This window comes from Tropicimonas sp. IMCC34011 (assembly GCF_003390865.1).
Lineage (GTDB): Bacteria > Pseudomonadota > Alphaproteobacteria > Rhodobacterales > Rhodobacteraceae > Tropicimonas_B.
In genome coordinates this window covers 57,672-112,220 of the sequence record NZ_QMEJ01000001.1, presented here as the reverse complement: position 1 = coordinate 112,220, position 54,549 = coordinate 57,672, and the positions used below count along the sequence as shown (strand labels likewise).

At 64.1% G+C, this 54,549-nt stretch carries 61 protein-coding genes, 1 tRNA gene and 1 riboswitch (2 of these 63 running past the window's edge); of the genes, 26 read left to right on the top strand and 36 right to left on the bottom strand.

Going from position 1 to position 54,549, the window contains the following annotated elements:
• The 4 genes from DQG15_RS00520 to DQG15_RS00510 form a co-directional block, all read left to right on the top strand.
• Positions 1-849, top strand: the 3' portion of a protein-coding gene (locus DQG15_RS00520) for an ABC transporter permease (protein WP_232830645.1). Its footprint begins 657 nt before the window's first position; the window shows 849 of its 1,506 coding nt (coding positions 658-1,506); its start codon lies off the left edge, out of view; the stop codon is at positions 847-849.
• Between the two features lie 122 nt (positions 850-971).
• Entirely contained in the window at positions 972-1,673 is a 702-nt protein-coding gene (locus DQG15_RS00515; RefSeq protein ID WP_116081891.1) for a B12-binding domain-containing protein, read from the top strand.
• Positions 1,674-1,784: 111 nt separating this feature from the next.
• Positions 1,785-1,943 (top strand): hypothetical protein, encoded by a 159-nt coding sequence (locus DQG15_RS18000; protein ID WP_157968841.1) that lies wholly within the window; start codon positions 1,785-1,787, stop codon positions 1,941-1,943.
• A 49-nt stretch (positions 1,944-1,992) separates the two neighbouring features.
• Positions 1,993-2,583 (top strand): DUF1638 domain-containing protein, encoded by a 591-nt coding sequence (locus DQG15_RS00510; protein WP_116083629.1) that lies wholly within the window; start codon positions 1,993-1,995, stop codon positions 2,581-2,583.
• 16 nt (positions 2,584-2,599) lie between these two features.
• On the opposite strand, the gene DQG15_RS00505 is transcribed toward DQG15_RS00510, so the two are convergent.
• Entirely contained in the window at positions 2,600-3,028 is a 429-nt protein-coding gene (locus tag DQG15_RS00505; RefSeq protein ID WP_116081889.1) for a SufE family protein, read from the bottom strand.
• 24 nt (positions 3,029-3,052) lie between these two features.
• Here DQG15_RS00505 and DQG15_RS00500 point away from each other — a divergent pair, with 24 nt between their 5' ends.
• Complete coding sequence (locus DQG15_RS00500; protein WP_232830644.1) at positions 3,053-3,643, top strand: hypothetical protein; 591 nt, start codon at positions 3,053-3,055, stop codon at positions 3,641-3,643.
• A 171-nt stretch (positions 3,644-3,814) separates the two neighbouring features.
• Here the strand turns inward: DQG15_RS00500 and rnd are convergent, their stop codons facing one another.
• The gene (rnd, locus tag DQG15_RS00495; protein ID WP_116081886.1) at positions 3,815-4,972 is read right to left on the bottom strand and encodes a ribonuclease D; all 1,158 of its coding nucleotides are present in this window, start codon (positions 4,970-4,972) and stop codon (positions 3,815-3,817) included.
• Between the two features lie 237 nt (positions 4,973-5,209).
• On the opposite strand from rnd, the gene DQG15_RS00490 reads away from it, so the two are divergent.
• Positions 5,210-6,214, top strand: a complete 1,005-nt coding sequence (locus DQG15_RS00490; RefSeq protein ID WP_116081884.1) for a Hint domain-containing protein — start codon at positions 5,210-5,212, stop codon at positions 6,212-6,214.
• A 96-nt stretch (positions 6,215-6,310) separates the two neighbouring features.
• Here the strand turns inward: DQG15_RS00490 and purN are convergent, their stop codons facing one another.
• Together purN and purM are read right to left on the bottom strand one after the other, a co-directional pair.
• Complete coding sequence (gene purN / locus DQG15_RS00485) at positions 6,311-6,901, bottom strand: phosphoribosylglycinamide formyltransferase (protein WP_116083627.1); 591 nt, start codon at positions 6,899-6,901, stop codon at positions 6,311-6,313.
• Positions 6,898-7,947, bottom strand: coding sequence for a phosphoribosylformylglycinamidine cyclo-ligase (gene purM / locus DQG15_RS00480; protein WP_116081883.1), 1,050 nt, complete (start codon positions 7,945-7,947; stop codon positions 6,898-6,900). The genes purN and purM overlap by 4 nt, the downstream gene beginning before the upstream one ends.
• A gap of 103 nt (positions 7,948-8,050) precedes the next feature.
• Here purM and DQG15_RS00475 point away from each other — a divergent pair.
• Positions 8,051-8,123 (top strand) — tRNA-Ile (locus DQG15_RS00475).
• 341 nt (positions 8,124-8,464) lie between these two features.
• Here DQG15_RS00475 and DQG15_RS00470 read toward each other — a convergent pair.
• Positions 8,465-9,172 carry a YafY family protein gene (locus DQG15_RS00470; RefSeq protein ID WP_116081881.1) on the bottom strand — a complete coding sequence of 236 codons (708 nt, stop codon included), beginning with the start codon at positions 9,170-9,172 and terminating at the stop codon, positions 8,465-8,467.
• An 87-nt stretch (positions 9,173-9,259) separates the two neighbouring features.
• Between DQG15_RS00470 and DQG15_RS00465 the strand changes: the two genes are divergently transcribed.
• A complete protein-coding gene (locus DQG15_RS00465) occupies positions 9,260-9,658 on the top strand; it encodes a glyoxalase/bleomycin resistance/extradiol dioxygenase family protein (RefSeq protein WP_116081879.1) in 399 nt (132 codons plus the stop codon).
• Positions 9,659-9,727: 69 nt separating this feature from the next.
• Here the strand turns inward: DQG15_RS00465 and DQG15_RS00460 are convergent, their stop codons facing one another.
• A complete protein-coding gene (locus DQG15_RS00460; RefSeq protein ID WP_116081878.1) occupies positions 9,728-10,732 on the bottom strand; it encodes a GlxA family transcriptional regulator in 1,005 nt (334 codons plus the stop codon).
• Positions 10,733-10,928: 196 nt separating this feature from the next.
• Here DQG15_RS00460 and DQG15_RS00455 point away from each other — a divergent pair, with 196 nt between their 5' ends.
• The 9 genes from DQG15_RS00455 (at position 10,929) to DQG15_RS00410 (ending at position 21,797) form a co-directional block, all read left to right on the top strand.
• The gene (locus DQG15_RS00455) at positions 10,929-11,759 is read left to right on the top strand and encodes an alpha/beta fold hydrolase (RefSeq protein WP_198665081.1); all 831 of its coding nucleotides are present in this window, start codon (positions 10,929-10,931) and stop codon (positions 11,757-11,759) included.
• Between the two features lie 429 nt (positions 11,760-12,188).
• Positions 12,189-12,278, top strand: coding sequence for a K(+)-transporting ATPase subunit F (kdpF, locus tag DQG15_RS00450; RefSeq protein ID WP_116081874.1), 90 nt, complete (start codon positions 12,189-12,191; stop codon positions 12,276-12,278).
• Between the two features lie 12 nt (positions 12,279-12,290).
• A complete protein-coding gene (kdpB, locus tag DQG15_RS00445; protein ID WP_116081872.1) occupies positions 12,291-14,303 on the top strand; it encodes a potassium-transporting ATPase subunit KdpB in 2,013 nt (670 codons plus the stop codon).
• Between the two features lie 99 nt (positions 14,304-14,402).
• Positions 14,403-16,073, top strand: coding sequence for a potassium-transporting ATPase subunit KdpA (gene kdpA / locus DQG15_RS00435; RefSeq protein WP_116081869.1), 1,671 nt, complete (start codon positions 14,403-14,405; stop codon positions 16,071-16,073).
• Between the two features lie 24 nt (positions 16,074-16,097).
• Entirely contained in the window at positions 16,098-16,676 is a 579-nt protein-coding gene (kdpC, locus tag DQG15_RS00430; protein WP_116081867.1) for a K(+)-transporting ATPase subunit C, read from the top strand.
• A 9-nt stretch (positions 16,677-16,685) separates the two neighbouring features.
• The gene (locus DQG15_RS00425; RefSeq protein WP_116081865.1) at positions 16,686-19,340 is read left to right on the top strand and encodes a sensor histidine kinase KdpD; all 2,655 of its coding nucleotides are present in this window, start codon (positions 16,686-16,688) and stop codon (positions 19,338-19,340) included.
• A complete protein-coding gene (locus DQG15_RS00420; RefSeq protein WP_116081864.1) occupies positions 19,337-20,023 on the top strand; it encodes a response regulator in 687 nt (228 codons plus the stop codon). Before DQG15_RS00425 ends, DQG15_RS00420 begins: the two co-directional genes overlap by 4 nt.
• 485 nt (positions 20,024-20,508) lie before the next feature.
• Complete coding sequence (locus DQG15_RS00415; RefSeq protein WP_116081862.1) at positions 20,509-21,324, top strand: thymidylate synthase; 816 nt, start codon at positions 20,509-20,511, stop codon at positions 21,322-21,324.
• Positions 21,321-21,797, top strand: a complete 477-nt coding sequence (locus DQG15_RS00410; RefSeq protein WP_116081861.1) for a dihydrofolate reductase — start codon at positions 21,321-21,323, stop codon at positions 21,795-21,797. Before DQG15_RS00415 ends, DQG15_RS00410 begins: the two co-directional genes overlap by 4 nt.
• A 212-nt stretch (positions 21,798-22,009) precedes the next feature.
• On the opposite strand, the gene DQG15_RS00405 is transcribed toward DQG15_RS00410, so the two are convergent.
• On the bottom strand, positions 22,010-22,939 hold the full coding sequence (locus DQG15_RS00405; RefSeq protein WP_116081859.1) for an AraC family transcriptional regulator: 930 nt from the start codon (positions 22,937-22,939) through the stop codon (positions 22,010-22,012).
• A 115-nt stretch (positions 22,940-23,054) separates the two neighbouring features.
• Here DQG15_RS00405 and DQG15_RS00400 point away from each other — a divergent pair, with 115 nt between their 5' ends.
• Entirely contained in the window at positions 23,055-23,393 is a 339-nt protein-coding gene (locus tag DQG15_RS00400) for an EthD domain-containing protein (RefSeq protein WP_116081858.1), read from the top strand.
• A gap of 188 nt (positions 23,394-23,581) precedes the next feature.
• On the opposite strand, the gene DQG15_RS00395 is transcribed toward DQG15_RS00400, so the two are convergent.
• Positions 23,582-24,244, bottom strand: a complete 663-nt coding sequence (locus DQG15_RS00395) for a helix-turn-helix transcriptional regulator (RefSeq protein ID WP_370454152.1) — start codon at positions 24,242-24,244, stop codon at positions 23,582-23,584.
• Positions 24,245-24,334: 90 nt separating this feature from the next.
• Here DQG15_RS00395 and DQG15_RS00390 point away from each other — a divergent pair, with 90 nt between their 5' ends.
• From DQG15_RS00390 to DQG15_RS00360, 7 genes are all read left to right on the top strand, one after another.
• Positions 24,335-24,907 carry a glutathione S-transferase family protein gene (locus DQG15_RS00390; RefSeq protein ID WP_116081854.1) on the top strand — a complete coding sequence of 191 codons (573 nt, stop codon included), beginning with the start codon at positions 24,335-24,337 and terminating at the stop codon, positions 24,905-24,907.
• A 207-nt stretch (positions 24,908-25,114) separates the two neighbouring features.
• Positions 25,115-25,513 (top strand): CRISPR-associated endonuclease Cas1, encoded by a 399-nt coding sequence (locus tag DQG15_RS00385; protein ID WP_157968840.1) that lies wholly within the window; start codon positions 25,115-25,117, stop codon positions 25,511-25,513.
• Positions 25,514-25,776: 263 nt separating this feature from the next.
• The gene (locus DQG15_RS00380) at positions 25,777-26,613 is read left to right on the top strand and encodes a transporter substrate-binding domain-containing protein (protein WP_157968839.1); all 837 of its coding nucleotides are present in this window, start codon (positions 25,777-25,779) and stop codon (positions 26,611-26,613) included.
• A 36-nt stretch (positions 26,614-26,649) separates the two neighbouring features.
• Positions 26,650-27,339 carry an amino acid ABC transporter permease gene (locus tag DQG15_RS00375; protein ID WP_116081850.1) on the top strand — a complete coding sequence of 230 codons (690 nt, stop codon included), beginning with the start codon at positions 26,650-26,652 and terminating at the stop codon, positions 27,337-27,339.
• A gap of 49 nt (positions 27,340-27,388) precedes the next feature.
• Positions 27,389-28,060: a GntR family transcriptional regulator gene (locus DQG15_RS00370; protein WP_116081848.1), complete on the top strand. Its 672-nt coding sequence runs from the start codon at positions 27,389-27,391 to the stop codon at positions 28,058-28,060.
• Complete coding sequence (locus DQG15_RS00365) at positions 28,057-28,845, top strand: amino acid ABC transporter ATP-binding protein (RefSeq protein WP_116081846.1); 789 nt, start codon at positions 28,057-28,059, stop codon at positions 28,843-28,845. Before DQG15_RS00370 ends, DQG15_RS00365 begins: the two co-directional genes overlap by 4 nt.
• Before the next feature lie 143 nt (positions 28,846-28,988).
• Entirely contained in the window at positions 28,989-30,158 is a 1,170-nt protein-coding gene (locus tag DQG15_RS00360; protein ID WP_198665038.1) for a mandelate racemase/muconate lactonizing enzyme family protein, read from the top strand.
• 37 nt (positions 30,159-30,195) lie between these two features.
• Here DQG15_RS00360 and DQG15_RS17995 read toward each other — a convergent pair whose 3' ends face one another.
• From DQG15_RS17995 to DQG15_RS00335, 6 genes are all read right to left on the bottom strand, one after another.
• On the bottom strand, positions 30,196-30,333 hold the full coding sequence (locus tag DQG15_RS17995; protein ID WP_157968838.1) for a hypothetical protein: 138 nt from the start codon (positions 30,331-30,333) through the stop codon (positions 30,196-30,198).
• A gap of 30 nt (positions 30,334-30,363) precedes the next feature.
• Complete coding sequence (locus DQG15_RS00355) at positions 30,364-31,032, bottom strand: SGNH/GDSL hydrolase family protein (protein ID WP_116081844.1); 669 nt, start codon at positions 31,030-31,032, stop codon at positions 30,364-30,366.
• A 67-nt stretch (positions 31,033-31,099) separates the two neighbouring features.
• Entirely contained in the window at positions 31,100-31,930 is an 831-nt protein-coding gene (locus DQG15_RS00350) for a carbohydrate ABC transporter permease (protein WP_370454161.1), read from the bottom strand.
• Between the two features lie 9 nt (positions 31,931-31,939).
• A complete protein-coding gene (locus DQG15_RS00345) occupies positions 31,940-32,812 on the bottom strand; it encodes a carbohydrate ABC transporter permease (protein ID WP_198665080.1) in 873 nt (290 codons plus the stop codon).
• Between the two features lie 96 nt (positions 32,813-32,908).
• Entirely contained in the window at positions 32,909-34,213 is a 1,305-nt protein-coding gene (locus tag DQG15_RS00340; protein ID WP_116081841.1) for a sugar ABC transporter substrate-binding protein, read from the bottom strand.
• Positions 34,214-34,490: 277 nt separating this feature from the next.
• Positions 34,491-35,147 carry a GDSL-type esterase/lipase family protein gene (locus DQG15_RS00335; protein ID WP_116081839.1) on the bottom strand — a complete coding sequence of 219 codons (657 nt, stop codon included), beginning with the start codon at positions 35,145-35,147 and terminating at the stop codon, positions 34,491-34,493.
• A gap of 83 nt (positions 35,148-35,230) precedes the next feature.
• Here DQG15_RS00335 and DQG15_RS00330 point away from each other — a divergent pair, with 83 nt between their 5' ends.
• Positions 35,231-35,995, top strand: coding sequence for a FadR/GntR family transcriptional regulator (locus DQG15_RS00330; protein WP_116081838.1), 765 nt, complete (start codon positions 35,231-35,233; stop codon positions 35,993-35,995).
• Positions 35,996-36,136: 141 nt separating this feature from the next.
• Here DQG15_RS00330 and DQG15_RS00325 read toward each other — a convergent pair whose 3' ends face one another.
• From DQG15_RS00325 to DQG15_RS00220, 22 genes are all read right to left on the bottom strand, one after another.
• The gene (locus DQG15_RS00325) at positions 36,137-36,868 is read right to left on the bottom strand and encodes an ABC transporter permease (protein ID WP_116081836.1); all 732 of its coding nucleotides are present in this window, start codon (positions 36,866-36,868) and stop codon (positions 36,137-36,139) included.
• Entirely contained in the window at positions 36,865-37,590 is a 726-nt protein-coding gene (locus DQG15_RS00320; RefSeq protein ID WP_116081834.1) for an ABC transporter ATP-binding protein, read from the bottom strand. The genes DQG15_RS00325 and DQG15_RS00320 overlap by 4 nt, the downstream gene beginning before the upstream one ends.
• Positions 37,587-38,258: a TenA family protein gene (locus tag DQG15_RS00315; protein WP_116081832.1), complete on the bottom strand. Its 672-nt coding sequence runs from the start codon at positions 38,256-38,258 to the stop codon at positions 37,587-37,589. The genes DQG15_RS00320 and DQG15_RS00315 overlap by 4 nt, the downstream gene beginning before the upstream one ends.
• Complete coding sequence (locus DQG15_RS00310; protein WP_116081831.1) at positions 38,255-39,190, bottom strand: ABC transporter substrate-binding protein; 936 nt, start codon at positions 39,188-39,190, stop codon at positions 38,255-38,257. Before DQG15_RS00310 ends, DQG15_RS00315 begins: the two co-directional genes overlap by 4 nt.
• Positions 39,187-40,170 (bottom strand): HesA/MoeB/ThiF family protein, encoded by a 984-nt coding sequence (locus DQG15_RS00305; RefSeq protein WP_116081829.1) that lies wholly within the window; start codon positions 40,168-40,170, stop codon positions 39,187-39,189. Before DQG15_RS00305 ends, DQG15_RS00310 begins: the two co-directional genes overlap by 4 nt.
• A complete protein-coding gene (locus DQG15_RS00300) occupies positions 40,167-40,763 on the bottom strand; it encodes a thiamine phosphate synthase (protein WP_116081827.1) in 597 nt (198 codons plus the stop codon). The genes DQG15_RS00305 and DQG15_RS00300 overlap by 4 nt, the downstream gene beginning before the upstream one ends.
• Positions 40,760-41,530, bottom strand: coding sequence for a thiazole synthase (locus DQG15_RS00295; protein WP_116081826.1), 771 nt, complete (start codon positions 41,528-41,530; stop codon positions 40,760-40,762). The genes DQG15_RS00300 and DQG15_RS00295 overlap by 4 nt, the downstream gene beginning before the upstream one ends.
• Before the next feature lies 1 nt (position 41,531).
• Positions 41,532-41,729, bottom strand: coding sequence for a sulfur carrier protein ThiS (gene thiS, locus DQG15_RS00290; protein ID WP_116081824.1), 198 nt, complete (start codon positions 41,727-41,729; stop codon positions 41,532-41,534).
• Positions 41,713-42,690 (bottom strand): FAD-dependent oxidoreductase, encoded by a 978-nt coding sequence (locus DQG15_RS00285; protein WP_116081822.1) that lies wholly within the window; start codon positions 42,688-42,690, stop codon positions 41,713-41,715. Before DQG15_RS00285 ends, thiS begins: the two co-directional genes overlap by 17 nt.
• Entirely contained in the window at positions 42,687-43,487 is an 801-nt protein-coding gene (gene thiD, locus DQG15_RS00280) for a bifunctional hydroxymethylpyrimidine kinase/phosphomethylpyrimidine kinase (protein WP_116081820.1), read from the bottom strand. Before thiD ends, DQG15_RS00285 begins: the two co-directional genes overlap by 4 nt.
• A gap of 60 nt (positions 43,488-43,547) precedes the next feature.
• Positions 43,548-43,648: riboswitch (TPP riboswitch) on the bottom strand.
• A gap of 401 nt (positions 43,649-44,049) precedes the next feature.
• Positions 44,050-45,294, bottom strand: a complete 1,245-nt coding sequence (locus DQG15_RS00275; protein ID WP_116081819.1) for an FAD-dependent monooxygenase — start codon at positions 45,292-45,294, stop codon at positions 44,050-44,052.
• Positions 45,295-45,297: 3 nt separating this feature from the next.
• Positions 45,298-45,744: a cupin domain-containing protein gene (locus DQG15_RS00270; protein WP_116081817.1), complete on the bottom strand. Its 447-nt coding sequence runs from the start codon at positions 45,742-45,744 to the stop codon at positions 45,298-45,300.
• Between the two features lie 23 nt (positions 45,745-45,767).
• Entirely contained in the window at positions 45,768-46,058 is a 291-nt protein-coding gene (locus tag DQG15_RS00265; protein ID WP_116081815.1) for a YciI family protein, read from the bottom strand.
• A 37-nt stretch (positions 46,059-46,095) separates the two neighbouring features.
• The gene (locus DQG15_RS00260; RefSeq protein WP_116081813.1) at positions 46,096-46,800 is read right to left on the bottom strand and encodes an ABC transporter ATP-binding protein; all 705 of its coding nucleotides are present in this window, start codon (positions 46,798-46,800) and stop codon (positions 46,096-46,098) included.
• Between the two features lie 8 nt (positions 46,801-46,808).
• On the bottom strand, positions 46,809-47,528 hold the full coding sequence (locus DQG15_RS00255; RefSeq protein WP_116081812.1) for an ABC transporter ATP-binding protein: 720 nt from the start codon (positions 47,526-47,528) through the stop codon (positions 46,809-46,811).
• Positions 47,528-48,430 carry a branched-chain amino acid ABC transporter permease gene (locus DQG15_RS00250; RefSeq protein WP_116081810.1) on the bottom strand — a complete coding sequence of 301 codons (903 nt, stop codon included), beginning with the start codon at positions 48,428-48,430 and terminating at the stop codon, positions 47,528-47,530. Before DQG15_RS00250 ends, DQG15_RS00255 begins: the two co-directional genes overlap by 1 nt.
• The gene (locus DQG15_RS00245; RefSeq protein WP_232830641.1) at positions 48,427-49,314 is read right to left on the bottom strand and encodes a branched-chain amino acid ABC transporter permease; all 888 of its coding nucleotides are present in this window, start codon (positions 49,312-49,314) and stop codon (positions 48,427-48,429) included. The genes DQG15_RS00250 and DQG15_RS00245 overlap by 4 nt, the downstream gene beginning before the upstream one ends.
• 108 nt (positions 49,315-49,422) lie before the next feature.
• A complete protein-coding gene (locus tag DQG15_RS00240) occupies positions 49,423-50,610 on the bottom strand; it encodes an amino acid ABC transporter substrate-binding protein (protein WP_116081807.1) in 1,188 nt (395 codons plus the stop codon).
• A 71-nt stretch (positions 50,611-50,681) separates the two neighbouring features.
• Positions 50,682-53,003 carry a xanthine dehydrogenase family protein molybdopterin-binding subunit gene (locus tag DQG15_RS00235; protein WP_116081805.1) on the bottom strand — a complete coding sequence of 774 codons (2,322 nt, stop codon included), beginning with the start codon at positions 53,001-53,003 and terminating at the stop codon, positions 50,682-50,684.
• The gene (locus DQG15_RS00230; RefSeq protein ID WP_116081803.1) at positions 53,000-53,479 is read right to left on the bottom strand and encodes a (2Fe-2S)-binding protein; all 480 of its coding nucleotides are present in this window, start codon (positions 53,477-53,479) and stop codon (positions 53,000-53,002) included. The genes DQG15_RS00235 and DQG15_RS00230 overlap by 4 nt, the downstream gene beginning before the upstream one ends.
• Positions 53,476-54,321, bottom strand: a complete 846-nt coding sequence (locus DQG15_RS00225) for a xanthine dehydrogenase family protein subunit M (RefSeq protein ID WP_116081801.1) — start codon at positions 54,319-54,321, stop codon at positions 53,476-53,478. Before DQG15_RS00225 ends, DQG15_RS00230 begins: the two co-directional genes overlap by 4 nt.
• Positions 54,318-54,549: the 3' portion of a CoxG family protein gene (locus tag DQG15_RS00220; protein ID WP_116081800.1), read on the bottom strand. The gene runs 221 nt beyond the window's last position; the window shows 232 of its 453 coding nt (coding positions 222-453); its start codon lies beyond the right edge, outside the window; the stop codon is at positions 54,318-54,320. The genes DQG15_RS00225 and DQG15_RS00220 overlap by 4 nt, the downstream gene beginning before the upstream one ends.

Below are 54,549 nucleotides of genomic sequence, written 5' to 3'. Positions count from 1 at the left end.
CTCATCTGCTACATCGGACTGATCGCCACGATCCGGATCTGGATGCGCTGGAAGATCGCGGCACTCTGGCTGCTGGCCTGCCTCGCGCTTCTGCTCAGCCTCAGCTCTCCGCCGATGGGATCGGGCGCGCTGATGCGGTTCCTGACGGAGGACATCGTGCCGGCGCCGATCCGGGACGGCGGCCCGCTCTGGCCGTGGCTTTCGCAGATCATCTGGTCGGAGGCGCTCCCGGGAATCGTTGCGACCCTCGTCGTCGCGCAGATCGCTCTCGTCCTCGCCGGCCTCGTCGCCGCGCTCGGTGCGCCCGCCATCGTCACGCGCGTGGCGGGGCGCTTCGGACGGTACCTCGGCCACATCCTTCTCGTGACGCTCCGGTCAGTCCCGGACTACATGCTCGCCTACCTCTTCCTGCAGGTCTTCGGCCCGTCCATGCTGCCCGCCATCCTTGCGCTCGGCCTGCACAACGGCGCGATCATCGCGCATCTCGTGGGCCGCCAGGGGGAGGACATCTCGGCGGAGCTGAGGCCCGACGCGCCGCGGGGCCTCACGCTGTGGGGCTGGGACCTCGCGCCGAGGCTCTTCGCTCCCTATCTCGCGCTCTGTCTCTACCGCTGGGAGATCATCGCGCGGGATTCGGCCGTGATGGGTCTTCTCGGCGTCGCGACGCTGGGGTTCTGGATCGACAGCGCGGTTGCGGAGTTCCGGCTCGACGCGGCGATCGTGCTGCTCCTCGCCTCGCTTGCGATGACCGCTGGCATCGACATCATTTCCCGACGTCTCCGCCGGCATCTGGGCGGGACCACACCGGCCATCAGCCGCCGCATGGAGGCCGGCGACTGCGCAATCTGATCCTAAAGCGTCGTTCCAGGGCGCGGCATGGTCGCAAATTCGGCCGACTGGCCTTGCAGGGAGTGGAAGAAAAGGCAAAACGACGCGGGCGCCGCTGCCACCGATCCCAGGAGTGACCTGTCATGGCCGACGAAGAAGATGATCTCGTTCTGTCGGAGCTGCCGGATGAGGAACTCGTCCCTCAGATGATGGACGACCTCTACGACGGCATGAAGGAGGAAATCGAGGAGGGGGTGAACATCCTTCTCGAACGCGGCTGGACGCCCTACCGCATCCTGACCGAGGCGCTCGTCTCCGGCATGACCATCGTCGGCAAGGATTTCCGGGATGGGATCCTGTTCGTCCCCGAGGTGCTGCTCGCGGCCAATGCGATGAAGGGCGGGATGAGCATCCTCAAGCCCCTCCTCGTGGAGACCGGGGCGCCGCGGATGGGAAAGATGGTGATCGGCACGGTGAAGGGGGACATCCACGACATCGGAAAGAACCTCGTCTCGATGATGATGGAGGGCGCGGGCTTCGAGGTCGTGGATCTCGGGATCAATAACGCGGTCGAGGCCTATCTGGAGGCGCTGGAGGCGGAGAAGCCGGACATCCTCGGCATGTCCGCCCTGCTGACCACGACGATGCCCTACATGAAGGTCGTGATCGACACGTTGAACGAGCAGGGCATCCGGGACGATTACATCGTGCTCGTGGGCGGTGCCCCGCTGAACGAGGAGTTCGGCAAGGCCATCGGTGCGGACGCCTACTGCCGGGATGCGGCCGTCGCCGTGGAGACGGCCAAGTCGCTGGTCGCCCGCAAGCACAACCAGCCGAATGCCTAGAAATTGACGCGAAGGGCGGAGGACGATCCGCCCTCCGCCCCTTTCCTTGTGCGGCGAGGGCCCCACATGGGTGGTGACGTTACTCCAGACAGATTCGGAACCAGCACACCCATGCCGACGCATGTCTTCTTCACGCTGCTCGGCAGCGTTTTCATCGCCGCCGGCGCCACGGTTTGGCTGATCTCCGAGATGCCGGGGCTCGCCAGCATCCTCCTGCCGCTGACCCTCGCTCTCACCGCCGGGGTCTGGACCGTACGGCGCAAGCGGTAGGCCATCGCCCGTGGCCCTTCCCGACGACGATACGCTCACGAAAAGCGGAATGCCCCCCGAGGGCAACGGGCGGGTGCTCGTCGTCGCCTGCGGGGCACTGGCGCGGGAGATCCTCGCCGTGACCCGGCAGCGAGGGCTTAACCACCTCGACGTCACCTGCCTGCCAGCGATCTTGCACAACCGGCCGGAGAAGATCCCGGACGCCGTGGAGGCCGCGGTGACGGAGCGCGGCGGCGATTATGCGTCCGTTTTCGTGGCCTATGCCGATTGCGGCACGGGCGGTGCGCTTGCAGCGACATGCACGCGGCTCGGGGTCTCGATGATCGAGGGGCCGCATTGTTACAGCTTCTTCGAGGGAAACGCGGCCTTCGCGGCGCATGGCGAAGGCACCGCGTTCTACCTGACCGATTTCCTCGCCCGGCAATTTGACGCCTTCGTCTGGCGCCCGCTCGGGCTCGACCGGCATCCCGAGCTGCTCCCGATGTACTTCGGCAATTACGAAACGCTCGTCCACCAGGTGCAGGCGGAGGATCCCGACACGGAGGCCCGCGCGCGACGCGCCGCCGCGCGGCTCGGCCTCCGATACGAGAAGCTCTTCACCGGGTACGGCGATCTGGAGACGGCGCTCGCCGCCTTGTGAGGCGAGCCTTCCGGGTTCAGGCCGCGGCGGTCCGGGCGGACAGCTGCCGGATGCGCTCGACCATCGCGCGAAGTCCGTTGGAGCGCTGCGCTGAGAGGTGATCGTTGAGGCCGAGGCGAGCCATCTCGGCCCCGGCATCCACCTTTCCCACGTCGCCAGCAGACAATCCTGAATAGAGCGCCTTGAGAATCGCGATCAGGCCGCGGACGATCATCGCATCGCTGTCGCCATGGAATCGGAAAACGGCGGAGGGCCCCTGCCCCTCGATCTGCGGCACGAGCCAAACCTGGGAAGCGCATCCATCCACCTTGGTCGCCGGGATGCGCTCTGCCTCTGGCAGCGGATCCATCGCCTTGCCGATCTCGATCACGTGGCGGTAGCGCTCTTCCCAATCATCCAGAAACTCGAAGGTCTCGACGATCTCCTCGAACTGAGGCTGTGCCATTGAAACTGCGCTCCCTGCTGCGACATGCCCGACCTAAGCGCCGGCGGGAGAGCCGTCCAGTGCATCGGCCGGGTTTTCAAGTCCGGGACGATGGGCTACGCAGAGCGGCAAACGGGACGGGGACGGATGATGAAGGCGACGATGCTGGCCGCGCTGGCCGCTGTGACGGTTATTTCTGGCTGCGGCACTGTGCGCGAGAGCCGCCTCAACCCGTTCAACTGGTTCGGAGGCGGACAGTCGCAGACGATGCTCGTCGAGGACGGCGACATCGCCGCGCCGGTCGACCGCAGAGGCCTCGTCGATCAGGTCGTGGAAATTTCGGTGGACCGTGCACCGGGCGGCGCCATCGTGTCCGCCGTCGGTCTTCCCCCGTCCCAAGGCTTCTGGGCCGCCGACCTCGTTCCTGCGAACGCGGAAATAGACGGCGATGCCATTCCGACGGGCGGTGTCATCGTGCTCGATTTCAGGGTATTTCCGCCCGCCGAGCCGAAGCCGGCGGGCACGCCGCCCTCCCGCGAATTGACTGCCGGTCTGTTCCTGACCGACCAGACCCTCGCGGGTACGCGTCAGATCGTCGTGCGCGGCGCGCGCAACCAGATCACCTCGTCTCGCTGACGCGGAGGCGCCTGCGCCGCGCCATGTCGGGCGCGGTCAGTGTCGGCGCCGCGCCCTTTGGAACAGTTTCCAGACGGCGAACAACTTGATGAGCTTGCGCATGGCGGTATCCTTCCAGTGGGTGCTGGAAGGCTGAACGCGAGCCGGCCGGGAAAAGTTCGCCTCAGTCTCTCAGAGTTCGACGATCCGAACCGAGGATCCCTTGGCGGACAGGGCGATCTCGCCCGCGCAAAGGCGCATCGCATCCGTCCCGAAGACCTCGCCGCGCCACCCTTTCAGGGCCGGGCCGCTGCGCTCGCCGGCGGCTATGGCGTCGAGCTCTGAGGACGTGGCGATGAGTTTCTGGGCGACGCCCTCCTGCTCCGCCTTCGCCTTGAGAAGAACCCTCAGGAGGTCCGCCAGCGCCGGGTTTACCTCCTTGCGGTCCTTGTCCTGCGGCGCTTTTGGCCAGGCGTCCTGCGGCATCTCGAGACCGGCGGCGACGGCCGCGAGGATGCCCTCCGCGATCGGACCCTTGCGCGCCTCGCGCAGGACCATTCGGCTGCGGGACAGATCCTCCAAGGATCGCGGCTTGGTCGAGGCCAGTTCCAGAAGCGCATCGTCCTTCATGACGCGGTTGCGCGGGATGTCCCGCTCCTGCGCGTAGGTTTCGCGGAACTCGGCCAGCGTCTTGACGAGAGCGAGGAACTTGCCGGAGCTCGTCCGGGTCTTTACCCTGCGCCAGGCCTCCGAGGGTTCGACCATGTAGGTCGCCGGCGTCGTGAGGACCTCCAGCTCTTCGCCGAGCCATGCCGTGCGGCCGGACTTCTGCAGCTCGGCGGCGAGGTGCTCGTAGATCACCCGAAGGTGCGTCACGTCGGCGATGGCATAGGTCTTCTGCGCGTCGCTCAGCGGGCGGCGGGACCAGTCGGTGAAGCGAGACGTCTTGTCGACGGTCCCGCGCGCGATGCGCTTCACCAGCGTCTCGTAGCCCACTTGCTCCCCGAAACCGCAGACCATGGCGGCAACTTGGGTATCGAAAAGCGGCTCGGGGATGACACCGCCATCGTGCCAGAAAATCTCCAAATCCTGCCGCGCGGCATGGAAGACCTTCACCACGTTGCGGTCGCGGAAGAGCGTGTAGAGCGGCTCGAGTGACAGCGCCTCTCCGCCCGCGATGGGATCGACCAGGACAGCCTCCCCCTCGCCCGGAAGCGCGATCTGAACGAGGCACAGCTTGGAATAGTACGTCCGTTCGCGCAGGAACTCGGTATCCACCGTGACGTACTCGCCCTCCGCCGCCCGCGCGCAGAACTCGGCCAGTGTCTCGGTGTCGGTAATCGTGCGCATCGGGCCTCCGGTATTTCGCGGTCGCGGAAGGTTCAATGCCGCGCCGGGCTCAGTTCTTGGGCGTAAAAAGGTGCGGAAACAAGCTTTGGTGTCACATAAAGGTGCAGATCGCCCGATTTTCGCGGCGCCACGCTAGATGTTTCTCTAAAATGTCCCCAAAGAGACGCAAAGGCCTGCTTCATTCGCGGGCAAGCACGCTTCGGAAGCGCGCATCGGTTCGTATTTTTGGAGTATGTCATGTCGGACGTTACACTCTACCTCACCGGTGACCAGATCGGCACCTACGACTGGGAGAGCTCCGGCGGAAATGGCAACGGCATGAAGGTCGAGCTGAACGGCGTGAAGACGCTCGGCGGCCCCACGGACGTGTTCCGCCTCGTGGTGAAGCAGACCAATGGCGGGTCTGAGTTCTCCAACGGTCAGTTCGTCGAGATCTACGCCTATCCCGATGAGGGAGAGAACCCGAAACCGATATTCTCCCAACTCAATCCGCAGCACGACCGCTATCAGGGCCGCGCTTCCTCCCACGATCACCAGATCTTCGACAGCGGCGGCCAGAAGGTCGTGTTCGACGTGAACGGCTTGAGCGAAGGCAAGATGACCTACGGGCCGGGCTATGAACCGCCGCGCCACGAGAAGATGCCCTTCGACTCCTGCTACTCGGATCCGCCCGACAGCTTCCCCTGCTTTGCCGCCGGAACCCTGATCGATACGCCGGACGGCCCCCGCCGGGTCGAGACGCTCGCCATCGGCGATCTGGTGACCACGCGGGACAACGGCGCGCAGCCGGTCCTCTGGGCCGGGTCCAGGCGCGTGACGGGCCGCGGCAAGCTCGCCCCGGTCCTGATCGAGGCAGGCGCGCTCGGAAATGACCGTGCGCTCGTCGTCTCCGCTCAGCACCGGATCCTTCTGAGCGATGCGCGTGCGCCGCTGCTGTTCGACGACGGCGAAGTCCTCGTCCCTGCCCTCGCCTTGGTGAACGGCACCACGATCCGGCGTATCTCCCTTCCGGAAGTCACCTACTGCCACATCGCGCTCGAGAATCACGAGATCCTGACCGCGGAGGGCATCGCTTGCGAGAGCCTGCTGCTTGGTGAGACGGGTGTCGGATCGCTGGCGCCGGCCGCACGGGCAGAACTGGCCGCGATCTTCCCGGAACTGACCAAGGCGCATCCCCGTGTCCCGGCGCCGGCGCGGCCGCTGCTGCGCCCGTGGGAAGCGGAATTCCTGCGCGAACAGTAAGGTCTCGAGGGGGCTGTACGGGCCGCCTCTACCGTTCATGCGATCCGGTTTTGCCGCCCTAGTGGCACGGCGCCGGATTCGTGAGGCGGGACGACTTCAGAGCAGGACGGGCGTACGGTCCCCGGCGGCAAAGCGGCGGAGCACGGCGGGATAGAGCTGGTGCTCGGCAGACAAGACACGCGCGGCCAGCGCATCGGGCGTATCGTCCGGAACGATCGGGACGCGAGCCTGTCCGAGAACCGGGCCGCCATCGAGCTCGGACGTGACCTCATGTACGGAGCAGCCCCCCTCCTCATCCCCCGCCTCGATGGCGCGGGCATGGGTGTGCAGGCCCCGGTACTTCGGCAGAAGCGACGGGTGGATATTCAGCATCCGGCCTTCCCAACGCGCGACGAACCCCTCCGTCAGGATCCGCATGAACCCCGCGAGGCAGAGGATATCCGGCTGGTAGGCCTCGAGCCGCCGGGTCAGCTCCGCCTCGAAGGCCGGACGGTCGCCGCGATAGTCCCGATGGTCGACGGCGTCCACGGCGAGGCCCCGCTCGGCCGCCCGCGCCAGACCGCCGGCGCCGGGATCGTTCGAGATGACGCAGACAGGCCGGGCCGGATGATCGCCGCTCGCCATGTCGTCCAAGAGGGCGAGCATGTTGGAGCCGCCGCCCGAGATCAGGATTGCGACACGCTTCACGCCGCGCTCCATGCGCCCCGGTAGGAGACGCCCTGCCCGCTCGTCACGCGGCCGATGCGGACCGGCGACGCGCCTTCGGCCTCGAGCAGATCTGTCGAGGCGTCCGCCCGATCCGGAGCGACGCTGAGGACCATGCCGATGCCGCAATTGAACGTCCGCAGCATTTCCGATTGCGCGATGCCGCCCGCCTCCCTCAGCCAGCCGAAGACCGGCGGAAGGGGCCATGCGCCGAGATCCACCTCGGCACCGCAGCCTTCGGGCAGGATCCGCGGCAGGTTCTCGGTCAGACCGCCGCCGGTGATATGCGCCAGTCCGTGGACGCCGCCCGCCCGCAGGGCCGAGAGGCAAGGCGCAACGTAGAGCGTGGTGGGCGCAAGGAGGGCCTCGCCGAGCGTGCCGTCCGAGAAGGGCGCGGCGTCATCCCAGCCGAGATTCGCGCGCTCCGCCACGCGGCGCACCAGGGAGAAGCCGTTGGAGTGCACGCCGGACGACGGCAGCCCGATCAGGACATCCCCTTCGGCGACGCCGTCCGGCAAGGCCGTGCCCCGCTCCATCGCCCCCACGGCGAAGCCCGCGAGATCGAAATCGCCCTTGGCGTAGAGCCCCGGCATCTCCGCCGTTTCACCGCCGATGAGGGCGCAACCAGCCTCGCCGCACGCCCGCGCGATCCCGTCCACGAGCCGGCCCGCCTCCTCGACATCGAGCGCGCCGGTCGCGAAGTAATCGAGAAAGAAGAGAGGCTCGGCGCCCTGACAGATCAGGTCGTTGACGCACATCGCGACGAGGTCCTGCCCCAGATCGTCGATGCGGCCGGTATCGATGCCGATCCTGAGCTTCGTTCCGACCCCGTCCGTCGCCGCGACGAGAATGGGGTCCTCGTAGCCCGCGGCCTTGAGGTCGAAAAGCCCGCCGAAGCCGCCAAGGCCGGCCATCACGCCTGCGCGCTGCGTGGCCTTCGCGCCCGGCTTGATCCGCTCCACCAGAGCATTGCCGGCGGCGATATCCACCCCGGCCCCGGCATAGGTCAGCCCGGTTTCGTCAGACATGGCAGGTCTCCCTCGTGGCCTGCCCGGGCGAATAGCCGCTTTACAAGGGGGGATCAACGCGGCTTGACCGGCCCCTTCAACCTGATAATCGGGATGGTGCGGCGGGCCTGTAGCTCAACGGTTAGAGCAGAGCGCTCATAACGCTTTGGTTGCAGGTTCGAATCCTGCCGGGCCTACCGCTGCATTCCCTGCTGTTCCGGCGGGTAGATCTCCGCCAAACACGACATTTCGGCGGGTTTCTTACGGGTCATGACGTTCCATCATCTCGCGGGCCACGACATAGATGTCGGCCGACCAAGCAGTCCGACCGTACAGCAAAACCGGACCGAGCTGCGTGGTCACCTTGAACATGCCCGCGGTTGAAGACGGCGAGAGCCGACGTTTCGCTGCGCCTCCGAAAAGGTCCGTATCGCGGAAACGTACTGCCGCGTGCGCGATCACCGTCGATGACCGGTGCCTGCCCCGAAGCTCTTGATTGGTCTAGCAGGTTGGAATTGCCGACGCGCCCGACAGGACGCTACACGTTGCGGTTCCAGGCATCCATCGCGCTTTCCCGTTGGGCATGCCAGTGCCGCAGCATATCCGTCCTCCGTTTGGCCGGCCTTCGGTCGAGAATTTCGATGTGGGACATGCGCTCCAGGCGGAAATGGCGGAGGGCAGCCCTTTCCTCGCACCAGGCAATCAACAGGCAGCGGGTATCATCGTAGCCGAGCAGGATCGGCCAGACGTGGCGCTGGCTGATTTTCCCGTCGAGCGCCCGATAGCTGAATGTCACCACGCGCCATCGACGTATGGCCTGCCTTAGACAAGTGGTATCGAGCGTCGCGCCCGGGGCGGTCGCAATCGACCTCACACCCAAAGCGGGTTGCTCCAGCACAGTGCGGCTGGACTCGGGCAGTGACAGCCGGATCTTCGAGAGCGCGTCCAGTGCAAGACGCGCCAGCGCCTGATCGGGGTGACGGCTCACCCATTGTGCGCCCAGGGCAAGTGCTTCGGTCTCGTCCGCTGACAGGGCCAACGGGCGCATCTCGTAATCATCGTCCAGCGTGTAGCCGAGACCTGCCGTGCCCCGGATCGGGACCCGGCGACCGATGAGGTCGGCAATATCGCGGTAGACCGTCCGGCGCGACACTTCGAGCTCCTCCGCGATAGCGACGGCCGTAACGGCGCGGGGCGTGCGTCGCAAAATCTGGATGATCTGGAAAAGACGGTCGGTGCTGCGCATCCTGTTTCCTGTTGCCACAATGCTGTCAGCAGCCCCCCTCTACAAGCGCTCTTGGCCGGTCAAGTACCGGCGGGAAAGGAATATACAATGAAACTTGCTTCTGTCCGCCTCATCGCGCGGGATGTCCGGGGCCTCGTGGCCTTCTATGAAACCGTCACTGGCACGAAGGCTGAATGGCTGGCACCCGTCTTCGCAGAGATCGTGACGCCAGGCGCATCGCTGGCCATCGGCTCGGAAGAGACCGTCGCGCTTTTTCAGGCAGGCAGTGCCGAAGCGGCGGCAAACCGGACGTCGATCATCGAACTTCAGGTGGAGGATATCGACGCCGAATTCGTGCGCCTGAAGACGCTGGATCTGGTCCATGCCCCAAAGCTTCTGCCGTGGGGAAATCGGACGTTCCAGCTGCGTGACCCGGAGGGAAACCTCGTCAGCCTGTACATGCCGGAGACGGAGGCCGCGAAGGCGCGCTTTGCCTCAAGGTCCTAGGGCCATGGCGACCACCTAAAGCAGCGGGACCATCTGCGATTCAAGGACTGCTTCTGTCTTGTCTGACGGCTACGGCAGCGCCGGCTGGACGCCAAATTGGTGCCGATACTCTGAGGCTGAAAGTCCGGAGATACGCTGGAAGATCTTGCTGAAGGCAGAGGGGTCCTTGTATCCGACCTCCCACGCCACCTGATCCAAGGGACGGTTGGTCAGCTCCAGAATGCCTCGGGCTTTGGCAACTCGGGCCTGTTGAATGTACTGGGTGGGGGTGAGCGAGGTCGCCTTGGCAAAACGGCGCATGAAGGTCCGTTTTCCCAGATGTGCAAGATCAGCGAGGTCGTCCAGGTTCAGCGATGCCGTCAGATCGGCGTGGATATGGTGCTGGACCCGCAAGATCGCCTGGTCCCCGTGATCGAAATCCGGAAGAAACTCAGTGAAGGGAAGCTGGGTGGCCCGCGGCGGCTGGATGACAAGAAATCGGGCCGTCGACAGCATCGTGCTACGCCCGAAGAGACGCTCGACAAGGGTCAGGCCGAGATCGGTCCAGGCAAGGATACCGCCCGCTGATATGACGTCACCATCGTCCAGCACCAGATTCCGGTCGGCAACCTCGATCTCCAGGTAGCGTTCTGCAAGGTGTTTGGCGAAAGCCCAATGCGTCGTGACACGCCTGCCTTTGAGCAATCCGCTTTCAGCCAGAACGAAGGCTCCAGCACAGATCGAACAAACGCGACTGCCATCCTTGTGTCGCGCGCGAAGCCACGCGGCCTCTTGCGGCATGGACTGCATCTTTTCAGGCATGACGACGCTGGGCGGTGTGATCACGTACGCCAAGTGATGGCTCTCGTGCGGATGGGTGTCCCAGACGCATGTGAGCTCGCCGTCTTCCCCGGCACGCCAATGCGAGACCCGAACCTGTCGCCTGGTGTCACCGTCTGCCCATTCGCCCGCAATCCGGAACAGATCGGTCAGCCCGTAGATCGCTGACATCTGGCAGTCGGGGTAGATCAGCAGACCAATCTCGCAGACCCAATCTTTCTTCCCAGATGTCACTTTTGAACCCTTCTTTGTCATTTGTGACAATCGTGGAAAGCCCACCAAATTGCAACATTGGCCGCGTCGAACAAACAGCGCGGAGCCAATGACCATGACCCAATACGAACCCACCAGACGCACCGTTTTGCAGGTGGGTGCAGCAACTGCGTTGCTCTCCGCGATGCCCGCCGCGCTTGCGGCTCAAACCCTTACTCAGCAAGAAGGAGACATCATCATGTCCACCATCGAAACACGCGACGGCACCAGAATTTTCTACAAAGACTGGGGCCCGCGCGATGCGCAGCCCATCGTCTTTCACCACGGCTGGCCGCTCAGCGGCGATGACTGGGACAACCAGATGTTGTTCTTCCTCGCCAACGGCTACCGCGTGATCGCACACGACCGGCGTGGACATGGACGGTCGGACCAGACCGACCGTGGCCATGACATGGCGACCTATGCAAACGATGTCGTCGATCTTGCCGCGGCGCTTGATCTGCAGAACGCGATCCACATCGGCCATTCGACAGGCGGCGGTGAAGTCGCGGCTTACGTTGCGAAGGCCGAGCCGGGCCGTGTCGCCAAGGCCGCGCTGCTGGGGGCCATCCCCCCCCTGATGCTGCAGACCGACGCCAACCCGGACGGTGTGCCGCTTGAAGTATTTGACGGGTTCCGGGCTGCGCTGGCCGCGAACCGCGCGCAGTTTTACCTCGATGTTCCGTCAGGTCCTTTCTACGGCTTCAACCGCGACGGTGCCGACGTTAGCCAGGGTTTGATCAACAACTGGTGGCGTCAGGGCATGATGGGCAGCGCGTCCGCACACTACCAGTGTATCGCGGTGTTCTCCGAGACCGACCAGACCGAAGACCTCAGGGCGATGAACGTGCCGACCCTGGTGATGCACGGCGATGACGATCAGGTCGTCCCGATCGCAAACTCGGCCGAGAAGGCGGTCGAACTTCTGCCGAACGGGACGCTGAAGATCTACGAGGGCCTGTCCCACGGCTTCTTCGCCACGCACCCTGATCTGGTGAACCCGGACCTGCTCAGCTTTTTGCAGAGTTGAAGCCAGAGGCGCTGGGACCCGATACAGGGTCCCGGCCACCGCTCTGCTGTTGATCCAGACCGCAGTACGACGAGAGCGGACACCTACCGTCTTCGCAGCATCGGTCAATTTGGGTTCGAAGCGGACCTGCGCCGACGCAGCGGGACGGATGCCACGCTTATCAGAGGCGCATGGATGCCGGCCCTCTCCACACTTTAAGCGTCGGCCCAACTCCGAAGCGCACCTTCACCAGACCCGCCATTGAAACAGCAATGCAGCGTTACTCCGGGGGTAAGATGCGCAGCATTGGATGTTGCCGTCATGCCTTGAGTCTAATCGTTGAACGCAATCTTTACGGGTTTCTTACGCCGGAACGCCGAACCTCCCATGGCGATCTTATGGCGTGAGCGTCCATCTGCTCCTCAGCGAAAATCGCTCTGGAGTGCCCACATGATCTTTGATCTCGTTCTCGGTGGCGTCGTCGCAGCCGGGCTCCTCGTTTATCTCGTCGCCGTCCTCGTGCGGCCCGAGCGGTTCTGAGGAGCGCGTGCGATGACACGACCAACAACTTCCATGTTTTCAGGCGAACTGGCCGCGGAAGCCATGCGTCAGAGCTTCGTCAAGCTCGACCCCAAATATCTCATTCGCAATCCGGTCATGTTCACGACATCGATCGTGGCCGTGCTGGTGTCAGTGCTCTTCTTCCGAACGATTGCGACCGGGCAAGGCGATCCCGTATTCGAGGCGCAGTTGCTCCTCTGGCTCTGGCTCACGGTTCTCTTCGGCAACTTCGCCGAGGCGCTCGCCGAAGGGCGGGGCAAGGCCCAGGCCGCGTCACTTCGATCGACCAAGGCGGAGCTTGAAGGCAAGCGCCTGAAGGGTGAACGAAAGGAGATCGTTGCCGCGAGCAGCCTGCGCGCAGGCGACATCGTGCTCGTTGAGACCAGCGATCTGATCCCGGCGGATGGTGAGGTGATCGAGGGCGTCGCATCCGTGAATGAAGCGGCGATCACCGGCGAGTCGGCCCCGGTCATTCGAGAGGCTGGCGGCGACCGCTCGGCCGTCACGGCGGGCACGCGGGTCATCTCGGACTGGATCAAGGTGAAGGTTACGGCCGAGCCTGGCGAAGGTTTCATCGACCGGATGATCGCCCTCGTCGAGGGCGCGAGCCGCGCGAAGACGCCGAATGAGATTGCGCTGACCGTTCTGCTCACGGGCCTCACTCTCATCTTCCTGGTCGCGGTCGGCACGCTGCCCGCCTTCGCTGCCTATGCCGGCGGGTCGATCTCAGTTCCCGTTCTCGTCGCACTCTTCGTGGCGCTCATTCCCACGACCATATCGGCACTTCTGTCGGCAATCGGTATCGCGGGCATGGACCGACTGATCCGGTTCAACGTTCTCGCCAAGTCAGGCCGTGCGGTCGAAGCCGCGGGCGACATCGACACATTGCTGCTCGACAAAACGGGCACGATAACCCTCGGAGATCGTCAGGCCACCGAATTCATGACTCTTTCGGGCATCCGGGAGGCTGACCTTGTCGACGCTGCCCGGCTGGCTTCGCTCGCCGACGAAACGCCGGAGGGACGATCCATCGTCGAGCTTGCCGGAGCAAGAGAGACGATGCCCGAGCATGCGGAGCCGGTCTCCTTCACGGCCCAGACCCGCGTCAGCGGCATCGACATCGGCGATCGGTCGATCCGAAAGGGCGCCGTTGATGCTGTCCTGAAGCTGCATGACTTCGATGCCGATGCGGTGCGCGAGCTCAAATCGCTGACCGACAGGATCAGCCGAGCGGGCGGCACGCCGCTGGCCGTCGCTGACGGAAATCGGCTTCTCGGCGCGGTGTATCTCAAGGACATCGTCAAGGCAGGCATCAAGGAACGCTTTGCCGAGCTGCGCCGAATGGGCATCCGCACCGTGATGATCACCGGTGACAACCCCCTGACCGCGGCGGCGATCGCGGCGGAATCCGGCGTGGACGATTTCCTCGCCGAGGCCACACCCGAGGACAAACTCGAGCTGATCCGCAAGGAGCAGTCGGGGGGCAAGCTTGTGGCCATGTGCGGCGACGGGACCAACGACGCGCCCGCTCTGGCGCAATCGGACGTGGGCGTTGCGATGAACACGGGCACGCAGGCTGCTCGCGAGGCCGGCAACATGGTCGATCTCGACAACAATCCCACAAAGCTCATCGAAATCGTCGGTATCGGCAAGCAGCTCCTGATGACGCGAGGTGCGCTCACCACATTCTCGATCTCGAACGATGTCGCGAAGTATTTCGCGATCCTGCCGGCGATCTTTGTCGCGCTCTATCCAGGCCTCGGCGCGCTCAACGTCATGAACCTCGCCAGCCCCGAGAGCGCCATCCTGTCCGCGATCATCTTCAATGCGCTCATCATTCCGCTCCTGGTGCCGTTGGCACTCCGGGGCGTCAGCTACCGTCCCCAGAGCGCCGCGCGACTCCTCGTGCGCAATCTCGGCATCTACGGCGTCGGCGGGCTCATAGTGCCTTTTGTCGGCATCAAGCTCATCGACTTGGCCGTCTCTGGCCTCGGCCTCGCCTGAAGGAGCCAGACCACATGATTTTCGTCACCTATGCGCTCGGCGCGCTCACATTCGCAGGCCTCATCGGCCTCGTGACCCTTCTTTCGAAGGATTGATCCGATGGAACACATACTCGTCGTCACACTCATCATTGGAGGCACTGCCTTCCTGTCCTTGCCTCTCGGGACCTACATGGCCTGGGCCATGGATCCAGGCTCGACATCGCCGCGCGGGACCCGGTTTACCACTCTGTTCGAACGCGTTGGGGGCGCTGGGGCCACAGCGGGTCAAAGCTGGCAGCGCTATCTCGCGACGCTCCTGGTGTTCAATGTCGTCATGTTCAGCGTCTCGTTCGCGATCCTCACGCTCCAGCAGCACCTTCCGCTCAATCCCGACAGCAAGGGCGCACTCGATCCAACGCTGATCTTCAATACGGCGGCGTCCTTTACCACGAACACGAATTTGCAGCACTATTCGGGCGAGGTCACAATGAGTTACCTCAGCCAGCTCGCGGCCCTCATGTGGCTACAATTCGTGTCCGCTGCCACTGGCATCGCCGCGCTTGCCGCCCTCGCTCGGGGCATCGCCGGGCGCGAGACGATCGGTAATTTCTTGATCGACGTGCAGCGAGCAAGTTTCCTCGTGCTCCTGCCGCTGGCCCTGCTCGTGGCGCCGGCGATGGTGCTTCTCGGAGTTCCGATGACGCTCCAGGGCGCGGTCCAGGCCACCACGCTCGACGGCGCCGTGCAGACGATATCGCGCGGACCCGTCGCCGCGTTCATGACGATCAAGCAGCTCGGCACGAATGGCGGCGGCTTCTTCGGCCCGAACGCGACGCATCCGCTCGAGAACCCGAGCTTCTGGACCAATGCGCTCGCCATGATAGCGATCATCCTTGTTCCGATGGCCTGCGTATGGATGTTCGGCCGCATCATCGGGCGGATGCGCCACGCCACCGTGGTCTTTGCGGTCATGACGCTGTTCCTCCTCGTCAAGATCGGCGCTGCCGTGACCTTCGAGTCCGCGCCGACGGCGGCGCTCACAGACCTGCCAGTTGCGGAGTCCTCGAACCTCGAAGGCAAGGAACTGCGCTTCGGCGCGACCACGGGCCCTCTCTGGGCAGTCCTGACAACCTCGACGTCGAACGGCTCGGTGGGCGCGATGCATGACAGCCTCAATCCGCTGACCGGGCTCGTGCCGATGGCCGGCATGTGGCTCAACGCCACTTTCGGCGGTGTCGGCGTGGGCATGATCAACATGTTCCTCTACATCATCGTCGCGGTTTTCGTCGCCGGCATGATGGTCGGCCGGACGCCCGAGTATCTCGGGCATCGGATTGAAGCCAAGGAAATGCGTCTTGCCGTGCTCGCGCTCTTTGCCCACGCATTCCTGATCCTTGGCGGCACCGCCCTCTTCGCGGCGACCCCCTGGGGCCAGTCGGCCGTGCAGGATGCCGGTGCGCACGGCTTCTCGGAAATTCTCTATGAGTTCTCCTCGGCAGGGGCGAACAACGGCTCCGGGTTCGAGGGGCTCGGCGACGGGTCTTGGGCGTTCAACATCGCCACCGGGATCGTCATGCTGCTTGGCCGCTTTCTGCCGATCATCCTGCCGATCGCGATCGTGGGCAGCCTGATGGCCAAGCGCCGGGCTGTGGAGAGCTGCGGAACACTTGGCGTCGAGGACACGACCTTCGGCAGCATGCTCGCGATCACCGTCGTCATCTTCGGCGCGCTGACCTTCCTGCCGGCCGCGGCCCTCGGGCCGATCGCCGAGCATGTCTCACTGCCCTGAGCGAACCGAACTGGAGCAAGTTACATGTCCGACCTTCTGTCTTCCCTTCGTGTCGCGCTTGCGACCATGGCGATCTGCGTCGCCGGCTACACCGCGGTGATCCTGGGCTTTGCCCAGGCGCTCACTCCGATTAGTGCAAACGGGTCCCTCATTACGAACGACGAGGGCACCGTTGTAGGGAGCCGACTTGTCGCGCAGGCGTTCAGCTCGCCCGAATACTTCTGGTCCCGGCCCTCGGCGGTCGATTACGACGCGGGCGGCGCTGGGGGCTCCAACCTCTCGCCCGCCAATCCCGAGATCACCGCTCGAGCTGAAGAGCTGATCTCGGCCCATGGCGGCGCGAGCGCGGATGCCCCGATCCCGGCCGATCTCGTAACGGCCTCCGGCGCCGGGCTCGATCCGCATATCTCGCTCGAGGGCGCGCTCTTTCAGGCGCCCCGCGTGGCAGAGGCGCGCGGTGTCGATGTCTCGGAGATCGAGCGGAGGATCGAGGGGCGCGCCGTGAAACCGGGTGGGCCGTTCACGGCAGGCCGTATCGTGAACGTGCTGGACCTCAACCTCGCGCTCGACGCCGATCTGGCAGCGCCTGCCGCGAGCCAATAGGATCGCACCATGCCCGTAGATGCCCGCCCCTCGCCCGATGCCCTTCTGCGCGAAGCCGAGCGCGAGGGGCGCGGCAGTCTGAAAATCTTTCTCGGCGCCGCGCCCGGCGTCGGGAAAACCTACGAGATGCTTCTCGAGGGAACAGAGAAGCGCGAGGCGGGCGCCGACGTGGCGATCGGCATCGTCGAGACGCACGGCCGTGCCGAGACCGAGGCGATGGTTGCCGACCTGCCTGTCATCCCGCGCCGCACAGTCGATTACCGCGGCCAGCTGCTTGCCGAGATGGACCTCGACGCGCTTTTGGAGCGCAGGCCGGACATTGCGCTGGTGGACGAGCTGGCCCACACCAATGCGCCCGGAACCCGCCACCCGAAACGCTGGCAGGACATCGCGGAACTCCTCGACGCCGGCATCGACGTGATGACCACGGTCAACATCCAGCATGTCGAAAGCCTGAACGACATTGTCGGCTCCTTCACGCATGTGCGCGTCCGCGAGACAGTGCCGGACAAGGTCTTCGAGAATGCCAAGATCGAACTGATCGACCTGCCGCCCGAAGACCTCATCGCCCGTCTCGAGGCGGGCAAGATCTACGTGCCCGAACAGGCGCGCCAGGCGCTCGACCATTTCTTTTCGACCGGCAACCTGCTTGCCCTCAGAGAGCTGGCTCTGCGCCACGCTGCAAATTATGTCGACGCCCGGATGCAGGAGCATCAGAGCCTGACCGGCAAGGATGGCAGATATGCCGGCGGACAGCGCGTTCTGGTCGCCGTGTCCGAGGAACCCGGCAGCGAACGCATCCTTCGCGCGGCGAAGCGCCTTGCCGACGCCCTCAAGGCGCCGATGACAGCCCTTTACGTCGAGACCCCGAGTGCGGCCCGGTATTCCGATGAAAATCGCACGACCTTGGCGCGCACTCTGTCGCTTGCCGGCACCTTCGGTGCAACGCTCGTCTCGGTTCCTGCGACCTCGGTGCCAGAGGCGATCCTGTCGCAATGCCGCGAAACACGCGCAACTCAGCTGGTCATCGGCAAATCGCGGGATCGTTCACGTTGGGTCAGGCGTCGCGATCGGGTGCTGCGCGATCTTCTCGACAATACCAAGGGGGTCGCCGTCCATGTCATTCCGCTCGAAGAAGAGCGGTCTAAGGGCACTTGGGCGTCCCGTATCCTGCGTGGCTCGTGGCGCGGCGACTTTATCGCGCTTGTCCTCGTCGGGGCGCTTACCGCGCTCGCGTATGGCGCCCAGCCCTGGCTTGGCCGGGGACCTGTCGACCTGCTCTACCTTGTACCCGTCATTGCCAGCGCGAGCCTGTATGGGTTCCGCGCGGGGCTGGTCGCAGCGCTCGCAGCCGGGATCGCCTATAACTTCTTCTTCCTGCCACCGATCTACACCTTCATCATCTATTCGCCCGCAAACGTCATCACGGCAATCCTCCTGGTGCTCGTGGCGCTCCTGACCGGGCAGCTTGCAGCCCGCGCGCGCGCCGCAGCGGCGTTGGCGATGCGCAGCGCGCGCGAGAACGCGGCGCTCGCGCGCTTCGCGACACGTCTCGGCGCGGTGAACGAGCCAACCGAGACGGCACAGATCGTCTGCGACGAGGTGCGCGCGCTGCTCGCCGTGCAAACCATCGTGCTGCATGCATCGAAGGAGGGTGCGCGCATCACGGCCTCGGGGCAGGCCGAGCCAAATCTCACATCCGTCGATCATGCCGCCGCGAGCTGGGCGCTGGAACATGGCGAGCCGGCGGGAAACGGAACCGACACTCTGACCGCAAGCGCATGGCAATTCCGCCCACTGAAGACCTCGCTCGGTGTCTTGGCGGTCCTCGGCCTGCGCGGACCGCCGGGCCGCGCGCCCATCCCCGCAGAACGCGCCGCGCTGGCCGAGAGTCTGATCGACCAGGCCGCGCTTGCCCACGAGCGACTCAAGCTGGAACTCGACATGCGCGAGGTCGAAGTCGTGCGTCAGCGAGATACGCTGCGGGCCACGCTCCTCGCCTCGCTTAGTCACGATCTGCGCACCCCTTTGACTGCCGTGACAGCGGCCGCCGAAGCGATGCGACCGTCCGGCGAGGACGCCGATCTTGTCGAGACGGTCCGCACCGAAGCCCGGCGGTTAGGCCGCTTCCTGTCGGATCTCCTTGAGCTCACCCGCATCGAGGAAGGCGCGGTCACGCCGGATTTCACCGCGACGGACCTGACCGACGTCGTCAGTTCGGCTCTGGCGGATCTGCCCAAGTCCTACGCGCACCGCGAGATCGAAACGACCATTGATCCAGACGTGCCGTTCGTGCGCGCCGACGGGGTCCTTCTGCACCATGCACTTCTGAACCTGATCGACAACGCCTTGAAGTATTCGCCCGACAACACTCCCGTCCATGTCATTGCGCGAATGGGGCGGCGCGGCCCGGTCATCGACGTTCTCGATCGCGGCCCCGGCATCCCGAACGGAGCTGAACTCCGCATCTTCGACCGTTTCGCGCGCGGCGAGACGTCCGATCGCACCGGCGGTTCGGGGCTCGGGCTGGCAATCGTGAAGGGCTTCGCCGATGCGATGGGCTTTGGGGTCGAGGCGAGCCGTCGACAACGGGGCGGATCACGATTCTCGATTCGCATTCCGAAAAATGCAGTCATCAATATTGACTTGGAGGACATTGCGTGACCGATCACATCCTGATCGTCGATGACGAGTTGGCAATCCGTCGACTACTCCGGGTCTCTGCAGAGCGTGGAGGCTATTCGGTGGTCGAGGCGGCCAACGCCGCGGGGGCGATTTCGGCGATTGAGCGCGCGAGCCCACGGCTCGTTCTTCTCGATCTGGGGCTACCAGACCGGGACGGGCTGGAACTGATACCGTCCCTCGTTTCCCGCGACGTGCCCGTTATCGTGCTGACCGCGCGCGAGGCGGCGGCTGAAAAGGTTGCTGCGCTGGATCTGGGTGCCGACGACTACGTCACGAAGCCGTTCGACAGCGATGAGCTGCTGGCGCGGATAAGAAGTTGCCTTCGCCGTTCCGACAAAGGACACGGACGAAGGCGGCGGCTCACGGTTGGCCCGGTCGAAATCGACCTTGATGGCCACGCGGTTCTGAAGTCCGGCACGCCCGTAAAACTGACGCCGAAAGAGTTCGCGCTTCTGGCCGAACTCGCAGGTCACTCCGGTAAGGTCCTGACCCACACGTATCTACTGCGCGAGATCTGGGGACCCGCTCACACCGGGAGCATCGAATATCTGCGAGTAACGGTCCGCGCACTGCGAAAGAAAATCGAGGATGATCCCGCCAGACCACGATGGCTGTTGAATGAGCCAGGGGTCGGGTATCGGTTCGAGGAGGCTGTGATCTGAACTAGAGAGCATGGCAGCTCCCGACGGGATTTGTCCTACAACTGCTCGACATACGCTTGTTTCCACGGATACATTTTGCTCCGAGCGGTCATGCGCCACCGCAGTTTGCCAATGGACTCGAAGGCGCCAATGACGTCCGCTTTCGCAGATTTGGCTAAACTATCTCGCCGTCGTGACGAAGGTCCGGAACCCGCCCCGTTTGTTGGAGCCGTTGCAACGCGACCGCCAACCCGATCATGTCCGCTTCGGGCTGACACGGGCTATCCGCCGCGCCTGGCACGAAGGTCGGCTCAGGGCCGAGCGCGCGGGTAGAAGGCCATCCTGTAGCCTGCCCGTCGTTCGGGCCATGAGATCGACGCAGCGGGCCTATTGATGCCGCGCGCCGGCTACACTCGTCGAGCAAAAACCGTAGATAGTCGGGCAGCCGAGGCGAGCTTCTAAAAGGCCGTAAGTCTAGGCGAAGCGACCAAGCCAAGAGGCAGGCAATGCATACCTATCTAACCGCGCTTGGGGCGGTAAAGGATCTGGGGGTCCGCTCCTCGGATCGCACTGGAACAGGAACCATCTCTCACTTCGGGATGCAGTGTCGCTACGCGCTTGCTGACGGCTTCCCTCTCGTCACAACGAAGAAACTCCACCTACGCTCCATCGTGCATGAGCTTCTCTGGTTCCTGTCGGGAGACACCAATGTTAGCTCATTGCAGAAAAAAGGCGTATCGATCTGGGACGAATGGGCCGATGCCGACGGTGAGCTCGGTCCGGTCTATGGACACCAGTGGCGTCGTTTTCCAATCGTCCGCGAGGAAGATGGGCGCGTGGTGGTGGGAAGCCTCGACCAGATATCCGCCCTTATCGAGGACATCTTACGAACCCCGGACTCGCGCAGGCTGATCGTCTCCGCCTGGAATCCGGGGGACACTGACCGAATGGCCCTGCCGCCCTGCCACACGCTTTGGCAGGTCCGCGTGCTTGACGGAAAGCTGCATCTCCAACTTTACCAGCGCTCGGCCGACATGTTCCTGGGGGTACCCTTCAACATCGCCTCATACGCGCTGCTCACCCATATGCTTGCCCATGTTACGGGCTATGTCCCGGGAGATTTTATCCACACGATCGGCGATGCGCACATCTATCTGAACCATCTGGATCAGGTCGAAACCCAACTTTCGCGCGACCCTCGACCCCTTCCGAACCTTCGGATCACACGGCAGGTCACATCAATCTTCGATTTCCAATACGATGACTTCGAGTTCGAGGGCTACGATCCAGCGGCCGCGATCAAGGCGCCGGTGGCGGTATGATCACCCTGATCGTTGCTCGGGCCCGGAACGGCGCGATCGGACGGGACAACCAGATCCCATGGCATATACCATCCGACTTGAAGCTTTTCCAACGCGAGACATTGGGTGGTGCTGTCATCATGGGCCGCAACACTTGGCACAGCCTCCCGGTCAAACCGTTGAAGGGCCGATTGAACATCGTGGTGTCGCGCGATTCCAGTCTGACAGAGCATGTTGTGCCCACGGTGGAGGACGCCACAGCGCTGGCATACGCGCAAGGTCACATGAGGATCTATGGCATTGGGGGTGAACATATCTATAGCGAAATGCTAGGCCTCGCTGATCGGTTGTTGATCACCGAAGTTGATCTTGATGTCGAACATGCAGACGCTTTTTTCCCGCGGTTTGACGCGAGCGGCTGGCAGACACTCAGGGAGCTGCCCCTGGAAAGCGAAAGCGTCACCTGCACCTCGCACGAATTGCTCCGAAAATAATAGGGCGCCTCGCGATAGCCGCTAACCACATAGAGCAAACTGCGCCTGATCGGTTGTGCCGCGCCGAGCACGGACGTCCGGTCTGGAGAGGCGGCACGGGGTATCAACTGAGCGGCGAATGGCAGCAATGGGCCGGGAGCGGCCGGGGTCGCGCAGGGCGCCGAACGGCGGCTTAGGCCCGCGTCCGACCGTCACCGCTCGGCCAGTCAGCGTCAGTTCGGAGCCGGCTGAAGACAGTCCCGAACATACGTTCTCGGTGCCTTGCCGACGAGCCGTCGGAAGGCGGTGCTGAAGGCGGCATCCGACTCGTATCCAAGAGAAACCGCAACTTGCGAGATCGTCTCGTCTCCGCTGAGCAGGCGGTCGCAGGCCAGCATCATGCGCCACTGCGTCAGATATTCGATCGGCGCAGAGCCACAGACGGTGCGGAAGCGCTGCGCAAATCTCGACCGGGACATTCCTGCGATCTGGGCGAGTTGAGGCAGGGTCCACTTCGCCCCCGGATCACGGTGCATCGCGGCGATCGCCGGTCCGATCCGCGCATCACCTATGGCGAAGAGCCAGCCAACGCCCCGGTTTTGCTCATGCGACAGGTAGAGCCGGAGGGCCTGGACGAGAATGAGATGGGCCAGATGCCCGACCACGAGCGACGCGCCCGGGCCGACATCGACGAGCTCGCGTCGCATTCGATCCAGTGTCCACATCAATCCGACCCGGTCATCGCCGTCGCGAAGGGGAGCGATCGCCTGCATGGAGCCGAGCAGCAGTTCCGGATGCGCGCCGGTGAAGTCGAAGTGCCCGCCGAGCATCATCGTGTCGCCGCCCCCGTTCACTGTGGCGATGCCGCCGTTCCAGTCCTCGTCGGGGAGTGAGGAGATCGGCATGGCATCGACGGCCGATCCCCTCGACATGGTGAAGCCCCGCCCATTCGGCAGCAGGACGCAATCGCCCGCCGACAGTTGTATCGGCTCGGTCTGCTCATCGACCTCGAGCCAAGCAGCTCCTGAAACGAGGGCGAAGCATTTCAATCCGCTGTGTGCGCCGAACCTGATCCCCCATTCTCCGCCGAAATCGAACCCACCGACGACCGATGTGCGCGGCTTGATGAGCGAAAGGACATCGGAGAACGGGTCGGCTGCCATGAGTGGGACGATCGCCAAGGTTATGGGGATGTCCACGCATAGTGCGTCCGATCGCCCGAGGCTATCTCCGTATCACGGCAATCGAGCACTCTCGAATGCCACCAAGGAGATTTCGATGATCAAGCTCGTGATGACTTTCAAGCGTCGACGCGGAATGGACGTGCAGGCGTTCCGCGACTACCGGCGCGATGTCCACACCCCCATCCTTCTGTCCATTCCGGAGGCCAAACTCATGCGCCGCCTCGTCGTATCCTATCCGGCGGTTACCACGGCCGGCGCAGAGGAGCCGCGGTTCGACGCCATGGTCGAGGTCTGGTTCGATACGGAACACGACATGATCACGGTGTTTCAGTCGGACGGCTTCCGCACCAAGGTCGATCCCGACCACGCCAACTTCGTCGACCCGACGTCCTTTGAGCAATTTGTGACGGAAGAAATCACCCTCTTAGAATGAAAACGAGCGATGCCGCTTTGAGCTGACACCGGCAGATGCGCGAAGCCGAAGACGTCCGCTTACGGTACGCCGCAGCGCAGATACGGTGGGGGCTATGAAGGTCACCTCCGGGCCGGGAGCCACAGGCTGCTCGTGGAGTAGGCGTGGCTTTCAGATCGAGCCCGTCTGACTTGCGCGAAGTAAGTCAGCTACCCTGACCGATGTGCCACGTAGGCCCGCAGCAGCTCGACCCGGCGCGGGCGGAAACTGGTGCCGCCAGGGCGCGCCTCGCCGATCTGGGCCACATGGAAGAGCCGATAATCCTGTCTCAGTTGACAGAGCCCCAGAAGGATCAGCGCGTTCGGCCCGTATGACAATCCGAGCGGCCAGATCTCCCGTTCGGTCCGCCGCTCGTTCAGGTCGCGATAACTGATCCAGAGGCTCGTCTCGTCCCAGCAGGCGCGCCTCACCATATCCATGTCGATTTTCACGTCGGCCCGCGCGTCGGGCGGGCGCCAGGACCGCAGGATCGTGTGCATGGCCTGGCGGGCCTGGCCGTCCGGCAGCGTCGCGATAATGCGGGCGATCGCATCGCGCCCGGCGCGGGCCAGATCGGCATCGCCGAGGGCGTCGAGGCTCCCTATACCCAGCATCAACGCTTCGATCTCGATCCGCGAGAAGCTTTGCGGCGGCAACGCCGGATCCTCCGTCAGTGTGTAGCCATAGCCGGCTGCGCCATCGATCAGCACGCCTCCGGCCCGCAGCGTAGCGATGTCGCGGTAAAGCTGGCGTCGCGAGATCTCGGTCGCGGCGGCAAGCCGTTCGGCCGTCACCGGCGCAGGCAGGCGGCGGAGAACGTCCAGCAAGCGCATCAATCGGTCCTGGCGGGACATACCCTGCTGCCTCGTTCTGTCAGTAGGGGCAGCGTAAGCGGGTCCTGCAGATATCGAAAGGAGTCTTTGATGCCCATTCTCTACCATTCCCCCCGATCCCGCTCCGACACGGTCGTGACCCTGGTCCGGATGCTGAACGCCGACATCACGATCCGCGAGGTCACGATCCCCCGCCAGGACGGGACGGACGCGCCGGATCCCGACAATCCGCATCCGGAAAAGAAGGTGCCGTACCTGGTGGACGGCGAGGAGACCGTTCGCGAACGCGGTGCCATCATCGCGTATCTGACGGATGCCTATCCCACCGCGAAACTGGGCCCGCTGCCCGGCGAGGCGGGCCGGGGCGCCTACCTGTCATGGCTATTCTACTATCAGGGGATCATGGAACCCTTGCTCGTGCTGCATTGGGCCGGCCTGAGCCATCCCACGATAACGGCATCGCTGCGCGACTTTGACACCATGATCGCCACGTTGGCAGAGGCCCTTGCGACCGGTCCGTGGCTGCTCGGGAGCACGTTCAGCGCCGCGGATATGCTGTGCAGTTCCCCCTTCTCCTGGTTCCCTGACCTCATGCCCGATGATCCAAGGATCCAGGACTGGGTCCAGCGCTGCGCCAAGCGCATGGAGCACGAGACGTCCTGATCCGCCAAAGCCGTCCCAAACCGCCCGCGCCCATGGGCCGGGCGGCACGTCTACCGCACAACCGACGCCGCTGGCTCGGCTGATGCGATGCAGACGTGTGAAGGCGGGGAGCGGGGGACGTCGCACCGCAGCGACGGACGAGCAGGTGAGGTCGGCTCTCGGCCGATCGCGACGCCGCGCGTGGGCTCAGGCGCATGGTCATACGACGTGACATCCGAAGGCGCGCGCGTCTGCAAGGATGGCGAGACCGTCGCCGTGGATATCGACCGCGCCACTCGAGCAAGGGCCCTCGCCCATCTTCCGGGCCAGACCGTCTGCTACGGGCAAACGGCAATGCCGCCCGACCTCGTGGTCCTTGCGGCCGAGGCAGGCACCTCCGTCGCCTTCCTCAGTTATTCCGGCAAGCCTCAGGCACGGGTCGAGGGGCCGCAATCGGGCAACGTCTATTTGCGGCGCGCCCGCCGACATCTGCGGGACTACCCGGGCACGCCGGTTGCGGAGGTGGGCGAGCGGGATATCCCCTCCCCGGTGCAGATGCCTCAGACCAAGCGATACCCGGCACCGAAGAACCGCTGGGATAGGGAGACATCTAACGCCTCGCGATAGCGCGGGCCGCACCCCAGAGAATCGGTGGATCGACAGCTGCCCGATCTGCCGGCTCGCCCGGTGGCGAAAAAAACGTCGAATCTACAGTTATTAATGACGGTTTCTTTCGCGAAGAGCTCGAACGCTTGACAGAAAGTTCGCCGTCTGCTGTCTTATTACTGATTGGTGACAATCGGCAAAAAACAAAATCGCCCTCCGGGATCTGTGCGTCTCGCATCACGGATCCTCGGTTGCGCATCTTCAGGAAGGATACTGGTTTGACATTGAAACTTCGCATCGACGCAGCCGCTTTGGGTGGCTTGCTCCTCGCCGTATCGGGATCGGCGGCTGCCGCAGAGTGCCTGCCGGCTCCGAGCACATTGGTGACACCTGGTGTCCTTACCGTGGGCACATCACTGACGGGGGTTCCCATGGGATTTGTCGAAGACAATGCCCCCGCCGGTTTCGAGCCCGAACTCATGACGGCGATTGCCGAGCAAATGTGCCTCGAGCCCGAATTCGTTGATCTGACGTTCCAGGGGCTGTTTCCCGGCTTGGTCGCCAAACGCTTCGATGTGGTCGCGGCGCGGGTCGGCATCACGCCGCAGCGTGAGGAGACGTTCGATTTCGTTCCCGTCTTCAAGGGTGGTCTTCGCCTTGTCGCAGCGGCGGGCAGCGAGCTTCGCTTCGAGAACGAGCAGGAAGTTTGCGGTCACCCCACAGCCGTGACGGCGGGCTCGACGCAGATGGTCGCGCTGGAGCAGGTGCAGAGCGAATGCGCGGCCGATCAACCGATGGAGATTCGCGTCTTCTCCAACCAGATCGAAGCATTGAACGAGGTCGCCAAGGGGTCGGTCGAGGCCGCTTTCGTGGACTGGCCCATCGCGGCAAACGTAATCCAGTTGCGCCCCGACGATTTCGCCGAGGCCAGCCCCGTGCTGAGCGGCAGGGGACCTGACACGCCACGCAACCGCAACGGCATTGTCGTCCGCCAGGGCGAGGAAGAGATGTTCGACGCGATCAGTTCGGCGTTCGACGCGGTGCTCGAAAGCGGCGCCTACGACGAGATGCTGGAGAAGTGGAACCTCGGCGATGGCGACATTCGGGTGACGAACGACTGAATCGTCGTCTGAACAAGTGAAAAGGGCTGAAGCGTCATGAACTTTGATGCCGACTACTTCTGGAACCTCCTGCTATCGACGAGGTTCCTGCATCCCGCCTGGATCGTCGTCTGGATGGTCGCCGTCTCAATGACGATCGGGATCGCACTGGGTGCGATCGGGGGCATCATCATGACATCAGCCATTGGGCCGCTGAAGCATGTCATCAGGGGATACGTGGCCCTTATCCGGGGCATACCAGTTCTCGTCCAGATCATATTCTGGTACAACGGCGTTCCTGCACTGACGGGGGGGGCGATCAACCCGCCCCCCTTCGTGGCCGGCATCATCGCGCTGGCCATCAACGAGGGCGCGTACATGACGGAAATCGTGCGCTCCGGCATCACGGCGGTCGAGCGGGGGCAACGCGAGGCGTCACAGGCGCTGAGCCTGAGCTACTACTCCACGATGCGCAGGGTGATCCTGCCACAGGCGATCAGGATCGCAATTCCACCGACGGGGAACCAGGTGATCAACATGATCAAGAACACCTCGCTTCTCTTCGCGATTGCCATCCCCGAAATATTCGCGACCGGCACGAACATCTTTTCCGTCAATTTCCGGTACTTCGAAGTCATCGCCGTCGTGGCAATCTGGTACATCATTCTCGCCAACGGATACGGGCTGATCCAGAAGGCCATAGAACGTCGTTTCGCCCGCGGAAGGGGAAGCCTTTTCGGCACCTGACACGGCAGCTTTCATCGTCAAGCTTCAGAGCAATACTAAGGATTTCACAATGGCTTTGACTGCACTCAAGCGTCAGCCGGCCGAGCAACTGGCTACCGATGCATTGCGGGACGCAATCCTGACCGGCAGCGTCAAGCTCGGGGAGCGTCTGACCGAAGTCGAACTCGCTGATCAGTTCAAGGTCTCGCGCGGCACGGTTCGTCTCGCGCTTCATCAACTCAGCTCCGACGGTCTCGTCGTGCTGAAGCCCTATTCCGGCTGGTCGGTCATCACGCTCGAGCCGAGGGACATGTGGGAGATCTACACCATGCGTGGCGGGCTCGAGGCGACAGGCGCCCGCCTTGCCGCGGAGCAGCTGGACGAGGATGGCGCGCGCCAGCTCGAACAGGCCGGAGAACTGCTGTTCGAAGGTGTGCGCAATGCGGTGGGGCTGGATGAAATCAAGCGACGCGACTTTGCCCTGCATCGCTGCATCGTGGAGCTTGCGAAGAATTCTCGACTGTCCCATCACTACCGGCTGGTCGAACAACAAGTGCGCCTGTTCCTGAGCACGACATACAGCGAAAATTACAAGGAGGCGGTGATCGAGCATCACCGCCCGATCGTGGAAGCGATCCTGAGCCGGAATCCGACGCTCGCTGCGACGCTTTCTGCGGATCACTGCATGAGCGAGGGAAACCGCATCCTGCGCGCCTCCGAGGAAACGGACGACCGGACATGAATCAAGCACTCTCGACATCGACGGCCTCGAAGGCGGACGTCACTGCCAGCTACGGCGATCCGGTAATAGAAATAAGGGACGTTCAAAAGTGGTTCGGCAGCCATCACGCGCTGAAAGACATCTCGATGACCGTGAGACGCGGCGAGAAGGTGGTTGTCTGCGGTCCATCGGGATCGGGCAAATCTACTCTCATTCGCTGCATCAATGGCCTTGAGCGGCACCAGGGCGGTACGATCGAGATTGAGGGGGTCGAACTTGTCGATCGCAGCCTGCGGGGAATCCGGCGCGAGGTCGGGATGGTATTCCAGTCCTTCAACCTGTTCCCGCATCTGACGATCCTCGAGAACTGCATGCTGGCGCCGATGGAATCGCGCAAACTGATCCGCAAGGAGGCTTCGGAACGGGCGATGGAATACCTGTCGCGGGTCAGGATCGGCGAGCAGGCCAAGAAATATCCCTCCCAGCTGTCCGGCGGGCAGCAACAGCGTGCGGCAATTGCGCGGGCGCTGTGCATGGAGCCGCATATCATGCTGTTCGATGAACCCACCTCTGCCCTCGATCCCGAGATGATCTCGGAGGTGCTGGACACTATGACCGAGCTCGCCGCGTCGGGCATGACCATGGTCTGCGTCACCCACGAGATGGGTTTCGCCGAAAGGATCGCTGATCGCGTGGTGTTCATGGACGATGGCCGCATCGCCGAGGAAGGGCCGCCAGCCGAACTGTTCCGGCAGCCAAAGACCGAACGGCTATCCTCTTTCCTTCAGCGCATCCTCACCCACTAGGGGCCGCGCCCGACCCTTCATTCAACGCCGATCACCATCCCTACCTGCGCCGACCGCCTTGCGGTGGGCGCGGCCGCTCGGTCGCGAGTTGGGGAAAGGGATGCGTCACTATACCCAAGTTCAGTCAAGCGAGAGAACATTCGATGCTGATCATCCAGAACATGCGCGTCTTCAACATCAGCGGCGGTGCCTTGCACCCTGTCATCGTTGAGCTCGAGACACGCGACGGCATCCGTGGCTATGGAGAGGCCGGGGTCGCTTATGGTGTCGGCGCGCGCGCCGCTGCCGGAATGTTGTCTGACCTCGCTCCAATCGTCATCGGCGCCGACGCCACCTATCCGCGCCATGTCTGGCACGAAATCTACGACAATTCCTTCTGGACGAAGGGCGGTGGCGCAATCGTCTTCGCGGCGCTCAGCGCGATCGATCAGGCGCTGTGGGACATCAAGGCGAAGTCCCTCGGCGTGCCGGTCTACGAGTTGTTCGGGGGCAAATTCAACGACGTCATTGACGTGTATGCGAATGGCTGGAGCACATCGCACAACGATGTCATCGGCTGGGCAGAATCGGCGGAACGGCCGCTCAAGGATGGGTATCGCCTTCTGAAGTGCTATCCACTGGCGCATGAGGTCAATGGCGTCAGTCTTCGCCACGTCCAGCGCCGGCACCTAGAGGACGGCGCCTTCAAGCGCGCCATCGACCGTGTGCGGACCCTGCGAAAGGTTGTCGGACCCGACATCGGCCTGATGCTGGACCTGTCTGGCGGCCTCAACAACGACCAGCTCATCCGCTTCATGGATGTCTGTGCCGAGCTGGACCTGATTTGGGTTGAGGAACCGTTCGACCCATTCGACTTCAACGGCTTGCGCACCAACCGCGGCCGCTGGCCTGTTCCGGTCGCCGCAGGAGAGCGGATCTACACGCGGCACGGCTTTCGCAACCTGCTGGACACAGGGGGCGTGGATGTCGTCATGCCCGATGTAGGCAATTGCGGCGGGATATTCGAGTTTGTTCAGATCGCGGCAATGGCGGAAACATATAACGTCCGCGTCTCGGCCCATAACTGCGCCAGTTCGCTCCTGACCGCGGCCTCGCTTCAGGTCGCGGCCACGTCGGCTATGTCCATGCCGTTGGAGCTTTATCCCTATTTCTCGGACCACAACAGTTTCGTTCAGGTCCTGAGAAATCCGCCGGAAAAAGCCGTTGCGAATGGCAGGCTGGAAATTCCGCGTTCTCCCGGCATCGGCGCCGATATAGACCTCGACGCCATACAGCCCTTCACGATTTTCGATTCCCGCAAAGACCTCACGTGAGGTGTCACAGGGCAATCAAGACCTTGCGAGAGCGGCCTTAGTAGGTCCGCCCCCTACCCCGCCAGTCCTTTACCCTGCCGGACCGGTCATGGACCTTGGGCTTGTCGTTCGGCCTTGGGAAGCAGACCTCCAGAAACGCCATAAGCGCCTCGGTCAGCCGGTAAAGATCAGACATGTAACCCTTGGCCTTCGACGATGGGTCACATCAATGAGGCCTGAGGCCAGGCAGGATGGACTTCAGCTTTTCGGCCACGGCCAGCCCTAGAACCTCATGGCTGTCGGCATCAAAATGGATGCCATCGATACTATCCACAGAAATGAGATCTCCGGCATTCAGATACTCAACACCGAATTTCTCGGCAACTGTCGCGAGGTGCTTCGGCATATCCTTTGCCTTCACCTCCGCCCCCACGAAGGACTGCGCCGCAAAGCCGGTTTCGATGACTGGAGGCGGGCAAATGACTAATATCGCAGGGTGGGAATCTGACGTCGGCCCACAGGGCATTTGCCGGATCTTTTGAATGAGCTGGGCCAGATTGAGGGAGATGATCCACGCTCCAGCGGAATGGCGTGCGTGAAGGTCGTTCGTCCCTAGCATGATGACGACGCAATCGAGGGGGCGATGCGAGTCCAGAGCGACGCGCAGGGCAGTGAGGCCATTTCGATCGCCGCCGGCTGCGGGGTCGTCGTAGACAGTCGTCCTCCCTGGCTGCGCCTCTTCTATGATGTCCGCCCAATCTCCCAACTGCCGCCGCACGACCCCGGGCCAGCGAATATCGGCAGCAAATCTATCCAGCTCCCAGACGTCCCTCATGGGCGGGGTGCCATGGGTATTGGAGTCACCAAAGCACAGAATGCTTAGTTTTCTGCTCATTCCTGCAGTCCCCCGAAAATGATGTGCAAACGGCAATCGCACTCAACTTGGAGCATCACTCCACTCCCTATTTGACGGCTCCGAATGTGAGGCCCTGCACCAACTGCTTCTGCGTCATCCATCCGAATACAACGATCGGCGCACACGCGAGGGTCGAGACGGCAGACACCTTTGCCCAGAATAGGCCTTGGGGATTGGAGAAACTCGCGACAAGCGAGACGAGTGTGCCGGCATTGTTCGCGGTGAGGTTGATCGACCAGAAGGCCTCGTTCCACATCAGGACGACCGACAGCAGCGCCGTCGAAGCGATGCCTCCCCACGCAAGCGGCATCACGATTCTGGTAATTTCGACAAGGGTTGACGCGCCGTCCATTCGACTGGCCTCGAGAATTTCTTTCGGAATCTCGCGGAAGAAGTTGAACAGCATCATCATGATGATCGGCAGGTTCATCATCGCAAAGATGACGATGAGAACCCCGGTCGTATCGAGCAGATCGAAACGCTTGCAGAGCAGGTAAATTGGCATCAGCACGCCGACCGCGGGCATCATCTTGGTCGAAAGCATCCACAGCAGGATCCCTTTCGTGTATCGGCCCGGTCGGAACGCCATCGCGTAGGCGGCAGGAATGGATATGAGCAGGGCCAGTACCGTTCCGCCGAAGCTCGTAATGATGGAATTCCATGCATATCCGGCGATGTCGGATCGCTCGTGAACAACGCGGTAATTGTCCAGGGTCGGCTCGAATACCAGAAGGGGCGGAATAGAGATCGCCTGCTGCTCGGTCTTGAAGCTGGTCAGGATCATCCAGAAGATCGGAAAGAAGAAAAGAAGCGCTACGATCCAAGCCGTCGCAACGGCAAGATTGTGCGTCAACGTCTGTTTCTGTTTGTCAGTTATGATCATTGCCTACACCGTCAGGTTCTTGCCGATTACACGGATCAGGAGATAGGCAACGATATTGGCGAGGATGATCGCGATGATCCCGCCCGCTGCCGCGACACCAACGTCAAAGCCGAAAAAGGCCTGCCTGTAGATCAGGAACGCCAGGTTGGTCGACTGATTGCCCGGGCCGCCCCCTGTGGTGACGAAGATCTCTGCGAAGATCGAAAGGTGAAAGATCGACTGGATTAGCACCACGACGGCTATGGGCCGCGCGAGATGCGGCAGCGTCAGATGCCACAGCTGCGCCCAGAATCCGGCGCCGTCGAGCGTTGCCGCTTCCTTTTGCTCATGGTCCTGGCTCTGCAATGCAGTCATGAAGATCAGGAAGGCGAACGGCGTCCACTGCCAGCTGATGATGATGACGATCGACAGGAGCGGAAACTGGCTCAACCAGTCGATCGGCTCGGCACCGAAGAACCTCCAGACGACGGAAAGGATACCGTAGATCGGGTTCATCATCATCGTCTTCCAAATCAATGCGTTCACTGTTGGCATGATGAAGAACGGGGAGATGAGCAGCAGCCGGGCGATGTTGCGCCCCCTGAACCGGCGATCAAGAAGAACAGCCAAAGCCAGGCCCAGTACGATGGTGATCACCAGCACGAGACCGACCATCAGCAGTGTGTTGAAGATCGCCGGCCAGAAATCGCGATCGGTGTAGAAGAACTCATAATTCGACCAGCCCGCAAAGCCGCCCTGCTCCGGCGAAAGCAATCGATAGTTGATGAAAGAGAAATAGACGGTCATGCCCGCTGGCACGATCATCCAAATAAAAAGTAGAACGATGGACGGCGCTTGAAGCCATCTCGATAGCGTTTGATTCATCGAAGACCCCATGCCCTGCTGTCCCGCTCTGATCGCGACGGCAAGCATTCAGAAAGTGCTCCGCAAGGCCACCTTGGGAGGCGGTGGCCCTGCGGAGCGATGAGGCGGTCAGTAGTACCCAGCTCTGCGCATCTCCCGATCCGCAATTTCCTGAGAATTGGCCAAAGCCTCATCAACTGTCAGCTCACCGGAGAGAGCGGCAGTCATTTGCTGACCGACGGCATTTCCGATGGCCTGAAACTCGGGAATGGCGGCGAACTGGACCCCGACGTAAGGCTTGTTCGGGCCAATCTCCGGGCGGGCGGTCAGGATTGCCTCGAGCTCGGCATCGGCAAAGCTCGTCGCCTCCATGAATTCGGGAATGTCGTAGGTGGACTCCCGGCTACCGGTCGGCACCTGGGCCCAGCCTTCCGTCTCCCCCACAAGGCGAATGTAATCCTTCGAGGTCAGCCATTCGATGAACGTCGTTGCGTCCTCGGCACTGTCGGTACCGGCGGGCACGGCAAGGGCCCAGGCCCAGAGCCAGTTCGATCCGTTCTCGGTGCCGCCGTTAGGCGCCTGGGCGAAACCGACCTTGCCTGCAACCCTGGATTCCGTCGGATCGGTCATGAGAGACGCGCCAATCGTGGCGTCGATCCAGATCCCGCAGCGCCCCTCGTTCATGAGAGCCAGGCTCTCTCCGAACGAATTGGACTCCGCGCCCGGAGGGCCCGACTCGTTCATCATGTCGACGTAGATCTGGACCGCATCCCGCCATGGCTGCGTTTCGAATGCGGGCGTCCAGTCGTCGTTGAAGTAGCTGCCTCCGAACGAGTTCGCCATGGTGCCGATGAGGGCCATGTTCTCGCCCCAGCCGGGCTTGCCGCGCAGGCAGATGCCATAGAACCCGGCCTCCCGATCCGTGATCGCGGCGGCAATCTCGCGGATTTCCTGCCAGCTGGCATGGTCGTCGATCCCGTCGTAACCGGCAGCTTCGACAAGCTCACGGTTATACATGACCATCGAGCTTTCGCCGTAGAACGGCGCTGCGTACAGCTGGCCATCGTAGCTGAGTCCGGCGCGGATAGGCTCATAGATGTCATCGACGTCATAGGCGTCATCGAAGTCCAGCGGCAGAAGCCACCCCCGCTCGGCCCAGATCGGCGCCTCGTACATGCCGATCGTCATGACATCGAACTGACCACCATCGGTGGCAATGTCGGCCGTGATCCTCTGGCGAAGCGTCCCCTCGTCGAGCGTCACCCAATTGACCTTGATGTCGGGATGGGCAGCCTCGAACTCGGCAGTCAGCCTCTGCGCGGTGACCATGTGGCCGACATTGATCGTGGCCACCGTGATTTCGTCAGCCGAGGCTGCCGCGCCTAAGCCAGCCGCAATCGCGGCCGTCCCCAGCAACAGGTTCGATATTCTCATGCGTCTTCTCCTCCAATCTCGACGGACCCACGCCCGCCTGCCTCCTCCGGCTTTGATCAGCATCATAGATCATACGTATGATGTAAATAGAAATATGGTGCGTGGGATTTGTCTGGTCGCCGAAGGCGATCCTAAGACGAGCAGCAGCGCGGGGCAGCCCTACAGGTCGCGGGGCAAAAATGGCGAAGCGGATCTGGAGCCCCGCCACTGGCACCGCATGTGCACCGACGAGCAAATTATAGCGGCCGGCTCGATCACGTCCCCGGCCCGAGTGAGCTCAACGTGTCCTCGAGCCACTCATTTTCAGAATTGAGGCAACCTTGGGTGCGAGGGCCCTGCCGAGAGCGCGCTGCCCCTCGACGTCCAGATGGATCCCGTCCGTCCCCACGCTCGCGACGGAGTTGCAGTCGAAATGAAAGCACCCGGTTCGATCCGCGATCTGCTGCAGATAGTCAGCATGACCCCTGCACCGCTCCCAGCCGTTGCCGTAAAACGCCGGCTCCGCCTCGCGGGTCAGTGAGGGCGGGGTAACGATAAGGATTTCCGGACGATGATCCGCCAGGGCATAGTAGCCGTGGACCAGTTGCACGAGCGTCAGCACCCCACGGGCCGAAGTGAATGCAGACGCCCGGAACTGATCCTTGAAGTCGTTGGTGCCCAGCATGATGATCAGAAGATCGAGCGGTGCATGGGTTTCGATCGAAGCCACGATCAATCTCGAACCGTTCTTGTGCTCCCCCTCGACGGGGTCGTCGAACACGGTCGTGCGAGCGCTTAGGCCGTCTTCGATCACGTCGATGTCCATCCCCACCTCGGCAGCCATGACCTGCGGCCAGCGAGACTCCTTTGGCATCCTGACGGGGACAGACGCTGAATTCTTGTAGGGAGGGCAGCCCCAGGTGATGGAATCCCCGAAACAAACGACAGTTGGCATCGACCTGGCAGCCCGGCTATTTACACATCAAGGGACCAGAATATATATGATCTAACCCGGACTCAACGATAACTGACCATCGTATGACGATCTACCGCCGCCCCGATCCCATCCCCCTGCCCCAGTTGGTGGAGACGCCCTCGAGCGGGCTGAAACCCGTTCGTATGCCGTCGGACGATCTGAGTGCTCTGGCAGCTCGCCGGATCTTCATGGCGATCATCGGTGGGGCCTGGTCGGAGGCTGACTACCTCCCGAAAGAGGACAAGCTGGGCGAGGAACTGGGCGTTAGCAGAACGGTGGTGCGCGAGGCGATCAAGACCCTCTCGGCCAAATCAATCGTGGAGCCACGCCGACGTCGAGGCACGGCGATACTCGACCCGACACTCTGGAACATGGTCGACAGCGACGTCATCAGCTGGATGAGCAACGGGGATCGCTCAAGTGATGTGGGAGATCAACTGATCGAGGTTCTGGCCCTGACCCAGCCGCAGGTGGCCGGGAAGGTTGCGGAGCTAAATCTGGCGGATGCCGATCTCAAGGCTCTGGCCGGTCGGATCAAGTCGGCCGATCCTGATGATCTCCCCGACGCCGTCCTTGATTTTCACCTTCATCTTGCTGCGCTTGCGGGGAACTCGTTCCTTTTCTGCCTTGCGCAGAGATCGATCGAAGGTTTGCGTACCCACCATCGCGAGCAGCTGGTCCGTCATCTACAACGAACGACGCCTGATCAATATATTGAAGCTATCGAGGCAATCGTCGATCTGGACCCGCGAGCCGCGCAAAGAGCGGTTTTTGCGCTGTTCGATCATCGTATGGCTCGCCAGCATCACATGTCTGATCAGCACTGACGAGATCCGAAGCTTCGTGCCCGGGAGGGCAAAGCCTAGTTCAATCAACCCTTTGATGAACGACGACCGACATGTGCGGATTGGAGACGGTGCGGACTGAGCACGGTCTCTTCAAATTTCAAGCCAAAATGGGAGCGTTTGTCAGCCATCCCACAATCGTCGGCACACGGCGTCAATCGCAGCATGAAGGGCGAGTGTCAGGACGGCCAGGACGATCAGCGCGGCGAACATCAGGTCGATCTTCGCGCGTCCGTTCGCCAGCAGCATCAGGTAGCCCAGCCCCTGCGACGCTCCGACCCATTCGCCTATGATCGCGCCGATCGGGGCGTAGACGGCGGCGAGGCGCAACCCCGAGGCGAAGCCCGGCATCGCGGCTGGCACACGGAGCCGCCAGAGGACGCGGCCAGGCGTGGCGTTCATGACGCGAGCAAGCTCCAGCCAGCCGGGCGGCGTCCGCATCAGGGCGTCGAAGAAGGCCGAGGTGACCGGGAAATAGATGATCAGCAACGCCATCGCGACCTTTGACCAAAGCCCGTAGCCCAGCCACAGCGTCAGGATCGGGGCCAGGGCGAAGACCGGGATCGCCTGGCTGAAGACGAGCATCGGGCGCAGCAAGGACCGCGCGATCGGCGAGGCGGCCAGCGCGATGGCCGAGGCGAAGCCCAGGCCGGCCCCAAGGCCGAGGCCGAGCAGGACTTCTACAGCCGTCACGACCGCGTGCTCGGCAATCAGCGCACGGCTGGTCCAGAGCGTCGCGAAGACAGAGAGTGGACCGGGCAGGATGAAGCGTGGAAGCTCGCCCAATGTGACGACCGCCTGCCAGATCGCCAGACCCAGAAGCGTTGCGGCGGCGATGCGAAAGGACCGCGTCATGCGGGCTCCATGAGCATGCGCAGCAGGCGTCCCTGGAAGTCGAGCGTATCGGGCGCATCGTAGCGGCGCGGTATCGGGCCGGGGGGCGGGGTTACCGAGGTGAGCCCGCCCTCCCTCATCAGAAGGACATGGTGCCCGAGCCGTGCGGCCTCGGCGGTGTCGTGGGTGACATGCAGCACGGTGCGCCCGGCCAGCAGCTCCGCCGCGAGATCCTGCATCAGCGCCCGCGATCGCGCGTCGAGGGCCGAGAAGGGCTCGTCCAGCAGCACGACCGGCCTGTCCTCCATCAGCGTGCGGGCCAGCGCCACCCGCTGCCTCTGTCCGCCTGACAGCGCGGTCGGCCACTTGGCGGCATGGCCGGAAAGCCCGACGCGCTCCAGCACCTCCAGCGCCCGGTCCCTCTGTTCCTTCCGGCCCCGCAGGCGGGCGCCCAGGGTGACATTGGCGGTCACGTTCAGCCAGGGCATCAACAGGTCGGTCTGCCCCATCAGCGCCACACGCCCGGACAGCGTTTCGCCGTCGCCCGCAACCGCCTCACCCGCGAAGAGGACCTCGTCGCGGAGCCCAGCGAGCAGACGGAGCACGGTCGACTTGCCCACGCCCGAGGGCCCGAGCAGGCAGGTCCATTCCCCGGCCGGGGCCTCGAGCGCGAGCGGTCCGAAGATCCTCCCTCCCCCGATCGTCGCGCTCCCGGCCAGGCGTAGCGCGGGCGGGCGGTTCATGCCGTCAGACCCATGCCCCAGAAGTCGACCTCGAGCCGGGTCGCCATCTCGAAACGAGCGCACAGGCGGGGCCAGCGGGGAGAGCTCTCGGGCGCCTCTCCGAGGCGTCGTGCGGTCGCCGCGTCGATCAGGGAGCCGACCTCACGACAGGTGCGCTGATAGTCTGCACCGGCATAGGTCGCGATCCAGTCGGCATAGGGTGTGTCGCCCGCCTCGGCTGCCAGCCGTGTTCCGATCCCGCCGTAGCCGAGCACGCAAGGGGCGAGCGCCGCCATCAGGTCGAGAAGATCACCGGAATGCCCGGCATCCAGCACGTAGCGCGTATAGGCCAGGTTCTGCGGCGCTTCGCGGGCGGCAAACAGCTGCTCCTCCGGGATGCCTTCTGCCGCGCAGGTCTCGATGTGCAGGCGCAACTCCTCATCCAGCAGCGCGTGGACCGTGGCGGCGCAGGCACGCATCTCCTCGGGCGTTTCGGCCTTGGTCACGGCCAGGGCCCAGGCGCGGGAGAAGTGGATGAGGAAGACGTAGTCCTGCACCAGGTAGCGCAGGAACGCCTCGCGCGGCAGCGTGCCGTCACCCAATCCCTCTACGAAGGGATGGCGGGTGTATTCGGTCCACGTCCGCCCCGCAGCCGCCTGCCACATGGGAAAGATCGCCCCGTAACTCATTGCGCGCCCAGATCGACCGCGAGCTCCGAGACGGGCCGCGTCCCTTCGAGCAGACCGGCCTCGGCGAGAAAGCTTTCGAAACGCTCGTAGCGGCCTGCATCCAGCGCTTCCGGGCGGAGGGCGAAGCGCGGGAGGGTGTCTGCCCAGGCGCGCTCGTTCAATTCGTCCTGCAATTCCGCCGAGGTCGAGGAGAAGACCTCCCAGCTTTCCTGCGGATGGTTGATGATGAACTGCGTCGCTTTCTCGGTCGCGGCGAGAAACCGGCGGGTCATCTCCGCGTCCATCGTTTCGGGGTTGGCGATATAGATCAGCTCATCATAGGTCGGCACGCCCTCGGCCTCGGGGTAGAAGCACCGGCCGGACACGCCCTCGATATCCATCTGGTTGAGCTCGAAATTGCGGAACGCGCCGATCACCGCATCGACCTGGCCCGACATCAGCGCGGGCGAGAGCGACCAGTTGACGTTGATCAGGTCGATATCTGCGGTTTCGAGGCCCGCCTGCCCGAGCATCGCCGACAGCAGCGCCTCCTCGAAACCGGAGACGGAGAAGCCGACCTTGCGGCCTTCCAGATCAGCGATGTCCTCGATCGGGCCGTCCGCCAGCACCAGCAGACAATTGAGCGGCGTCGCAACCAGCGTGCCCACCCGGATCAGCGGCATGCCCTCGGCCACCTGAAGATGCAGCTGCGGCTGATAGGAAATCGCAAGATCGGCGGCACCGGCGGCGACCATCTTGGGCGGATCGACGGGGTTGGCGGGGGCGATGATCTCGACCTCCAGATCGACCTCGGCAAAGTAGCCCTGTTCCTGGGCGACGATGATCGGCCCGTGATCGGGGTTCACGAACCAGTCGAGCATCACGCTCATCTGGTCCTGCGCGACTGCGGGCGGGGCAGCGAGAAGAAAGAGAGCGGTCAGGGAGGTTTTCATGAAGTCTCTCCGGTTTGGTCGCCGAGGGCGACGAGGTAGATGTCTCCGTCCCAGACGGAGGCGAGCCGTTCGGCGGCCGTCCAGGCCCGCAGGCCCGACCGGCAGCAGAGCACGGCGCGTTGGCCGTGGGCGGGCACCGGTCCGTCCGGCCCCAGTGCCGTGGCGGTCAGGCGGCGGGCGGCGGGACGGACCAGCGGGGCCTCGTCTTCGCCGCGCAGGTCGATGAGGAAATCGCTGTCTGCAATCTCGGTCGGGGCGAGGAAGCGGGGATGCCGATCGGGCTCGGGCGCACCGAGGAAGCGGAAGCCGCCGAACCGGAAGGATCTCGCATCGAAGGTGACAAGCTGTCCCAGTGGTGAGGGGTCGATCCGCGCCAGAAGCGCGACCGCCATCTGCGCCTGAAGAGCGCCGATCACCCCCACGACCGGCCCCAGAACGCCGTCCTCGGTGCAAGAGCCGAGGCGGTGGGGCAGATCCGGGAAGACCGCCCTCAGGCTGGGAGCCTCGCCGCAGAACGCGCCGGCGTAGCCCTCCAGCCCGATCACCGAAGCGCTGACCAGCGGCAGCCCGGCGGCGATGCACGTATCCGACAGGACGTAGCTTGCCGCGAAGCTGTCGGCACAGTCGAGAACCAGATCGACATCGGCTGAGAGCGCGGCGGCATTGGACGGGTCCAGGGCCGCTACGACGGGCTCGACGTCAGGATCCGGGTTGAGCGCGGTGACGGCCGCTGCCGCCGCCTGGGCCTTGGGTCGGCCGATATCGGTTTCCCTGAACAGGGTCTGGCGATGCAGGTTGGTCTCCTCCACCCGGTCTGGATCGGCCAGCCGGATGTGCCCGACGCCGGAGCCGCCGAGATATTGCAGCACCGGCGCGGCAAGCCCTCCGGCCCCGACGACCAGCACTCGCGCGTGCCGCAATCGCTCGTGACCCGCTAGCCCGAGGCCCGGAACCGCGATCTGCCGGGCATAGCGGCTCATCGCGTTGCCTCGATCCAGTGGCGCAGACGGCCCTCGGGATCGTCGTTCAGTGTGATGTCCGTGACCGCCGAGACGATGTCGGCACCGGCCGCGAAGGCGCCTTCTGCGCGTTCGACGGTCATTCCCCCGATGGCCACGAGAGGCAGCTCACCGATCAGGCGCTTCCATTCGGTGACCCGTTCCAACCCCTGCCGCTCCCATTTCATCTTCTTGAGGATGGTCGGGTAGACCGGCCCCAGCGCGACATAGTCGGGCGCCAGCGACAGGGCACGGTCGAGTTCGGCATGATCGTGGGTGCTGATGCCCAGTTTCAGCCCGGCGCGGCGGATGGCGGGCAGATCGGCGGTGTCGAGGTCTTCCTGCCCCAGGTGAACCCAGTCGCAGCTCTCGTCGATCGCGATCCGCCAATGATCGTTGACCACGAGCACGGCGCCGTGCGCCCGGCAGAGCGCCCGCGCATGTCTGACGAGCGTTCGCAACTCCGCGTCGCCCAAGTCCTTTGCGCGCAGCTGCACCAGCTTCACGCCGAGCGGCAACATGCGCTCCAGCCAGTCCGCGCTGTCGAAGATCGGATAGAAGCGGTCGAGGGTCATTCGAGGAACGCCTTTCCGATCAGCGGCGTCGAGGGGGCCGCCATGTCGCGCGGCTCCATCGGGTCGGCCTCGAAGGCGAGCCGTCCGGCCTCGACCGCGCCGGCGAACCCTTCGGCCATCGCGGCGGGATCGCCGGCCTTTGCGACGGCGGTGTTCAGCAGCACCGCGTCGAACCCCATCTCCATCGCCATCGCCGCCTGGCTGGGCAGGCCGAGCCCGGCATCCACGACCATCGGCACCTCGGGGAACTGCGCCCTGAGCGTGCGGAGGCCGTAGATATTGGTCAGCCCCAGCCCTGTGCCGATCGGCGCGCCCCAAGGCATCAGCACTTCGCATCCGGCGCCCAGCAGACGCCCTGCAAGCACCACGTCCTCGGTCGTGTAGGGAAAGACCTTGAACCCCTCGTCGGTCAGGATGCGGGCGGCCTCCACCAGTCCGAACGGGTCGGGCTGAAGCGTGTCGGCATGACCGATGACCTCCAGCTTGATCCAGGGCGTGTCGAAGAGCTCGCGCGCCATCTGCGCGGTCGTCACAGCCTCGCGCACGGAATGGCAGCCCGCCGTGTTGGGTAGGAGCGCGACATCGAGGTCGCGCACCAGATCCCAAAACGCCGCGCCCGCGCGCTCGTTGCCTGCCTCGCGGCGCACTGACACGGTCGCGATGCCCGCGCCGGAGCGGCGGAAGGCTTCGGTCAGCACGCTGGGCGAGGGATATTGCGCGGTGCCCAGCATCAGGCGCGATGCGATCTCGGAGCCGTAAAGCTGCATCTCAGCCTCCCTGCCGGGGCGTGACGATCTCGACCCGATCGCCGGGAGCCAGCGTCACCTGCCCGCGCTGTGCGGCCGGGACGAAGTCCTCGTTGACGGCGGTGGCGACCTTGGCGTCGCCGAAGCCGAGTTCCTCCAGAACCGCGGAGAGCGTGTCCGCCCGCACGTCGGTCGGGCTGCCGTTAATCATGATCTTCATGCCAGAACTCCGGTTTTATGCCGTCACAAGCCGCCGCCACCGCCATCCGCGCCAGGGCGGGCGCCAGCAGGAAGCCGTGACGGAACAGGCCGTTTACGTGGATCGTTTCGCCCCGCTTGACGAGGCGAGGCAGGTTGTCGGGGAAGGCAGGCCGCGCGTCGGCCCCGATCTCGACCAGCTCCGCTTCGCCGAAGGCCGGGTGCAGGGCATAGGCCGCCGACAGCAGTTCGAGGGCGGACCGTACGCTACGCCGCCGGTCGTCGCTTTCGATCTGAGTGGCGCCCAGCATGAAGAGCCCGTCCGCGCGCGGCACGACGTAGAGCGGGTAGCGCGGATGCAGCAGCCGGATCGGTCGGGTCAGCCGGATATCGGCGCTGCGCAGCACCGCCATCTCGCCCTTCACCCCGCGCAGGTCGGGCAGCGCGTCCCGCGCCGCCAGCCCGCGACACTCGAAGGTCAGCCCTGCGGGGCGACCGGGCTCGGCCATGAAGCGGACGCCGGCCTGCTCCAGCCGGTCGCGAAGATGGATCAACGCGGCACGCGGGTCGAGATGCGCCTCGCCGGTGACATGCAGGGCCCGGTCGAAGCGGCCCTCCAGATCCGGCTCCATCGCGGCCAGCGCTGCCGGATCGAGCATCTCGTGCCCCGTCACGCGCCGCGCGAAGCGGTCCAGTTCGCGCCGGTCCCGCCCGAGGGCCAGCACCAGCGTTCCCTGCCGGTGCACGGTCACGCCCTGCCGCTCCCACCAATCGGCCGCCTCCTGGCCCAGCCGGACGACGGGTTCCTCGGCCGTCTCGCCTTCGCAGAAAGGGGCGAGCATCCCGCCGGCCCACCAGGAACAGCCATGCGGCCCGGGGCGGGGCGACGGATCGAAGACCGTCACCTCACAGCCGCGCGCGACCAGCTCCGTCGCCACGCAGAGTCCCGCGACGCCGCCACCGATGACCCGGGCCTGCGTCACGTCCAGACCTCGTGGAAATGATGGACTGGACCGTGGCCGCTGCCGATGTCCAGCCGGTCTGCCGCCCGGATCGCCCCATGCAGCCAGGCCTGTGCCCGCTGCACGGCCGCCGCGACGCCCGCCCCTTTCGCAAGCTCGGCCGCGATGGCGGAGGACAGCGTGCATCCCGTCCCGTGCGTGTTACGTGTGGCGAGCCGCGGCTGCTCCATCGCGATGACACCGGACGCCGTCACCAGCCGATCGATGCAGGTCGGCCCGTCGGCATGACCGCCCTTCATCACGACAGCTTGCGCCCCGAGGTCGAGCAGGGCCAGCCCCTGCCCCACCGTTTCATCAGCGCCCCGCGCGGGGGCGCGCCCGAGGAGGCGCGCTGCTTCCGGCAGGTTCGGCGTCAGGACATGCGCGCGCGGGATCAGCATCTCGATCAGCGCCGCTTCCGCGTCTTCCGACAGAAGCGCATCTCCCGACTTCGCCACCATGACGGGATCGAGCACGACGGGTCCGTCATAATCCGCGATCGCCGCAGCGACGGCGGCGACGATCTCCGGCGATGCGAGCATCCCGATCTTGATCGCGGCCGGCGGAATATCATCCAGAACGGCGGCGATTTGGGCGGACACTGTCGCGGGCGAGACAGGCTCGACGGCGAAAACGCCTCGGGTGTTCTGTGCCGTGATCGCGGTGATGGCGCTCGTCCCGTAAACCCCGAGTGCGGAAAACGCCTTCAGATCGGCCTGAATGCCCGCGCCTCCGCCACTGTCGGAGCCTGCTATCGTCATTGCGGATGCGTGCGGCATCGACGTTTCCTCCACCGGACATAGGGGATGGAGGTCGACAGCCCGCGGCTATTATGCCGCGTCAGATCTTGCTCCGTTCCCTACGCCGGTATTGTCCGGATCAGGTTCGATGGGTTGGCTCGCGCCTCTCAGCCCTGAATAGGGCACCCCAACGGAATTGAAGAAAGGATAGCCGCCAGCCGACCGACTATCAACCTGTAAGGACTGAGCGGGTGCAGCGAACGGTGGCAAAGCCCTGTGCAGGATTTCCCGAGCGCCCTCTTTTATCGACTGGCCGCGCTCGCCAGCGACGAATACGTCTTTATTGCATCGATGTGAAAGTCATAGCGAGTGACCTCAGACCCGATGTCCGGCTCTGATCCCCATGGCGGGCTGGCTACGCCACCGGAAATATGCAGGTCGATCGGAACGCTGTATCCGATCGACCCATTCAATCTGACATCGTGTAGTCTCGACGCCAGGGTTCCAACTATTCGCGCGCATCCGCGAGATCAGGAAACAGCGAGCATTCAGATTTTCCGACCGAAGCTTGCCGTTGAAGCTCTCGATTCCGTCCGTAGTCTCAGCGAATTTGCTCCGCTGAGAAGCCCGCAAGCCTGGAATAGCCGTTCACGATGGCATCGCGTTCCTTGAACGGAAGAACCGTTTCCAGATCGTCGAATTGTTGCCCCGGCAGCTCGGCGATACGAGATTCCACCTCGTCGATGACACGTTCCGGTCCGCCGGTGCGGTTGCCCGCGACAACGTCGTTCACCGGCCCGAGCCGCTCGGCCTCGTAAGCCTGCAGGATCGCAGCCGGATCGCCCCCCTCGCCGCAGAGCCGCCCGAGCGTACGCGCGTCGAGGATTGCCTGCGCCGAGCCATTCGCCCCGAATGGATACATCGGGTGCGCGGCATCTCCGAGCAGAGTTACGCGGCCGCGGGTCCAGGTCTCGAGGGGGTCCCGGTCGCACATCGGGAAATCCCAGAAAACCGGCGTCGCATCCACCATCGCGCGGATGTCGGTCTCGGGTACGGTGAAATCCTTGAGGATCGGGTGCAGCACCTCGGCCTGCGCCTCGCGGTTCCAGTCCTCGCGGCCGGGCGCCGGCGCCCCCGGCGCAGCCTGGCGTACCACGCAGGCCCAGTTCATCAATTGCGTTTCGGGTGTCTTGCCGGGACCGATCGGATAGAAGATGAACTTCCGGCTGATCCCGCCCGAATTGATGATCGTGTGCCCGTCGAGAACTTTGGGCCAGTCGAGCGACCCGCGCCAAAGCATCAGGCCGGACCAGCGCGGCGCGCCTTCGTCCGGATTGAGGTGCCGGCGCACGGCGGAGTGGATCCCGTCGGCCCCGATCAGCATGTCGCCCTCGGCCGTGAACGTGCTGCCGTCCTTGCGGCGCAGGGTCACGCGGACGCCCTCCCCGGTCTCCTCCACGTCCTGGAACCCCGCGTCGAGGGTCAGCGCCCCCTCGGGCAGGCGCTCTGCCACGGCATCCAGCAGCACCTGGTGGATATCGGCCCGGTGCGCCGTGATTTGCGGCACATCATATCCGGCAGCAAGGCCGCGCGGGGCATCCCAGACCTCCTGCCCGCCGCGGGTCCGGAAGATCATCCGGTCGGTGCGCACGCCAAGTGCGTCGAGGCGGTCCATGAGCCCCAGCTCGTTCATGGCGCTGATCGCGTGCGGAAGCATGGTGATGCCCACGCCCAGCTGCAAAATCTCGGGCACCTTCTCGAAGACCTGGCAGGACACGCCGTGCTTGTGGAGATACAGGGCTGCCGTCAGCCCCCCGATGCCGCCGCCGGCAATGATAACGTTCATCGCTCAGCCCTCCGCCCGGCGCTTGGCGATCCGCGCGGCAAGTTCCTCGGTATCGAGTTCCGGCATCAGCATGACATTCTCCTGCTCGCGCGGGTCATTGCGCGCGGTCAGCGCAGTCGCCGGCTCGGTCTTGGACAGGTTGAAGGCGACGTGCGGCACCTCCGCCGGGATGAAGCAGAAGCTTCCGGGCTCCATCAGGCTCTCGGTTTCGAGGTTCGGCCCGTGCAGCAGCACGATCTTGCCCGCCATCGTGTAGATCGCGGTCTCGTAATCCTTGTGGCGATGCGACTTGGCGCGCCCGCCGGGCCCGAAAGCCGTCACGTTCAGCGACAGGTGCTTCGCACCGGTCGTATTTTCGGAAACGCCGAAAAACTGCGGCATGCCCTGCTTGGCGTCGGTGGTGTTTTCGGGGGTGAAGACCTTCACCTCGGTGCCGTCTGGGGTACTCATGGCTCAATCCTTTCCTTGTCGGGTCAGTCGGTCTTGGGCAAGGGCGCCCTGTTCCATTGCAGCACGCGGTAGTCCGGCCTCAGCCCTGCCTTGCAATAAGGGTCTCCGTCGGCGAGGGCCTGAGCCTCGTCCAGGCTCTCGGCCTCGATGATCCAGAGCGAACCGCAGAAGGGCGCCTCGGGCCCGTCCCGCAATCCGCCAGCATCGGTGATCCGATCCCCGCAGGCGGCGAGATAGTCGAAGTGTTCCCGTGTCAGATCAGCGTCGATCTGCGCCGGCTGAACATCGTCGAAGAAGAGGGCAATGAAGCGCATTGGGGCTCCTTTCGTCAGGGATACGCAGGAATGGCTGTCACATCCCGAGGTAGGCGCGGCGCACGTCGGGCGAGTCGAGCAACTCGGCCCCCGACCCCGACAGGGCGACGCGTCCGTTTTCCAGCAGGTAGGCCCGATCGGCGAGCTCGAGTGCGACCTTGGCATTCTGTTCGGCGAGGAGGATCGTGAAGCCGGTGGCGCGAAGCTCCTCGATCGTCTCGAAAACCTGTTTCACCATGACTGGTGCAAGCCCGAGCGTAGGTTCGTCCATCAGGATCAGGCGCGGCCGCGCCATGAGCCCGCGCCCGAGGGCGAGCATCTGCTGTTCGCCGCCGGACATCAGCCCGGCCTGCTGGCCCCGCCGTTCTTCCAATCGGGGAAAGCGGCGGAACACCTCGGCCAGCATCTCGGAGTGACCCGCCCGCGCGGCAGGCGCGATCGCGCCGAGGCGCAGGTTTTGTTCGACCGTCATACCGGGGAAAACCAGGCGGCCTTCCGGGATCAGGCAGAGGCCAGCATCCACGCGGTCGTGGCTGGCCGCCTGCGTGATGTCCCGCCCCTCGAAGCTGATCTCGCCCGCCGCCGGGGCCACGAGACCGGCAATGGACTTCATGATCGTGGTCTTGCCCGCACCATTGGCCCCGATCAGGGTGGTCACGCTACCCGGCTCCACGTCGAAGTCCACGTCGAACAGCACCTGCACCGGCCCGTAGGCGGCGCGCAGGCCTGAGACGGAAAGCATTGGAGTTGTCATCCGAAGTACACCTCCGCGACGCGTTTGTGGTTACCGATCTCCTCGGGCGTGCCGAATGCGATACGCTCACCGTGATCGAGCACGAGGATCCGATCAGAGAGTGTCATCAGCGCGCCGATCACGTGCTCGACGATCACGAAGGTCAGGCCATGTTCGCCGCGGAGCCGCTCAAGTGTGGCGAGCATCGCGCTGACCTCGGTCGGGTTCAGACCCGCCATGACCTCGTCCAGCATTATAAGCTCTGCCCCCGTGGCGAGCGCCCGGGCGATCTCCAGCCGCTTCTGACCCGAAAGGGTGAGCTGCGCCGCATCGAGGTGGCGTCGGTCAGCCAAATCGACAGCCTGCAGCGCCTCGTCCACCACCGCGGCGATCTCGGAGGCGGAGAGCTTGCGCCCGCTTCCGTAGAGGGCCGCGACGCGAAGGTTCTCAGCCACGGTGAGACCCGCGAAGGGTCGCACGATCTGAAACGTTCGGCAGAGTCCGAGGCGGCAGATCCGACTGGGCGAAAGCCCCGTCAGCCGCGTGCCGTCGAAGACAACCTCGCCCGCCGAAGGCGCTACGTGCCCTGCAATCACGCTGAACAGCGTCGTCTTGCCCGCTCCATTGGCCCCCATGAGGCCGAAGATCTCGCCCTTCTCGACCTGAAGACTGACGTCGTTGAGCGCCATCAATCCGCCGAAGCGTTTGCTCACGCCCTTGATGTCGAGGAATGCCATCAGGCTGCCCTCCCGATGCGTCCGAGAAGGCCGGAGAGCCCTTTGGGAACAAAGAGGATGAAGCCGATCAGCGTCAGGCCGAGCACGATCATGTAAAGTTGCGGCAGGCTGGACCACAGAAGCTCCGAGAGCAGTGCGAAGCCCACGGCCCCCAGGATTGGCCCGCGCACGGTCTCGGTCCCGCCGACGAGCGCCATGGTGACGATCGTGAACGAAATGACCGGATCGAATGCCTGCGCCGGCTCGAAGTAGCTGGTGCGCAGCAGGGCAAGGCCACCGACGGCTCCGGGAATGATGGCGGACGCGATAAAGGCCAGCAGCTTGAGCCGCGTGACGGGAACGCCCACTGTCTCTGCCGCGACCTCGTCTTCGCGAATGGCGGCCAATCCGGCCCCGAAGCGCGAGTGCCTGATGGCATAGGCGCCCAGGGTGGCCAGCACCGCAAGCCCCACCATCCACCACAGCAACACCTCGGTTGAGGGCACGTCAAAGATCATCCGACCGAAGCTGCCCAGTGCAGATTCGATGCGCATGACCACGTGGCGAACGAGCTCCGACAACCCGTAGGTCAGGATGACGAAGTATGGACCACGCACCCTCAGCACCGGCATCCCGACCAGCGCCGCGAAGAGCCCAGCGGACCCGGCCGCCGCGAGCAGCGCCAGTTCGAAGGGGAGCGTGCCGGTCAGCAGTACGCAGACATAGGCGCCGATCCCGTAGAAGACCGCATGGCCGAGCGAAAGGTACCCGGTCGTCGCCGAGAGCATCGACCAGCTCTGCGCCAGGGCGATCCACATCGCCACCTGGAAGACCACCCCCATCATGTAGGGGCTGCCGATGAAGGGGACGGCCACGCCGAAAACGGCGAGAGCGAGACCGAGGATCATGCCGGCGCCCCTCATGACCGCACCGCCTTGGTGAAGATGCCTTCGGGACGCACCAGGAGAACGCCGACGAAAAGCCCGTAGATCAGGATCGAGCGATAGCCGGGCGAGGTGAGCGCGATGCCATAGGTCTCAACCAGCCCAAGACAGAAGCCGGCAAGCACCCCTGCCCCGATATTTCCAAGGCCTCCGATAATGATCACCACGAAGGCCACGATGGTGAAGGGGAAGCCCATGAATGGAGTGATCTGCTCGGTCATGCTGACCAGCACCCCCGCCACGCCGGCAACGGCGAACCCGCCGCAGATCGTCAGCAGTTGCACCCTGTTCAGGTTCACTCCGACAACCTGCGCCGCCTCGCGCCGCTGGATCACCGCACGCAGGCCCCATCCGAAGAGGTGAAAGCGCAGGAAGAGCAAGGCGCCGAAGCAGACCGACGCTGCCACGCCGAGCGACAGCAGGCGGTTGCCGGTCATGCTGATCCCCTGCCACGTGATGACGGTGTCGAGGTACTGATAGCCTCGCGATGTCGAGGTGAAGGCGAGCGCCGCGAGATTCTGCAGGATCACCGATATGCCGTAGAAAAGGATCAGCGAATTCGCCTCGACCCGCTTTGCAAGCTCGGGTTTGGCCAGCATCCGCCGGAACAGACCTGCATAGACGGCCCATCCCAGCAGGGCACAGAGCGCGGCCGCGATGAAGAGCGAGAGTATCGGCGGGATGGCGAAGAGCGAGATCATCCAGAAAGCCGTGTAGGCCCCGATCATCACCAGATCACCGTGCGCGATATTGAGCAGCCGCAGCGTGCCATAGACGAGGTTCAGCCCGAGCGCGACAAGCGCGTAGAGCGATCCCGAAACGAGTGCGGCGAAGAGCAGTTGTCCTGACAATAGTGTATCCACGACGGTCCTGTTCCCGTAGCTGAGACCCGGGGTGTCACGCGGGGGACGCCCGCGCGGGTCGGATGGGTCCGGAGGGTGCCCCGTCCGCAAAGAACGGGGCCCCGCGGTTTACCAGCCTTGCTTTGGCGCGAAGTCGGCGGTCGCGACGGACTCGGGCCAGACCAGTTCGATCTTTCCGTCCTGGATTTGGACGAAGCCCGTCGGGGTCACTACGTTCTGGACGCCTTCGAAGCGGACCTCGCCGTTGATCGTGTCGAAGGTCCCGCTGGCGATCTCGTCGCGCAGGGCCTCGGGCTCGAGGCCTGCCTCGGCCACCGCCTGCTGAAGGATCTCCAGAGACATGTAGGCCAGCGCGGAGTCGAGAGCGTCAGGTTCCTCGCCGAACTCCTCGACATAGGCATCGAAGAACGCCTGCCCCCTCGGCCAGTCTTCGGCTTCGGGCGACCAGTGCGCGGAGGAGACCATGCCATTCACGGCACTCCCGTTCGCCTTGCGGTACGCGTCGATGGTCGGGCCGATCAGCGACATCACGAAAGACGCCTCGATCCCCAGTTCCTTCGCCTGCCCCGCGAAGAGGAAGGCGTCCGACGGGTAGGTCATCGCGACGACAGCGTCCGGTGCAGCGTCACGCACCTCGACCAGCATCGAGGTCATGTCCTTGATGTCCGGCGGATAGCTTTCATCCACCATCACTTCGATCCCGGCCTCTTCAAGCGCGGGAATGAGGAAGCTGCGGAACTCCTGCGAATATGGCAGTTCATTGGCAAGCAGGGCAGCGCTCTTCACGCCTTCGGCCTGCATCATCTTCGCAAGTTCCGCGCCCATGGCGTCAGGGATCGCCGAGGTGGGGAACCAGATATAGCCGGGCGCCACGTTCCGCAGCTGCACGGAAGCCGCGGTATTGCCGACCATCGGCATCTTGAAGCGCTGTAGCACCGGCGCAAGGGCGAGGTGCATCGGCGTGCCCCAAGGCGCGGCCAGAAGGTCAACCTCGTCCTGGGTGATCAGCTTCTCGTAAATCCGCACGGTGTTGGCCGGGTTGGACTGATCGTCGTAGCTGACGAACTCCACCGGGCGTTGTTCGCCATCGGGCAGCTCAAGTCCCCCCGCGGCGTTCACCTGCTTCTGCCAAAGCTTGTAGGGGTTTTCCTGCGACGGCGCAGCGGCCGCGTAGATGCCGGTGCGCGCGATGGAATAGCCGATCGTGATCGGCTCCTGTGCGACCGCGGCACCGGTCGCGGTCAAGGCGATAGCCGTCGCGAGCGCGGCAGATGCCAGACTTCTTCGTCCTCTCATCGTCTTCTCTCCTGTTGGGGGGCCTGTTCTGGGCCTTATTGATCTTTGCGATCTTGTTTTTGTTTCTCCGGTCAGTCCTGCGGGCCACCGGGATCGAGCATGCCCGCCAGCACGCGCTCGCCGGTCAGCGGCAAATGCACATGCCGCGCGCCGGTGGCCTTCGCTACGGCGTTTGCGATCGCGCCGGGGGCGGCGTTCAGGCCGATCTCGCCCGCGCCCTTCGCGCCGAAGGGGCCGGTAGGATCGGGGTCCTCGATGATGTAGGTGTGGATCGCGTCGGGGACGTCGCGTGCGGTCGGCACTTTGTAGTCCATCAGCGAAGGGTTCGCGAGCCGCGCCCCGTCCCACACCATCTCTTCGTAAAGGGCATAGCCAAGGCCCTGGACAAAGCCGCCGTGAAGCTGCACCTCGACCAGCCTTGGGTTGATGGCGCGTCCCACGTCCGCGGCGGACCATGCTTCGTGCACCGTTACCTGACCGCTCGTGTCGTCCACATCCACGTCGACGCCGAGCGCGGCGAAGCTGAAGACGCCGATGCGCGGGAACGGAAGGCCGAGGGCGATCGCCCGCTTCGGATCGTGGGTCGGTTCATCGAAGACCAGCGTCTCGCTGCCGACCAGCGGCCCGCCGACCGCCCAGTGGGCACGTCCCGAGATCTGTGCGAAGGTCACGTCGCTGTTCGAGCCACGCTGTCCGATCCGGCCTCCCTCGCGAAGTTCCAGATCATCGACATCGCACTCCAGCATCTCGGCTGCGTGATTCATTGCCTGGTCGACCACCTTCTTGGCCGCCGCCTTCACTGCCCGTCCCGTCGTATAGGTCACGCGGGACGCGGTGGTGCCCCAGTTGTAGGGCGACCCATCAGTATCAGGACTGGCGACCGCCACCGTGTCGAAGGGCAGTTTCAGTTCCTCGGCACAGATCTGGGCCAGCACCGTGTCCGACCCCTGCCCGATATCCGTGGCCCCGGTATTGAGCGAGATCGTCCCGTCCTCGAGCATCTTGACGATCGCGCCGGTCCCCAGAAGTCCGGAGATATGCGCTGTCACGGACAGACCGAAGTTGCGCGGGCTGCCGTCGGCGCGGGACCCTTTTGAGGCCCGCTCGACCGCATCGAGGCAGCGGCCCAGCCCGTTCGAGCCGATGCGCGGCCCGACAAACCACTGATCGCCCTCGCGCAGCATGTTCTTGCGCCTGATTGCGAATGGATCGAGGCCCAGCTTCTCGCCGATCTGATCGATCTGCTGCTCTCCTGCGAACAGCACCTGCGGATTGCCGAAGCCGCGGAACGCACCAAAGCGGAGCTTGTTGGTGTAGACCAGTTTGCCCGAAGCCTTCATGTGCGGGATGCGGTAGGGTCCGCCGCACATCAAGAGGCTGTAGCCCATCACCCCCGGACTGTCGTCGGCGAAGGCGCCGCAATCGACCAGAACCTCGCATTCGCGGGCGACCAGCGTGCCGTCGGATTTTGCCCCGGTCTTCATCCGGACCCGGAAGGGATGGCGCGCGCGAACCATCTCGAAGTCTTCCTCACGCGTCAGGATCAGCTTCACGGGCCGCTTCGCCTTCATGGCGAGCGCCACGGTGATCGGCTGGATATGCGGCTCCATCTTGTTGCCGAAACCGGCCCCGACGCGGGGCGTCATGCTACGCAGCTTGGACATCGGAAGACCAAGGCTCTCGCAGACATTTGCCTGCACCCGGAAGACGGACTGGTTCGCGGACCAGAGTGTGACGCGGCCGTTGGGGTCGACCTCGGCCAGGGCACCGCAGGGCTCCATCGAGACATGCGCCTGCGGCTGGGTGGTGTACTCGTCCTCGACGATCACGTCGCATTCGGCCCAGGCCGCATCGACGTCGCCCTCACTCAGCTCCGTACGGCTGCAAAGGTTACCTTCGGCTCCCGCGTCAAAGACCTTGATGTAGTCCGCAAGCTGCTCGTGCAGGATCGGTGCATCCTCGGCGAGCCCGTCCTCGGGCGACAGCACGGCCGGCAGTTCCTCGTAGTCCACCTTGATCAGACGGCAGGCGTGGCGCGCCTCTTCCTCGGTCCGGGCGGCAACGGCGGCGACGGGCTCACCGACATAGAGCACCTTGCCCTTGGCGATCGCGTGCTCGTCCTTGATGAAGGCGCCCATGCGGCCCTCGCCCACATCGTCGCCTGTTATGATCGCCACGACGCCGGGGGCTTGCATCGCCTCGGAGAGGTCATAGCCGCGGATACGGGCGTGAGCGTGCGGGCTGGCAAGGATCGCGCCGTGCAGCATACCAGGGCGGTAGAGATCGGCGATGTACTCGGCGCGCCCCTGCACCTTCTCGAGGTTGTCGGGCTTGGCGACGGACTTTCCCACCGTACCACCGAGGAAAATCGGTTCCGGTTGATCGAGGCTCATTGTGATAGCTCCTCAGCCGCGCCGCAGACGGCATCCACGATGGTGCGATACCCAGTGCAGCGGCAGATGTTTCCGGAAAGCGCGGTCTTTACCGCCTCGCGGGTCGGGCTCGGATTATCCTCGAGCAATTCACGTGCGGAAATCAGGACACCCCCGGTACAGAAGCCGCACTGAACGCCGCCGCTCTCGACCATGTGGCGCTGGAGCGTCGCCATAATCTGGTCGCCGTCCATGCCTTCCATCGTCTGCACCGAATGGCCCACGCACCGGGCGGTCAAAGTCAGACAGGAGCGGACCGGTTTGCCGTCCACGAGCACGGTACAGGCGCCGCAGACGCCCTGATTGCACCCGCGCTTGGAGCTGAGGATGCGCAGGTCTTCACGCAGGGTCTCGAGAAGAGTCGCCCCGGCGGCTGAGGCCACTTGGACCTCCTCTCCGTTCAGGGTGAGGCTGTGCAGGACTTTCTTCGCCATCATGCCGTCTCCTTCTGAGTGGTGAGTTCGGACAGGACCGATGAAACGAGCCGCGGAATGAGGCGCAGGCGGTACTCGGCGCTGCCGCGCACATCGTCGACGGGGTCGGCGATGGCGACGAGCTTGCCGGCGAACTCCGCGACCGCCGCAGGTTCGCCGAGCTTTCCGCGCAGCGCATCTTCACCGGCGCGGTCGCGTAGCGGGCCCGGCCCGCAGGCGCCAATCGCCACGCGCATGCCCTGCCCGTCAGGGTCGAGCGCCATGGCGCAGGACGCCGTGGCATAGTCGCCCGAAACCCGCGCGATCTTGCGGTAGGTCGACGGCGCCTCGACGGGGGCAGGCAGCGTGATCGCCGTGATGATCTCGCCTTCTGCCAGCGCCGTCTCGTACCAGTCATCAATGTAGTCGTGGATCGAAAGGGAGCGCCGCCCGTCCGCCCCCGCGATTTCAAGCATGGCGTCGCAGCAGGCGAGCGCCGGGAGGTAGTCTGCCGCGGGGTCGGCATTGGCAACCGACCCGCCCATCGTACCCATGTTGCGCACGACGCGGTTGGCGATCATGCCTGCAGCGCGACGCAGGACATAGAGACTGCCGGTGAGTTCGGCGCAGGCCGCAGTCTCACAGTGCCGGGTCATGGCGCCGATCCGGATCTTCCCGTCAGCGGTTCGGTCGATCCCGCGCAGATCGGAAATGCGATCAAGGCTGACCAGATGCGAGGGTTCGACCAGTGCCGCATTGCGCATCGCGATCAGCGTCGCGCCGCCGGATAGCGGCATTGCCTCGCCGTACTCGGCCAGCATGGCAACGGCTTCCTCGATTGTCCCGGGGCTGAGCACCTCGGTCATGCCGTCACCCCCAGTTTTTCGCGGAAGTTCTCGACAAACTGTCCGGCCAACTGGTCAGCCTTCTTGCGGAAGATCCCCAGACCGAACTTTCCGAGCCGCCCGGTAACCGAGACATCGGCCACATAATCCACCCGCGTGCCGCCGCTGTCGGTATCGGCAAGCCGCAACACGTTGTCCGAGTTCACGACGCTGGCCCGTGTCCCCTCTTCTCCGGATGTACGGGAAAGA

Bases quoted from the DNA above. Each gene is read 5' to 3' on its own strand.
- DQG15_RS00515 (WP_116081891.1), top strand. From the start codon at position 972: ATGGCCGACGAAGAAGATGATCTCGTTCTGTCGGAGCTGCCGGATGAG.
- DQG15_RS18000 (WP_157968841.1), top strand. From the start codon at position 1,785: ATGCCGACGCATGTCTTCTTCACGCTGCTCGGCAGCGTTTTCATCGCC.
- DQG15_RS00510 (WP_116083629.1), top strand. From the start codon at position 1,993: ATGCCCCCCGAGGGCAACGGGCGGGTGCTCGTCGTCGCCTGCGGGGCA.
- DQG15_RS00505 (WP_116081889.1), bottom strand. From the start codon at position 3,028: ATGGCACAGCCTCAGTTCGAGGAGATCGTCGAGACCTTCGAGTTTCTG.
- DQG15_RS00500 (WP_232830644.1), top strand. From the start codon at position 3,053: ATGCCCGACCTAAGCGCCGGCGGGAGAGCCGTCCAGTGCATCGGCCGG.
- rnd (WP_116081886.1), bottom strand. From the start codon at position 4,972: ATGCGCACGATTACCGACACCGAGACACTGGCCGAGTTCTGCGCGCGG.
- DQG15_RS00490 (WP_116081884.1), top strand. From the start codon at position 5,210: ATGTCGGACGTTACACTCTACCTCACCGGTGACCAGATCGGCACCTAC.
- purM (WP_116081883.1), bottom strand. From the start codon at position 7,947: ATGTCTGACGAAACCGGGCTGACCTATGCCGGGGCCGGGGTGGATATC.
- DQG15_RS00470 (WP_116081881.1), bottom strand. From the start codon at position 9,172: ATGCGCAGCACCGACCGTCTTTTCCAGATCATCCAGATTTTGCGACGC.
- DQG15_RS00465 (WP_116081879.1), top strand. From the start codon at position 9,260: ATGAAACTTGCTTCTGTCCGCCTCATCGCGCGGGATGTCCGGGGCCTC.
- DQG15_RS00460 (WP_116081878.1), bottom strand. From the start codon at position 10,732: ATGACAAAGAAGGGTTCAAAAGTGACATCTGGGAAGAAAGATTGGGTC.
- DQG15_RS00455 (WP_198665081.1), top strand. From the start codon at position 10,929: ATGTCCACCATCGAAACACGCGACGGCACCAGAATTTTCTACAAAGAC.
- kdpF (WP_116081874.1), top strand. From the start codon at position 12,189: ATGATCTTTGATCTCGTTCTCGGTGGCGTCGTCGCAGCCGGGCTCCTC.
- kdpB (WP_116081872.1), top strand. From the start codon at position 12,291: ATGACACGACCAACAACTTCCATGTTTTCAGGCGAACTGGCCGCGGAA.
- kdpA (WP_116081869.1), top strand. From the start codon at position 14,403: ATGGAACACATACTCGTCGTCACACTCATCATTGGAGGCACTGCCTTC.
- kdpC (WP_116081867.1), top strand. From the start codon at position 16,098: ATGTCCGACCTTCTGTCTTCCCTTCGTGTCGCGCTTGCGACCATGGCG.
- DQG15_RS00425 (WP_116081865.1), top strand. From the start codon at position 16,686: ATGCCCGTAGATGCCCGCCCCTCGCCCGATGCCCTTCTGCGCGAAGCC.
- DQG15_RS00415 (WP_116081862.1), top strand. From the start codon at position 20,509: ATGCATACCTATCTAACCGCGCTTGGGGCGGTAAAGGATCTGGGGGTC.
- DQG15_RS00410 (WP_116081861.1), top strand. From the start codon at position 21,321: ATGATCACCCTGATCGTTGCTCGGGCCCGGAACGGCGCGATCGGACGG.
- DQG15_RS00405 (WP_116081859.1), bottom strand. From the start codon at position 22,939: ATGGCAGCCGACCCGTTCTCCGATGTCCTTTCGCTCATCAAGCCGCGC.
- DQG15_RS00400 (WP_116081858.1), top strand. From the start codon at position 23,055: ATGATCAAGCTCGTGATGACTTTCAAGCGTCGACGCGGAATGGACGTG.
- DQG15_RS00395 (WP_370454152.1), bottom strand. From the start codon at position 24,244: ATGCGCTTGCTGGACGTTCTCCGCCGCCTGCCTGCGCCGGTGACGGCC.
- DQG15_RS00390 (WP_116081854.1), top strand. From the start codon at position 24,335: ATGCCCATTCTCTACCATTCCCCCCGATCCCGCTCCGACACGGTCGTG.
- DQG15_RS00375 (WP_116081850.1), top strand. From the start codon at position 26,650: ATGAACTTTGATGCCGACTACTTCTGGAACCTCCTGCTATCGACGAGG.
- DQG15_RS00370 (WP_116081848.1), top strand. From the start codon at position 27,389: ATGGCTTTGACTGCACTCAAGCGTCAGCCGGCCGAGCAACTGGCTACC.
- DQG15_RS00365 (WP_116081846.1), top strand. From the start codon at position 28,057: ATGAATCAAGCACTCTCGACATCGACGGCCTCGAAGGCGGACGTCACT.
- DQG15_RS00360 (WP_198665038.1), top strand. From the start codon at position 28,989: ATGCTGATCATCCAGAACATGCGCGTCTTCAACATCAGCGGCGGTGCC.
- DQG15_RS17995 (WP_157968838.1), bottom strand. From the start codon at position 30,333: ATGTCTGATCTTTACCGGCTGACCGAGGCGCTTATGGCGTTTCTGGAG.
- DQG15_RS00355 (WP_116081844.1), bottom strand. From the start codon at position 31,032: ATGAGCAGAAAACTAAGCATTCTGTGCTTTGGTGACTCCAATACCCAT.
- DQG15_RS00345 (WP_198665080.1), bottom strand. From the start codon at position 32,812: ATGGGGTCTTCGATGAATCAAACGCTATCGAGATGGCTTCAAGCGCCG.
- DQG15_RS00340 (WP_116081841.1), bottom strand. From the start codon at position 34,213: ATGAGAATATCGAACCTGTTGCTGGGGACGGCCGCGATTGCGGCTGGC.
- DQG15_RS00335 (WP_116081839.1), bottom strand. From the start codon at position 35,147: ATGCCAACTGTCGTTTGTTTCGGGGATTCCATCACCTGGGGCTGCCCT.
- DQG15_RS00330 (WP_116081838.1), top strand. From the start codon at position 35,231: ATGACGATCTACCGCCGCCCCGATCCCATCCCCCTGCCCCAGTTGGTG.
- DQG15_RS00325 (WP_116081836.1), bottom strand. From the start codon at position 36,868: ATGACGCGGTCCTTTCGCATCGCCGCCGCAACGCTTCTGGGTCTGGCG.
- DQG15_RS00320 (WP_116081834.1), bottom strand. From the start codon at position 37,590: ATGAACCGCCCGCCCGCGCTACGCCTGGCCGGGAGCGCGACGATCGGG.
- DQG15_RS00315 (WP_116081832.1), bottom strand. From the start codon at position 38,258: ATGAGTTACGGGGCGATCTTTCCCATGTGGCAGGCGGCTGCGGGGCGG.
- DQG15_RS00310 (WP_116081831.1), bottom strand. From the start codon at position 39,190: ATGAAAACCTCCCTGACCGCTCTCTTTCTTCTCGCTGCCCCGCCCGCA.
- DQG15_RS00305 (WP_116081829.1), bottom strand. From the start codon at position 40,170: ATGAGCCGCTATGCCCGGCAGATCGCGGTTCCGGGCCTCGGGCTAGCG.
- DQG15_RS00300 (WP_116081827.1), bottom strand. From the start codon at position 40,763: ATGACCCTCGACCGCTTCTATCCGATCTTCGACAGCGCGGACTGGCTG.
- DQG15_RS00295 (WP_116081826.1), bottom strand. From the start codon at position 41,530: ATGCAGCTTTACGGCTCCGAGATCGCATCGCGCCTGATGCTGGGCACC.
- thiS (WP_116081824.1), bottom strand. From the start codon at position 41,729: ATGAAGATCATGATTAACGGCAGCCCGACCGACGTGCGGGCGGACACG.
- thiD (WP_116081820.1), bottom strand. From the start codon at position 43,487: ATGCCGCACGCATCCGCAATGACGATAGCAGGCTCCGACAGTGGCGGA.
- DQG15_RS00275 (WP_116081819.1), bottom strand. From the start codon at position 45,294: ATGAACGTTATCATTGCCGGCGGCGGCATCGGGGGGCTGACGGCAGCC.
- DQG15_RS00270 (WP_116081817.1), bottom strand. From the start codon at position 45,744: ATGAGTACCCCAGACGGCACCGAGGTGAAGGTCTTCACCCCCGAAAAC.
- DQG15_RS00265 (WP_116081815.1), bottom strand. From the start codon at position 46,058: ATGCGCTTCATTGCCCTCTTCTTCGACGATGTTCAGCCGGCGCAGATC.
- DQG15_RS00260 (WP_116081813.1), bottom strand. From the start codon at position 46,800: ATGCTTTCCGTCTCAGGCCTGCGCGCCGCCTACGGGCCGGTGCAGGTG.
- DQG15_RS00255 (WP_116081812.1), bottom strand. From the start codon at position 47,528: ATGGCATTCCTCGACATCAAGGGCGTGAGCAAACGCTTCGGCGGATTG.
- DQG15_RS00250 (WP_116081810.1), bottom strand. From the start codon at position 48,430: ATGAGGGGCGCCGGCATGATCCTCGGTCTCGCTCTCGCCGTTTTCGGC.
- DQG15_RS00240 (WP_116081807.1), bottom strand. From the start codon at position 50,610: ATGAGAGGACGAAGAAGTCTGGCATCTGCCGCGCTCGCGACGGCTATC.
- DQG15_RS00235 (WP_116081805.1), bottom strand. From the start codon at position 53,003: ATGAGCCTCGATCAACCGGAACCGATTTTCCTCGGTGGTACGGTGGGA.
- DQG15_RS00230 (WP_116081803.1), bottom strand. From the start codon at position 53,479: ATGATGGCGAAGAAAGTCCTGCACAGCCTCACCCTGAACGGAGAGGAG.
- DQG15_RS00225 (WP_116081801.1), bottom strand. From the start codon at position 54,321: ATGACCGAGGTGCTCAGCCCCGGGACAATCGAGGAAGCCGTTGCCATG.